This is a genomic window from Armatimonadota bacterium (assembly GCA_013314775.1).
In the GTDB taxonomy this organism is placed as follows: Bacteria; Armatimonadota; Zipacnadia; order Zipacnadales; family JABUFB01; genus JABUFB01.
In genome coordinates this window covers 1-42,803 of sequence record JABUFB010000021.1, presented here as the reverse complement: position 1 = coordinate 42,803, position 42,803 = coordinate 1, and the positions used below count along the sequence as shown (strand labels likewise).

General features: G+C 64.5%; 28 protein-coding genes. 15 read left to right on the top strand and 13 right to left on the bottom strand.

Going from position 1 to position 42,803, the window contains the following annotated elements:
* Positions 1-403: 403 nt before the first annotated feature.
* From purL to HPY44_21290, 3 genes are all read left to right on the top strand, one after another.
* The gene (gene purL / locus HPY44_21300; protein ID NSW58556.1) at positions 404-2,704 is read left to right on the top strand and encodes a phosphoribosylformylglycinamidine synthase subunit PurL; all 2,301 of its coding nucleotides are present in this window, start codon (positions 404-406) and stop codon (positions 2,702-2,704) included.
* A 120-nt stretch (positions 2,705-2,824) separates the two neighbouring features.
* A complete protein-coding gene (locus tag HPY44_21295) occupies positions 2,825-3,607 on the top strand; it encodes a ComF family protein (GenBank protein ID NSW58555.1) in 783 nt (260 codons plus the stop codon).
* A 67-nt stretch (positions 3,608-3,674) separates the two neighbouring features.
* The gene (locus tag HPY44_21290) at positions 3,675-4,892 is read left to right on the top strand and encodes an asparagine synthetase B (protein NSW58554.1); all 1,218 of its coding nucleotides are present in this window, start codon (positions 3,675-3,677) and stop codon (positions 4,890-4,892) included.
* A gap of 142 nt (positions 4,893-5,034) precedes the next feature.
* On the opposite strand, the gene HPY44_21285 is transcribed toward HPY44_21290, so the two are convergent.
* Positions 5,035-7,167, bottom strand: a complete 2,133-nt coding sequence (locus HPY44_21285) for a hypothetical protein (GenBank protein NSW58553.1) — start codon at positions 7,165-7,167, stop codon at positions 5,035-5,037.
* Positions 7,168-7,509: 342 nt separating this feature from the next.
* On the opposite strand from HPY44_21285, the gene HPY44_21280 reads away from it, so the two are divergent.
* A complete protein-coding gene (locus HPY44_21280) occupies positions 7,510-8,685 on the top strand; it encodes a hypothetical protein (GenBank protein NSW58552.1) in 1,176 nt (391 codons plus the stop codon).
* Positions 8,686-8,728: 43 nt separating this feature from the next.
* Entirely contained in the window at positions 8,729-12,601 is a 3,873-nt protein-coding gene (locus tag HPY44_21275; protein NSW58551.1) for a PQQ-binding-like beta-propeller repeat protein, read from the top strand.
* Positions 12,602-12,622: 21 nt separating this feature from the next.
* Here the strand turns inward: HPY44_21275 and HPY44_21270 are convergent, their stop codons facing one another.
* The 3 genes from HPY44_21270 to HPY44_21260 form a co-directional block, all read right to left on the bottom strand.
* Positions 12,623-13,150, bottom strand: coding sequence for a hypothetical protein (locus tag HPY44_21270; protein ID NSW58550.1), 528 nt, complete (start codon positions 13,148-13,150; stop codon positions 12,623-12,625).
* Between the two features lie 246 nt (positions 13,151-13,396).
* On the bottom strand, positions 13,397-16,363 hold the full coding sequence (locus HPY44_21265) for a beta-galactosidase (GenBank protein NSW58549.1): 2,967 nt from the start codon (positions 16,361-16,363) through the stop codon (positions 13,397-13,399).
* Positions 16,364-16,392: 29 nt separating this feature from the next.
* Positions 16,393-16,905, bottom strand: coding sequence for a type II secretion system protein GspG (locus HPY44_21260; GenBank protein NSW58548.1), 513 nt, complete (start codon positions 16,903-16,905; stop codon positions 16,393-16,395).
* Between the two features lie 622 nt (positions 16,906-17,527).
* Here HPY44_21260 and HPY44_21255 point away from each other — a divergent pair.
* Both HPY44_21255 and HPY44_21250 read left to right on the top strand, forming a co-directional pair.
* The gene (locus tag HPY44_21255; GenBank protein NSW58547.1) at positions 17,528-18,691 is read left to right on the top strand and encodes a Gfo/Idh/MocA family oxidoreductase; all 1,164 of its coding nucleotides are present in this window, start codon (positions 17,528-17,530) and stop codon (positions 18,689-18,691) included.
* Positions 18,692-19,076: 385 nt separating this feature from the next.
* Complete coding sequence (locus HPY44_21250) at positions 19,077-20,102, top strand: bifunctional 4-hydroxy-2-oxoglutarate aldolase/2-dehydro-3-deoxy-phosphogluconate aldolase (GenBank protein ID NSW58546.1); 1,026 nt, start codon at positions 19,077-19,079, stop codon at positions 20,100-20,102.
* A 59-nt stretch (positions 20,103-20,161) separates the two neighbouring features.
* Here the strand turns inward: HPY44_21250 and HPY44_21245 are convergent, their stop codons facing one another.
* Complete coding sequence (locus HPY44_21245) at positions 20,162-22,123, bottom strand: hypothetical protein (GenBank protein ID NSW58545.1); 1,962 nt, start codon at positions 22,121-22,123, stop codon at positions 20,162-20,164.
* A 276-nt stretch (positions 22,124-22,399) separates the two neighbouring features.
* Here HPY44_21245 and HPY44_21240 point away from each other — a divergent pair, with 276 nt between their 5' ends.
* From HPY44_21240 to HPY44_21225, 4 genes are all read left to right on the top strand, one after another.
* The gene (locus HPY44_21240) at positions 22,400-23,347 is read left to right on the top strand and encodes a MoxR family ATPase (GenBank protein ID NSW58544.1); all 948 of its coding nucleotides are present in this window, start codon (positions 22,400-22,402) and stop codon (positions 23,345-23,347) included.
* Positions 23,347-24,630, top strand: a complete 1,284-nt coding sequence (locus HPY44_21235) for a DUF58 domain-containing protein (protein NSW58543.1) — start codon at positions 23,347-23,349, stop codon at positions 24,628-24,630. The genes HPY44_21240 and HPY44_21235 overlap by 1 nt, the downstream gene beginning before the upstream one ends.
* A 196-nt stretch (positions 24,631-24,826) precedes the next feature.
* Entirely contained in the window at positions 24,827-26,710 is a 1,884-nt protein-coding gene (locus HPY44_21230; GenBank protein NSW58542.1) for a hypothetical protein, read from the top strand.
* A gap of 42 nt (positions 26,711-26,752) precedes the next feature.
* Positions 26,753-27,631, top strand: a complete 879-nt coding sequence (locus HPY44_21225) for a hypothetical protein (GenBank protein NSW58541.1) — start codon at positions 26,753-26,755, stop codon at positions 27,629-27,631.
* A 251-nt stretch (positions 27,632-27,882) separates the two neighbouring features.
* Here the strand turns inward: HPY44_21225 and HPY44_21220 are convergent, their stop codons facing one another.
* Entirely contained in the window at positions 27,883-28,965 is a 1,083-nt protein-coding gene (locus HPY44_21220) for a hypothetical protein (protein ID NSW58540.1), read from the bottom strand.
* 173 nt (positions 28,966-29,138) lie between these two features.
* On the opposite strand from HPY44_21220, the gene HPY44_21215 reads away from it, so the two are divergent.
* From HPY44_21215 to HPY44_21205, 3 genes are read left to right on the top strand one after another with little or no spacing between them, the layout of a single operon-like run.
* The gene (locus HPY44_21215) at positions 29,139-30,668 is read left to right on the top strand and encodes an NAD(P)H-hydrate dehydratase (GenBank protein ID NSW58539.1); all 1,530 of its coding nucleotides are present in this window, start codon (positions 29,139-29,141) and stop codon (positions 30,666-30,668) included.
* Between the two features lie 23 nt (positions 30,669-30,691).
* The gene (locus tag HPY44_21210; protein NSW58538.1) at positions 30,692-31,930 is read left to right on the top strand and encodes a hypothetical protein; all 1,239 of its coding nucleotides are present in this window, start codon (positions 30,692-30,694) and stop codon (positions 31,928-31,930) included.
* A gap of 31 nt (positions 31,931-31,961) precedes the next feature.
* Positions 31,962-32,774, top strand: coding sequence for a hypothetical protein (locus HPY44_21205; protein ID NSW58537.1), 813 nt, complete (start codon positions 31,962-31,964; stop codon positions 32,772-32,774).
* Positions 32,775-32,880: 106 nt separating this feature from the next.
* On the opposite strand, the gene HPY44_21200 is transcribed toward HPY44_21205, so the two are convergent.
* From HPY44_21200 to HPY44_21180, 5 genes are all read right to left on the bottom strand, one after another.
* On the bottom strand, positions 32,881-34,377 hold the full coding sequence (locus HPY44_21200; GenBank protein ID NSW58536.1) for a hypothetical protein: 1,497 nt from the start codon (positions 34,375-34,377) through the stop codon (positions 32,881-32,883).
* 36 nt (positions 34,378-34,413) lie between these two features.
* Positions 34,414-35,880, bottom strand: a complete 1,467-nt coding sequence (locus tag HPY44_21195; protein NSW58535.1) for a pentapeptide repeat-containing protein — start codon at positions 35,878-35,880, stop codon at positions 34,414-34,416.
* Between the two features lie 149 nt (positions 35,881-36,029).
* The gene (locus HPY44_21190) at positions 36,030-37,013 is read right to left on the bottom strand and encodes a sugar phosphate isomerase/epimerase (GenBank protein ID NSW58534.1); all 984 of its coding nucleotides are present in this window, start codon (positions 37,011-37,013) and stop codon (positions 36,030-36,032) included.
* Positions 37,014-37,062: 49 nt separating this feature from the next.
* On the bottom strand, positions 37,063-37,293 hold the full coding sequence (locus HPY44_21185) for a hypothetical protein (protein ID NSW58533.1): 231 nt from the start codon (positions 37,291-37,293) through the stop codon (positions 37,063-37,065).
* A gap of 312 nt (positions 37,294-37,605) precedes the next feature.
* A complete protein-coding gene (locus HPY44_21180; protein NSW58532.1) occupies positions 37,606-38,793 on the bottom strand; it encodes a Gfo/Idh/MocA family oxidoreductase in 1,188 nt (395 codons plus the stop codon).
* A gap of 465 nt (positions 38,794-39,258) precedes the next feature.
* Here HPY44_21180 and HPY44_21175 point away from each other — a divergent pair, with 465 nt between their 5' ends.
* Positions 39,259-41,163 carry a PQQ-binding-like beta-propeller repeat protein gene (locus HPY44_21175; protein NSW58531.1) on the top strand — a complete coding sequence of 635 codons (1,905 nt, stop codon included), beginning with the start codon at positions 39,259-39,261 and terminating at the stop codon, positions 41,161-41,163.
* A gap of 5 nt (positions 41,164-41,168) precedes the next feature.
* Here HPY44_21175 and HPY44_21170 read toward each other — a convergent pair whose 3' ends face one another.
* Both HPY44_21170 and HPY44_21165 read right to left on the bottom strand, forming a co-directional pair.
* The gene (locus HPY44_21170; protein ID NSW58530.1) at positions 41,169-42,224 is read right to left on the bottom strand and encodes a GNAT family N-acetyltransferase; all 1,056 of its coding nucleotides are present in this window, start codon (positions 42,222-42,224) and stop codon (positions 41,169-41,171) included.
* Positions 42,224-42,544, bottom strand: coding sequence for a hypothetical protein (locus HPY44_21165; GenBank protein NSW58529.1), 321 nt, complete (start codon positions 42,542-42,544; stop codon positions 42,224-42,226). Before HPY44_21165 ends, HPY44_21170 begins: the two co-directional genes overlap by 1 nt.
* Positions 42,545-42,803 lie beyond the last annotated feature (259 nt).

The window sequence follows — 42,803 nt, the reverse complement described above, 5'->3', positions numbered from 1 at the left end:
TAAACAGGTACTCAACCCGGGGCACCGACGGCGAACGACCTGTCGAGCGAGACGCTCGACCTTCGCGTCCGGCAGGACGCCCGGCCGAAGGCCTCTAGCCCCGTGCTTCAGCGCGGGGCGTCAACCCGGGGCACCAACCCACGCGCATGCCGGCACGCTAAACAGGTACTCAACCCAGGGGCACGGGCTGGTCTCTGCCGCCTGCGCTGCTGCGTCTGCCCCGACACCCTTGCCCGGCGCGCACTTCACTAGTATTATCTGGTCCGGGACCACGTTCCCGCCAACAGGTCCGCCTGGCACCATCTCCTGAGGCCTGGACCACGACGCAAGGATGACCGAAATGAACCTCGACGACCGCCGCCTGCCCGTATCAGATCTCGATGACGCCGGGCTCCAGCAGTTCATGAGCGACAATGGAGTGGGTCTCACCGTCAACGAGGCACGGATGATCGCCGGTTTCCTCCACCGCGACCCCACCGTCACCGAGATGCACATTTTCAACAGCGAGTGGTCCGAGCACTGCTCGTACAAGAGCAGCAAGCCGACACTCAAGGAGTTCCTCCCAACCGAGGGCCCCAACGTCATCCTTGGCCCGCAGGAGGACGCCGGGATCGTCTTTCTCACGGAGCATGAGGGCCGGCGCTGGGGCATTGTCATGGCCCACGAGAGTCACAATCACCCGTCCCAGGTCCTGCCCGTCGAAGGTGCAGCCACCGGTATCGGCGGCATCGTGCGGGATGTGGACTGTATGGGCGCGAGGGTCATCGCCACCGCCGACCCCCTGCGTTTCGGTGACCCCACTGGCGAGAATGCCGACCGTACCCGCTGGATAGTGAGCGGCGTCGTGGATGGCATCTGGCAGTACGGCAATGCCCTCGGCGTGCCCTGCCTCGCGGGGGATATCTACTTCAACGAGACTTTCGACGACAACTGCCTGGTGAACGTAGTCGCCCTGGGACTCGTGGCGGAGGACGACATCGTCCACTCATACGTGCCGCCCGAGGCGAAAGACGAGCCGTACGTCATCGTCCTCGTGGGCAAGCCCACGGACGATTCCGGTTTTGGCGGGAGTGCATTTGCGTCAAAGATCATCGACGAGGAGGACCAGGAAGAGGATCGCGGCGCGGTCCAGGTACCCGATCCGTTCCTCGAAAACGTCCTTTGCATGCGCAAAGCCAATGAGGCTGTGCGGGTGAGAGCGAAGGAGCTCGGCATCCCCATCGGGATCAAGGATATCGGCGGAGGAGGCCTTGCCTGCGGCACTTCCGAAATCTGCTCCGCCGGGGGCTTCGGATTGGAGCTTGACCTCGAAGCCGTCCACGTAGCCTTGCCTGACCTTCTGCCCGAAGTCATCATGTGCGCCGAAACCCAGGAGCGCTTCCTGCTGGCGGTGCCCGAGACTTTCGCACCCGAAGTCCTGCGTATCTACAACGAGGACTGGGACCTGCCGAACGTGTACGAGGGCGCCCGTGCCAGCGTCGTCGGCCGGGTCCTCACCGAGAAGCAGTTCCGGGTGAAACAGGGCGGAACCATCGTTTGCGACGCGCCCATCGAGCAGGTCACCGGCGGCATCCTGTATGACCGCGAGGAAGAAGCCGTCGAGTACACCGGAACCGAACCCGAGTACGATATGCCCGACCTGCACGACACGCTTCTCAAGGTCCTGGGCTGGCGTAATGTGTGCTCCCGCGCATTCGTCTATCGAGCTTACGATACCGAGGTTCAGGGCAATGCGGTGATACGACCTGGTGAAGCGGGAGCAGGCGTGATCCGCCCGCTGCCCGGAAGCACCGTGGGCTGCGCGCTGAGCGTGGACTGCAACCCGGCGTACGGAGATATCAGCGCTTACTGGGGCGGCGCGTGTGCAGTGGCCGAATGTATGCGCAATGTGGCCGCCGTCGGGGCTGTCCCCCAGGCCCTCACCGATTGTCTCAACTACGGGAATCCCGAGAAGCCCTCGGCCTTCGCACAGTTCCGCGACGGCGTTCGCGGAATCGCCGACGCTGCCCGAAACCTGTGGCTCAAGGGCTACGAGAACCAGCCGGTGCCCTTCGTCTCGGGCAATGTCAGCCTGTACAATGAATCCGCGACGGGCCGCGCCGTGTCCCCCTCCGCGGTCATCGCATGCGTGGGCACCATGCCGGACTTTTCGAAAGCGGTCACCATGCAGTTCAAGCAGGCCGGCGACAGGATCTTCCTGGCCGGGCCGCGTAAAGACGAACTGGGCGGCAGCGCCCTGTACCAGGCTCTCGGACTCGGGCTTGGCCGCAATGTGCCCCAGGTGGACTGGGAGCTGGAGCGGGCCATGATCTACGCGGTGATCGACGCCATCGACAGGGGCTTCGTGCGCGCCTGCACCGACATCTCCGACGGCGGCCTCGCGGTTGCGGTGGCAGAGATGTGCATGGGCGGCTTCGCCAACGGGCAGCTTGGCGCGGAGATCGAGCTGGATGCGCTGAACAGCGACCTTCGCCTGGACAAGCTCTTGTTCTCGGAATCCAGCGGCTTTGTGATCGAGGCGAAGCAAGGCTGCGAGGAGGACCTGGTGGCGCTCTTCGCGAGCTACGGAGTGGAGCTGATCGACATCGGCGAGGTGGAGGACGAGGCGGAACTGGAGTTCGAACTGGGCGACCAGGAGTACGAGTGGTCCCTGGACGAACTCAAGGACGCGTGGATGAAGGGCCTGCCGGAGGTTCTCAGGTAGGGGGCGGACGGCGTTGATCCCGCCGTATAGCCGTTCGTCTCGGCCCCGGCTGTCCGCGCAGCGGGGCTTGCGTCCTTTCGTGCCCTTCTTCTGCCGGCACCGACCACCCCCGGGGGGATAATGGTGTCCTTCGCTGCTGTGGTCAAAGACCTCCTCGATCTCATCGCGCCGCCGAAATGCGCCGGGTGTGGCGAGTTGTCCCGCGACATTTTCTGCCCCGAATGTCTGCCCCGCGTGGACCTCATCGATGGCCCCTACTGCCGCCATTGCGGCAATCCGCTGCCACCATCCGCGCACCAGTGGCCGGTGTGCGGCGAGTGCCGACAGCGCGACAGGCTCCACCTGGACGGCGCGCGTTCGGCCGGGTTCCATGAGGGCCCGCTGCGCCGGGCGATCATCGCCTTCAAGTTCCAGGGGATGCGCGAACTGGGCGGGCCGCTGTCAGAGATGCTGGCCAAGCGCCTGCTCAATGAGTACGCGCGACCGCACCGTCTGGCTTTCCACGAACTCACCGCCATCGTGCCCGTCCCGCTTCATCCGGCGCGCAGGCGCTGGCGCGGTTTCGACCAGGCGAGGGTTCTCTCGCGCGGCCTGGCTGAAGAGACCGGAATTGCGCTCTGGGAGGACGTGCTGGCACGGGTGCGCAATACCGTGCCGCAGGTGGACCTCACCCCCACCCAGCGCGAGGAGAATATCAGGGGCGCCTTCGAGGCCCGCAAGCCTTGGAAGCTCAAGGATGCAACCCTTCTGCTGGTGGATGACGTCTATACGACCGGGGCGACAATGTGGGAAGCCGCGCGGACACTGAAACGGGCCGGCGCAGGGCGAGTGTACGGGCTGACCATCACCCGCGCCACGCCGGACTGGTACGCGCCGGCCTTCCCGACGATGAAGGGGAGCTGACATCATCGAAAACCGTCGGATGATCTCTCTTTCCGCTATCGCTTTCTCATGCGCGCTTCTAGCCGCAATGCCCGCCTGCGCCCAATGGCTGCTCGTGCCCATGGACAAGGCGCAGAGCGACCACCTGCGGGCCTACGGGCTCACCTACTGGTGCCTGGAGGAGCCCCGCACGTACGAGTGTGAGTGGCTCCTGAACTACCGCGCGGGGGCATTTCTCCTGCCCGACCGCGACGACGTGCGCAGCCGGGCCCGGGAACTCGGGGTGTCCTGCGAGGCCGTAACCCCGGCGGGTCGCAGGGCAATCCAGGCCACCATGGATGCGGGGAACATGGAGCGTATCGTCCTGACGAAAGCGCCCAAGGTGGCGGTCTACGTGCCGCCGGACGTGGAGCCCTGGGACGACGCGGTGCGCCTGGCCCTGGAGTATGCTCAGATCAAGTATGACAAGGTCTGGGATCGCGAGGTGCTCGGTGGAAAGCTTGCGGACTACGAATGGATGCACCTGCACCACGAGGATTTCACCGGCCAGTTCGGCAAGTTCTTCGTCCAGTTCCAGCACAAGCCGTGGTACCGCCGCACGGTGCTGACCTCCCGCCAGATGGCTTCGGAACTCGGTTTCGCCACCGTCCCGCAGCTCAAGTCGGCAGTGGCGGAAAGGATCGCCGAGTGGGTGTCTCGCGGCGGGTTCCTGTTCGCGATGTGCAGCGCTACTGACAGCCTGGACATCGCTCTCGCGGCGCACGGGCTGGACATCGTGGCGCCGGAACTGGACGGAACGCCGATAGACCCGGATTGCCAGGAGCGCCTGGACTACAGCCGCACTCTGGCCTTCAAGGACTTTCGCCTGCAGCTCAACCCCACGGTTGTCGAGCTATCCGACATTGATGTGCCCCCGCGCGGTGCGAGCATGGTCTCCACGGGAGAGACCTTCACGCTCTTCGAGTTCTCGGCTCGTCAGGACCCCATCGCCACGATGCTCACCCAATGCCACGTGAACGCTGTGCCGGACTTCCTGGGTCAGACCACGGCGTTCCGTCGCAGCCGTATCAAAGGAAGCGCCATCGTCCTCGGGGATTTTCCTGGGCAGGACAAGGTGAAGTATATCCACGGGGATTTCGGGGACGGTACGTGGACATTCCTGTCTGGGCATGACCCGGAGGACTACGCCCACGTGGTGGGCGAACCGGCGACGGATCTGATCCAGCACAAGCATTCGCCGGGTTACCGGCTGATTCTCAACAACATCCTCTTCCCCGCCGCGAAGACCAAAGAGCGAAAGACGTAGCCCCTGCCCCGGGTTGAAACCCGGGTCTACGAGACCGGCGATCCGTAACCGGATCGCGTCGGTCCGAGCGTCCGGCCGGACGCGCAGGGCATCCACCCCAGTCGCGTGGGGCGGGCAATCCTGGCGCCGGGTCTCCCCTTTTTCACAGGAACCAGACGATATAGCGCCGGACCCATTCCCCTGCGAGAAGTCCCACAAGGCTCCAGACGCCGATTGAGAAGAAATGCCCCAGCGTGAAGGCCAGGAAACCTCGCGCAACCCGCAGGTATGTTTTCACGCCGCCGATGTGCAGCACCAGGGTCTTCGCGCCCCACAGGAGAAGTGCCGGGAACCACATATAAGACCCCTGATGACAGAAGGCCAGCGCGTACCCGCCAGGGTGGAAGGGAAAGCGCAGCCACAGGCGCCGCCCGATGATCATCAGGAGCACCATCACCGCACCGAAAACCGTGTAGCTGATCTTCTGCACATTGGGCTTCACGGGCTGGTCGATCCACTGCGAGATCGCCCGGAACTGTCCCAGCACTTCCTGAGTCATCTGGCCGCCCTCGATGCCTCCGGGACTGGACAGAACCAGGCCGCCGTACTCGTAGAAGGTGGTCAGGTTCAGCAGGAACGCGAAGGCCAGGCCAAAGACCAACGCCGCGATGACTACACCCGCGATGACCCGCCTGTTGCCCCCAAGTCGGTGCGCGGCGACCGTCGCCTCCTGTCCAGTGGCGGTCATCGCCTGGTTCACACTGCGCTGCAGCCAGCCGAACATGCTCAGGAGAGTGAAGGACCCGAAGTTGCTCGCGGTCACGAAAGGCGCGCTGCCGAGAACATTGATCATGAACTGCCGCTGCTGGTAGAGCGGATAGCCCCAGACAATGGGGAAACCCATCTCCGCACGGTTGCGGCAATACACCAGAAGCACGATGAACATGATGCCGAAGTACATGAGCGACACCCACCACACCACCCCATAAGCGATGGGCAGGCTGATGACCACCGCCATACCGAGTACCGCCAACAGCAAGGTTACCCGCGGCGACAGGGGCTCTGCGCTGGGTTGCGGGTTCACCGCGATATCCAGCGCTTCCCGGGCAATCTGCCACAGCCGGCGCCGCGCCTGGTAGACGAAGTATGGCCCGAGCAGCAAGAACGCGCCCATGGCCTGTTCCGTGACGAACGGAAATCCCGACGCGCTGTAGCCAGCGATCTGCGCCATCGGGCGCGCAAACCAACTGGCCAACGTGAAGAACCAGATGGAGAAGAGGACATCGGAGGGCACGAGATACCCCAGGCCCAGAATCTCGGGCTTGTAGAACACAGTCAGCCCATTCATGGTGTTCCAGGGCGCTTCGCTGAACACCCGGCCCAATGGGTATGCGATGCCGAGAGCAGGAACAGCCGGGTTGAACACGTGCAAGGCGTTCAGGCCGTTGTACAGCACAGCCAGTGAGAAGCCAATCCACATAACTGGGTCGCGGAAAAAGCCGGTCACGGACAGGACGCCGCTCTCCGCCCTGATGATCTCCACGGGAAGGTTGGAGACCGGAAATGTCAGGTGCTCGTCATCCTCCCACGTGCGCCGAAACAGCGTGACCAGGCAGAACGCGGAAATGAAGTACGCGGAGATGTAACCTGTCCAGAAGAGGAAGGGCACCAGCCACAGGTTCCAGGGGATGATCGACGGTCCGGCAAGAAAACGCACAATGCCCCCGACAACAGGCACATGCCCCAGGCCGAAAGTGGGTACATCCACGTCTGAGCCTTCCCAGAAAACCCGCGCGGCTTCGCTGTCCGTCGGGGCCCACTGGGAGGGGATCGCGGTAGCCATCTCTTCGAGATGATCGGTGGGAGTACCGAAATACTGGGTGACCATCAGGCACGGCATGACCTGCCGAAAAAGCCCGACGCCGGGCATCGCGGCGGTGGTGGCAAGGAACACGAAGACGACGAGGAGTTCCCCTGGCGAAAGGATCAGGCCTCGCGCCCACTTCGCCAGGCGATCCAGACCCCGGCGCTCCAGGCGTCCCGCAAGCTTGCCCAGCCCACCCTCCAGCGCCACCAGCGCAAGGAGGCACATGATTGATGCGATGGGCGGCGTGCTCTCGGATATCTGGCTGGTGAGGGTGACCAGTTCCGCCTGCTTCGTCCACGCCCCAACCACAAGCGTGAGCAGAACCGCGATCAGCACTGCGCGTGCGGTCGCCCAGCGGAAAGCTTCGGGACGACCGGCCCGCTTCAAATCCGGGAGATCGACGTGACGCTCTTCTGGGTCGTGAGCCATGCAACTCCACCCTGTGTATCCGCGTAATCCGGGCTTCTATAGCTTCCTTGCAGTGGGAGCCCATTCCTGCCGGCGAACTGACTTCCCGCAGGTCGAGCGTCCCGCGCGACAGGTCCTTCGCCGTCGGTGCCCCGGGTTGAAACCCGGGTCTAGGGGCCTGCGGCCGGGCGTCCTGCCGGACGCGTAGATCGAGCAGATTGCCGACCGAGACGGTCGGCCTGCGCGACGGTCGGCCTGCGTCGCTGCAGGCCTCTGCGCAGGTTCGGGCAGGACCCGGTCACACCCACGGCGAATTCCCCTTGCCAATAGAGTCAGGGCCTGCGTCGCCTCGGGAGGGCTTCGATGTCCAACACTCCACAAAACGCGCCACTTGCCGACGGTATCCATGCAATGGTCCCGCGAGATCAGATGGCCGAATCCGCCCGCAGGCGGAGGGATGCATACGCGATCACCCCCGGTGCTCCCCTGCTGAAGGTGGAGTTCGGGTACTACTCGCTGGATGCTTGGAAAGAACAGGGAATGCCGGACGGCGCGGACCTGGGCCAACTGTTCCACCTGGATCCGCCGGGTGACTACACCCTTGGGCAATTGGGGTGGTGCGAAGCCCCGTTCAGCCCAGCCTTCGAGGTGAAGGTGATCGAGGACCGGGGCGACCACGAGATCGAGCAGGACCACGCGGGGCGCCATGTGCTGTACTTCAAAGGCCGGCGGAGCGGGTTCATGCCCGAATATGTGGACCATCCGGTGAAAGACATGCGCACCTGGCAGGAGTCATGCAAATGGCGCCTGGACCCCTCCAGTCCCGAACGCTATGCGGACCTGGAGCAGCGCATGTCTGCTGCGAAAGAGGCGGCATCGCGGGGCTTGATGATCTGCCAGAACATCATCGGCGGCTACATGTACCTGCGCAGCCTCATCGGCCCGGCGGAATTGCTCTACGCCTTTCATGACCAGCCCGAGCTGATCCACGACTGCATGGAGACCTGGTTCGCGCTGGCCGACGCGGTGACTGCCCGGCATCAGGAGTACGTCACTTTCGACGAGGTCTTCCTCGCGGAGGACATCTGCTACAACCACGGGATCCTCATCAGCCCCGGGATGATGCGCGAGTTCCTGCTGCCATACTACCAGCAGCTTCTCGTGAACATCAAGTCGCGGCAGATCGACCGCTCGCGTCACTTGTATGTGCAGATCGACACCGATGGCGACTGCCGGCCGACGATCCCGGTCTACATGGAAGCCATCGGGATGGACGCCATGAGCCCCTTCGAGGTCGCTTCGGGCTGCGACGTGGTGGAGATCGGGCGGCAGTACCCGAGGCTCATGATTCGCGGCGGGATCGACAAGCGCGTTCTCGCGAAAGGCCGCAAGGCCATCGACGAACACGTGGAGTATATCCTGCCGGCGATGCGCGAGCGCGGCGGGTACATCCCCTGCTGCGACCACGGTGTACCCGCCGAGGTCCCCTACGAGGACTACTTGTACTACCGGGAACGGTGCGTGGAACTGGGAGAGTGAGCTGCTGTCGGCGTCCAACGGTTGACAGAACGGGGTGCTGCCGATGTCCGGACCGCGAATCACAGCGTTGGTCATCCTGACACTCGCAACCCTCGGCTGCGGTGCCACGTGGTCTCAGGACGCAGGGGGCAAGGCTCTCCTGCGGCAAGCCGCCGTCTCCGGGGGGCTGGTCGTCCATATCGGTTGCGGGGACGGTCGTCTGACCGCCGACCTGCGCCCGAATGAGAGCGCCCTGGTACACGGGCTTGCCTTGAACCCGCATGACCTGGCGCGATCGCGGGAGCATGTGAAGTCCCTCGGGCTCTACGGGCCGATTTCCATTAGCCTGCTCGAAGGCAGTCGGCTTCCATACGCCAACGACCTCGTGAACCTCGTTGCGAACTCGGCTCCCGGTTCTGTATCCGATGCGGAGATCATGCGCGTCCTCGCTCCGGGTGGGTCATTGCTCACGAAGACCGCGGACGGTTGGGCGCTGTCCCGCAAACCAGTTCCCGCCGACACCGATGACTGGCAGCACGCGCTCCATGGAGCCGACAATAATGCGGTCGCGGCGGACGAGCGCGTGGGGCCTCCGCGCCGCGTGCAGTGGGTCGCCGAACCACGCAATGCCCGCCACCACGAGCACCTTGCCAGCGTGAGTGTGGTCGTCTCCTCGGGAGGCCGGCTGGTCTACATCGCCGACGAAGCTCCGGTCATCTCCATGTTCCTGCGTCCCCAGTGGTCGGTGATCTGTCGGGACGCGTACAATGGCGTCATACTGTGGAAGCGACCGATCCAAAGTTGGGAATCTTACATGCGTTCCTTCCGTTCGGGGCCGCCGGAGTTGTGCCGCAGGCTGGTTGCCACGGACGAGACCATCTACGTCACCCTCGCGTACGACGGCCCGGTGGTGGCGCTGGATGCGCTCACGGGCGAGACCGTTCAGACGTACGACGCCACTGCACAGGCCCGCGAAATACTGCACGATGACGGCACGCTCTACGTCCTGTGCGGGCCGGAAGCGCCTGAGAAGAAGCGGTTGGTGGCGCTGGACGCGCAGTCCGGCCAGGTGCGCTGGCAACTGGACCCGTGCCCGGCCTTGCCCACGACTCCGGCCGTGCGTAACGGACGTCTCTTCTACCAGGATGCCCAGTCAGTGGTGTGCCTGGATTCCGCGAACGGCGAACAGCTCTGGAGGAGCCCGCGGTTCACGCCCGAGAAACGCCCGGGGTGGTCCGCGCCCACGCTAGTGGCCTGCGACGAAGTGGTCCTCTGCGCCGACCGCCGCGACCCGCCCAAAGAGAACACCGACGAGAAGACGGGCCGGCCCATCGCCCGCTGGTTGACCGATGAGGGCCCGCCCGGAGAGCTGGTTGCTCTCTCGGCCCGCACCGGGGAACAGCTGTGGTCTTGCCTGGCGGCCGAAACCTATCACGCGCCCGTGGATGTGTTCGTCGCAGACGGCCTGGTCTGGGTGGGCCAGAGCCGATCGCGCACCGGCCCGGACCTCAATGAGGGCCGCGACCTGCTCACGGGCGAAGTCAAGCGCCGGCTCGTCACCGACGAGGCCTTTGACACCACGATGCCCCATCACCGCTGCTACCGCAACCGCGCCACCGAGCGCTACCTGGTGACCGGGCGCACCGGCGTGGAGTTCATCGATGTGCGATCCGGCGATTGCGAGGCCAACCACTGGACCCGAGGCGTCTGCCAGTACGGAGTGCTGCCCTGCAACGGCCTGCTCTACGTGCCGCCGCACTCTTGCGCCTGCTATATCGACGCGAAGATCGCGGGCTTCTATGCACTGGCTCCCGATGCGCACTCGCCGGAAGCCCCCGTGCCTGCACTCCCCCCTGCCGAAACGCGCGGACCGGCCTTCAACGCCGCAGACGCTGGTGCTGCCGCTGCCGACCCCGCCGACTGGCCCACCTACCGACACGACCCGGCGCGTTCCGGCACAACGGCGGCCTCTGTGCCCGTTTCCCTCGCCCCTCAATGGGCGGCGAGGCCGGGCGGCAAGCTGACCAGCCCGGTGGCCTGCGGCGAGATGCTCTGCGTCGCCTCGTCCGATACCCACACCGTCCACGCTCTGAGCCTCAGGGACGGCTCACCGCTATGGCAGTTCACGGCCGGCGGGCGTGTTGATTCGCCTCCAACCTTCGCCGCCGGACGGGTCTTGTTTGGTTCCGCCGATGGTCACGTCTATTGCCTTCGTGCGTCCGACGGCCAATTGGTGTGGCGGTTTCGAGCAGCCCCGGATGACCGGCTGATCGTGTCCGAAGGGCAACTCGAATCCGCCTGGCCTGTGTCCGGGAGCGTCCTCGTGGATGACGGCGTCGTCTATTGCGCGGCGGGGCGAAGCTCCTACCTTGACGGGGGGATCCGGCTCTGTCGCATTGATCTGGCCACCGGAAGGCTGCTCAAGGACCGGACCCTCTGGAGCCGCGACCCGTTCACCGGCGACCAGCCCGACGAACCCATGATGTTCGAAATGCCCGGCGCCCTGCCTGACGTTCTGTCCACCGATGCCGAGCACCTGTTCCTGCGCCAACTCACCTTCGACGCCCGCACGCTGGAGGATCTGCCCGTTGTCGCCCACTTGTACAGCCCCGCCGGGTTCCTGAATGGCGACTGGTGGCACCGGACGTACTGGCTGTACGGGACTCACTTCTATTCCGGTTACATCGGCTGGTATTTCGCGGGGCGCGAGGCCACCGCGGGGCGAATCCTGTCGCTTGATCCGCTATCCATCTACGGCTTCGGCTACAAGCCCCAGTTCTACCGGGGTGCAACCGAGCGGCAGTATCACCTGTTCGCCGTGGACCGCGCCGAACAGCCGCCCCAACCAGATCCCGACTACGCCCGCGCGAACAAGGACTACCCCCACTCCGGTCAGGGCAAGTTCCGCACCACTTTCCGCTGGGCCACCGATGTCCCCCACCTCGTGCGCGGCCTCGCGCTCACTCCGGACGCGCTATTCACGGCCGGTCCTCCAGACAGTGCCCTGCGATCGATGCCTGCCTTCCGGGGTGATCGCGGTGGCATCCTCCAGGTCTTCGCGACCGGTGACGGCAAGCTGCTGGGCGATTTCAGACTGGACGGCCTACCAGTGTTCGACGGCCTCATCGCGGCGCAGGGCCGTCTGATTATTGCCACTGAGGACGGGCGCATTCTCTGTATGGGAGATCCGGCGGGGGCTGTCGACAATGTCCCGGCCTTCCTGCGCAAAGCACCCACCGAGGCGGACGTCGCCGCTGGAACGCCCCTGGAGCCCGGTCTGGTTGGTCACTGGAAGCTGGATGAGGGCGAAGGGGAACTTGCAGCGGACAGCTCGGGCCTTGGGAAAGACGCCGATGTTTACGGAGCCTGGGTGACTGGTGAGTTCGGCGCCTGCCTGAAGTGCGCGGGCATCCCGGGGGCTCTGACTATCTCCGACGGCCCCACATTGCACTTCGGCACCGGAGACTTCAGTCTGTCCTTCTGGACTAAGCCCGACAGTTACGACCAGCGCATCATGGGCAAGGAGCGATTCCCCGAAAACTGGTGGGTCATCAACCTCCTGCCGGATGGCCGCGCGGAGCTGGTTCTCGGGCAAAGCACGGCGGCGGGTAAGTCCGTGCGGCCAGTGACCAAGTCGGCTCTGCCCACTGACCGCTGGACGCACTTGGCCTTCGTGGTCAATCGCCAGACCCGGCAGGTGCACTGGTACGTGAACGGCGCGCTGGACAACACAACTGCGATCCCGGAGTCCCTCGACGGGCCCATGGACGTGGAGGGTGCGGACCTGCACATCCCCTCAGCCCACAAGCCGTACACCGGCCTGTTCGACGATCTGCGCATTTACAAACGGGTGCTCAGCAGCGAGGAGATCGCGGCTCGTTACCGGTCGGAAACGCCCATGCGAGGGAGTGTGGATTACCGGGAGACAGGGCGGTAGGGCGCTGGCCACAAGGGTCGCTCACGCCAACTCCCCGCCATTGCCCTTCTCCTCGGCCGCGCGGTCGAGTTCAGTGTAGATCAGCACCAGCGACTCCTCCACCGCCACATCCATCACATGCTTCACGAAAGCACGATAGATCACGTCATTCCCCCGGGTCTCGGGCTCCGGCGGCGGGAGGTAGTCGCTCAACAGGGCAATGATCCATTGCTCCAGTTGCTCGGGTGTGAGCGGGAAAACATCGTAGGGCCGCTGGTTGGTGCGCAGGAGCCAGCGCAGTTCGTCCATCAGCCGCGGATCGGACTCTGCGATTTCCCGGTCGACTGTGTCGCAGGCATCGCGGTACTGCGACCGCAGCAGCCGACGGCGTTCCGCTTCCCCACGGGTACAGCCATGCCACAGGCCGGGCAGGTGGTCGCGCAGAGACCGGCGCCAGAGGGCATCCGAACTCACGTGGGTCAGCCAGCCCAGCCAGAAGGCCTGCTCCTCAGGCGAGCCGATGACCAGCGCAGGGCGCACGTATTCCACCAGCAAATCGCGGGGGCGCATACCGGCCTGACGGCGCAGGCGGAAATGTGACTTTCGGAACCCCAGATCCTGCGTGACCCGGTGAGCATCAGGCGCAATGGCACCCACCAGCAGGTGCCCCCGGGTCGTGGTGGGCCACTGGAGCCTGCGCCAGACGCTTTCGGCCACAAGCAGATGAGGTAGCGGGTTCAGGGGGGGCCTCCTATACGTTAGTCAGCTATCTGACACCCCGTGAGCCGGCGAAGTTGCGACGCAGTTGCCGGTCCGCTAGAGGGCCGACAGGCGGTATATGCGCGTCTGGCCGCCCTGGAACAGCGCACTGAACCCACGTGCCCGGTCCGCGACCTGTTGCCCCGATGCGACCTCCCAGGCGTCACAGATGCCGGGCAGGTTGATGATCCGCTGACCCGGGGTAGCGGCGGTGATCGAAAGGAAAGTGCTGGAGACCTCGACGCGATCTCCCGCTGGCGCGTAGAGGTGAACTCCGGCTGCCTGAGCGAATGACCTCAGCAGGTCTGCCGGAAGTCCCGGTGCTGTTGAGTACACCGACCAGTGCCCTTTTCGGCGCGTGGCCACCAGCGCGGGACGGTCCGACGGGTCAACACCCAGCACATCCGCCCCTCGGTCAATGATCTGGAACCATGGTGGCAAGGAGTCCTTGAGCCCATAGGTCATGCTCGGGGGCAGACCGGATGTGAGCGGGCCACTCCCCGTCAGCTTCACCCGCAGCGACCCGGCGCCCATTCCCAGCGCGGTGGTGATGCCGGTGAGTTCCTTCATCGTGCGCCCGCTCAGACTCGGCCCTATCGCCCCGGCTGCCCCAAGCCAGACCACCACGTCCTCGGGCCTGAAACGCCCCGAGAGCGCTTGGTCGAGTTCTGGGTCCGGCGCGCGGAAGGCGTTCAGGAAGAGGTAGAGCCGATACTGCGGAACGCCCTGGGATACCAGGTCACGCATGAGCCAGACGTCAAACGGCGCGCCGATCGCGGAAATCGTGTCCATCTGAAGGCCCATGAACGCCTTCCCCACAGGCCCACCAGCCGCCAGGTACGCGGCGCTCTCCTCGTCCACGATCACCGCGATTTCGGCCACGCTGCGCCCTGGCGCTATGGCCTGAAGATCGCGCGCTGCGATGGACAGCCCTCCGGGTGCAGTGGTCAGGGTCGCCGATTGCCGCAGTTCTCGCGCCTGCAGTGTGGGCAGCGACGTGGCTCCTGTGGCCATATCCGGCAGGTACAGTTTCCCAGCACGGCTGATTGAGGCATCTGGTGACGGGTAGCTGCCGGTGATGAAATCGATGTTGCTCGAGCGGAGCACCTTGCCCAGAGCCAGCAATCCGGATTCCGGGAAGCGCTCCGCACTCTTTCCGAGCCCGAGAAGATGCCCGTAATTGACGCCGCAGACCTTGCGCCTGCCGGTCTTCTCACCCACAATTGCCGCGAAATGGTCGATTGCCTCGGCAGTGATGTCAGACGACCCGAGTCGGTAATCGATAACCGGCTGGAACACCGCGGGGTCCATGATCCAGGCGGTGCGGAACCTGCGGCTGGCGGGGGATGGCAGGTCCACGTCGCTCCAGGTCATCACCGCGCGTGCTGCCCCGGGGCGGTCGGCGGGACGCATCGGCTGGTTCCATGCGCTCCGCAGGTTCTCCAGCGACCCATACCGCTTGCTGAGCCATTGCTGGAAAGCCCGCTTCTGTGGACCGCCGTAATCTGCGCAATGCATCTCTCTCAGGTCCCACGACGCCCACTGTCCGCCGTCGCCGGAGGCCAGTTCGTACCCGGCGATGTGGTCGGCGAAAGCCGAAGCCTCCAACCCCTCGACAAGTGCGCCCAGGGCTTCTCCGGCATCCTCGCGCCACTTCTCGGAGGCGAAAGAGGGCTTGCGAATGCGGTTGAATGCGTCCCCATCACCGGTCACGGTCACCAGTTCGCGCGTGTTGCGGTCCAGCCACCAATCGGGTGCGCCCAATCGGATTTCAGGCAAGAGGAAAGCTCGGGGCGCAACGGAGAGAATGCGCGCGCAGGTTTCGTAGATTGCGTTCAGGCCGAACTCGCCCGGACCGTTCCAGGCCAAAGTGGGGCACCCGACCTCGGCTCCGCCGATGCAAATGCGGAAGCGGATCACATCCGGCGGTGAGTCGGGCACGACTGGCCCGGAGAACTCCTGGGGTCGGGAAAGGATCAGGAACGAACGCACCGATCTTCCGCGGACGATCAGCTCAGGCGCACCATCATCGGATGTGCGGACGGACGCTTCCGTCGCAGGCGCTTCGGTGCGAGTGACGGTGAGGACGGATGTGGGCAGGCGCGTGGGGTCGGGCAGGAGTATCCGGGCATCCGAAGCCGTGATATCAACCTTGTACTCGCCGGCAGCCGCGAAGGCCGGGACGCCCAGTGTGACTTCGACCGGCGCGAGCAGCTCCCCAACCTCCCGCTTCGGTCCTACCGGCTGCGTGACTAGACGCGAGCAGGCCACGCCGCCATCGTGAACGAGGGACACGGTGAGGCTCAGGTCGCCTGAAAGTTGGGACTGTGCTCGCAACCGGAAGCGCAGGGCGGCGCTCTCCCCCGCTTCGAGAGTGCCGGGGCTCGACAGTTCCACCACGTCCAGAGTCACCGGCGGTCCTACGTGCCAGCGTAGCTCATCGAGGAACAGGATATACCGCGAGTGAGGCTGCAGGTCGCCGACCCAGGCGGTGATGCTGCGCACCGGGAACTGGATACCCGGGTTCGGGTCCACGATCCCCGGAGCCGGTTGGCAATCCTTCATAAAGAAAGCCAGTTCGTGCCAGTTCAGCTCTTCTCCGAGTCTTGCCGGCGGGAAGGTGTACAGGGCGTCATCAGCATCGCGCAGAGCCAGACTGAACGCCGCTGTGCGGCCCGTGGGATTCTTGAGCCAGAGGGACAACGCATGGAAGCGCTCGGGCGGCACGGTGGCGGCCTGCAGAGTGTTGTCCGCGGGCCCATCCGGTGGGAGCTGGAACTCCCACCTGCAACTGGCCCGACCTCTCGCCCGGGCATCCAGAGAATGGGAGACATCGAAGACCTCGAACCGGAAGGGGGCGTGGGCATCGTCCGCCGGTGGCAGCCAGCCCGGCGTGAGCTCCGAGTCCAGGAGGGTATGCGAGGTCCAGTCCGGTGGGAACTGTACAGACCGGTCCGGGATCGGCTGGGCCACAGACGCATATCCGAGCAGGCCGGCGGCGAGTATGGCAAGATAATACTTCATGAAACGGTGGGCGCCGCTTGGCCCGCAGTCTAGAGAGCCAGCGTCGCGGGCTCCCACGACCGCATGTCAGCGGCGAGACCACTACCTCCCAGTGCGTTGTCACTACCCCAGCTCCACAGTTCGTAGGGGTTGGGTGGATCGCCTGACCCGGGGCTTACATAGTGGAATGGTCGGCCCCAGCCATCCAGCAGAAAGGCCTCGTCAGCCAGATACGGGCCGCGCCAGTTCGGCGGAAGCGTCCCCTGGCTGGGGCGCTTCAGCAGCGCGGCAAGACCCTGGCGGTTCTTAGCGGGAATCTGCTCACCATCAGCCGGAAGCAGGCCGCCATTATCCACTGCGTAACGGTCGAGTGCATCCTCGATGGCCCGCATGTGCTCCACGGTCACCGCGCGCGGGTCGGCTGGCTGTCTCGCCCCGAGCTGCACAGCCACGAAGGCAGTCGAAAGAAGAATGATCCCCGCTACGATGAAGCGGGCGCGGCTTCGGCGTCTCCTGCGCGGCGATGCGACAGTCGTGTGGTAGGGGTCAGCTGGCCGGTACATCCTTCTGGCTCCGGTGGTCGATGTAAACAGCGTACGAAGCCATCCGTGGCGATTATAGCGGGGTCATGGCAGGGAGGCAAGGAAGGGGGTGGCTGTGTGCAGGCGCGAGGCCCCACGCGCAGGCACGGAGCGACGCCCCACGCTGAAGCACGGGGCTGAGGGCCCTGGGCCGTCCTCCGGCCAGGGCATCGGATGCGGGAGATGCGTGCCGACTGAGGCCGAATTCGCCTTCCGCGCGGCCTTCGCCTCGAGTCCTTGCCTCACAGTCCGCAGCCGGGGGGCGGAAGCCTCCGGATCACCGCCCCGCAATGTGCTTTGATCCCCTGAAGGGGTGCCAGGTCGTTCCCCGCGCACCGGGTCCGCCGGCCCTTCCGATGTTTGTGGCTCATTCCCGGGGCAATAATCCCCTGCTTACGCCGTAGGCTATTCCATCCGGAGCCTGACAGCACATGCCACGGCCCCAAGACCGCGGGCAGCGGACGCCGGCCGCACACGAGGCAGGCACGTGTCCCACAAGATCAATAGTCCTGGTGTCTGTGCCGACACAAGCAGGTACCTGCGCGTCCGGCAGGGAATTGCCGCAAGTTGCGCCCAGACTCGGACCACCGATGGAGGTCACCCCGTGCAACCCGTCAGGACAGCTCTCGTGGGTATCGGCGGCATTGGCGGCTATCACCGTAGCATCATCTCGACGATCGAGGACTACGAGTTCGTCGCAGCTGCTGAGAAGTACCCGGAACGCCAAGAGGCCGGTGTCACTGCGCTTCAGGAACAGGGCATTCCGCTCTACGAAGATATTTGGGAGATGCTGGACTCGGTGGAGGTCGATGCGGTCACCATCGCCGTACCCCACCATTACCACGCAGAGTACACCCTCGGATGCCTGGATCGAGGCCTGCATGTTCTATGCGAGAAGCCTGTCACGGTGCTCATCCAGGACGCCTACGCGGTAGTGGAAGCAGCCAAGCGCAATAACCGATTGTCGGGAGTGGACTTCCAGTATACCAGCTACCCTCACTCTTACAAGCTCAAGGAGTTGATCATGTCCGGCGAACTGGGCGAACTGCGGGAGATCGTGGGGGTCATGTCCTGGAAGCGCCTGGACTCCTACTACAGCCGTGGGCACTGGACCGGGAAGCAGTACGTGGAAGGACGCGCATGTTTCGACGGAGTGCTCATGAATCAGGCGGTACATCTCATCAACACCGCGCTGCAGATGGGTACCCGGGAGGACGACCACGCAAGTCCTGTCTCCATGGAAGCCGAGCTCTACACCGTCCACGACAACATTGAGGTGGAAGACCTCGCATGCCTGCGGGCCGATCTCGGCGAAGCCAGACTGTTCTTCTACGCCACCACCTGCAACATGAAAGAGGGCGAACCCGAGCGCACCACGCTGGAGATCATCGGCACCAAGGGGCGGGCGACCTGGGATGACAAGAAAGCCGTGGTGAATATCGACGGGCGCGATGAGATCGTATTTGACGACCCGCGAGACCGCGCCGATATGCACCTGAACCTTATCCGCTGCATCCGTGGTGAGGACAAGCGCCTGCATGCCCCTGCCGATCGCGGTCTCAAGGCGACCTTGACCATCAACGGCGCCTATACCAGCGCGGGGGCGATTCACCGAATCGGCTGGGAGGCGGTAGAGGACATCAAGGCATTCATCGACGAGGCCTCGGATAGCCGGCGGATGTTCAGCGAAATGGGCGTGGACTGGGCCCGCGCGGGGAGCGTTGTGGATATGACGGGCTACCGCGAGTTCACGGGGTTGGGGGAGTGAGGCACCCCGGAAAGGGCGCTTTCGGCAAGGGGCGCCGAATCCGGGCCCTTCCAAAGCGGGCCCAGAAGCAGCCCGCAGACCGGCGCACACATCCGGGGCAATTGCTGAAGCGAACGGGGTCAGCCGGACCCGGTGCGCAGGGAATGGCCTGTTGCCCCCGGCTACAGGCTGCCCCCGCTCCGCGGGCTGTGGGGCAACGGCTCAGGGCGAGGGGACGCTGAACGGGAACTCAGCCTCAGTCGGTGCGCATCCCGAAGAACCGATGCTCCCGCGCGAACACCGTCTGCCGTTCCCGCCATCCCTCGGACCGTGCTATAATCCGTCCATTCGGCGGACCGTCCCGGGTTCAATCCCGGCGGCCGCGAGAGACCACAGGAGGCACACTATGGCCCAGTTCAGCCGGCTCGAAGTCCTCAACGCGATGATCGAAGACGGTCTCGTCCCCGTCTTCTACAACAGTGATGTGGACACCGCCATCAAGATTCTCGAAGCCTGCGCCGCCGGCGGCGTGCGCTGCGTGGAGTTTACCAACCGCGGCGACTTCGCTCCCGAGGTGTTTGCTGCGCTGGTGAAGCACGCCCGCAAGAACTTGCCGAAGATCATCATGGGGGTGGGTTCCGTGGGCGATGCCCCCACCGCCGCCTTATACATCGCCAATGGAGCGAACTTCGTGGTGGGCCCGGTCCTGAACCCCGAGGTCGCGAAACTCTGCAACCGCCGCATGGTGCCCTACGCCCCCGGCTGCGGCAGCGCCACCGAAATCGCCCAGGCGCAGGAGCTTGGCGTCGAAATCTGCAAGGTCTTCCCAGGCGGCGAAGTGGGCGGTCCCAAGTTCGTCAAAGCGGTCCTCGGCCCAATGCCCTGGACCCGTATCATGCCCACCGGCGGAGTGGATGCCACCGAGGAGAGCGTGACCGCTTGGATCAAGGCGGGCTGCGCGGCACTGGGCATCGGCAGCCAACTTGTGACCAAAGAAGCCGTAGCCTCCGGCGACTTCGACGGCATCGCGGCGAAGATCGCCGACGTGCTCTGGTGGGTGAAAAAAGCCCGCGGGACCGCCCTGTTCCTGGGCGTCGAGCACCCCGGCCTGTATCCCGAAAAGCCCTCCGGGGGCCAGGAGGTCGCCGAATGGTACCGCGATACCTTCGGCTTCGACATGAAGGTGGGCAATAGCTCTATCTTCATGTCCGGCCCCGGCGCGGGACGCATCGAGATCATGAAAGAGCCAAGCCAGCCCAAGACTCATGTTGCGGTGCGCGTTTCGAACTATGAGGAAGCGAAGGCGGCCCTGGTTGCAAAGGGCTTCGAGTTCGAGGAAGAGAGCGAGAAGGGCGGCGTGAAGGCCGGGTACCTCACCACCCCCGACCCTGCCGGCCACCGCGTCCACCTGCTGTACAACCCGAACCTGTAAGCGGTCGGGAACGCATTGGGGAACCACGGGGAGCCTGCACCAGCGGGCTCCCTGTTGCTTTACAACCCTCCCACGCCCGACTCCGCCGGCAGGTGCAGGTTGAAAAACAGGTCGATCAGCGTCCGCACGAAGGCCGCGCCGAACTCGCCAAGAATCAGCCCCAGGAAGAACGGATACGCCTTGCGGTAGGCGGACAGCCCCCCGTAGCGCAAGAGCAGGCTTTTGATGAGCCATGTCAGGAAGATGGGAAGCCACAGACGGAACAACCCGAAACTTCCCGAAACGAGATAACCCACCGGGTGGAAGGGCCACCACACAAACCGGGTCCGCAGGGTCGCGAGAAGCAGCGTAAAACCCACTCCGTACAGGTACGCGAAGCTCGCCGCGAGTTTCGCCTCCCGCGGGTTCGCCAGCCATGAATCGAGCTTGCGCCACGGGTCATTGCCGAATGCCCAGCCCGCCGGGCCGGTGAACTTCGCCGATTCGTACCCCACCTGGTGCATCACGTGCAGGTGCGCCCAGAAGCTGCAGATTACCGCGAATACCGACACCCCGATGATCAGCCCCGCGATCTGGCGCAGGTCGATTCCCGACTGTCTCCCGATGCGCAGGGCGTCAGCATGCACAGGCATCGGCAACTGCCGGTGAGTGCGCACGAGCCAGAAGTACAGGCTCATCACCGCCAGGTCCGGCTTCGACCACGCCGCACCCCCCGCCACGTTCTGCAGGATGTCGTCCGCGCCCACCTGGTACATCTCGATGGTCGGCAGGCCAAGTTCCGCCCGGATACGGGTAAGGGTCAGCACAATCGCGAGGAACAAGCCGAAGAACAGCACGGCGGTCATCAGACTCATCCCGGCGGACATGGAGAACGCGATGAGCAGCGCGACTCCGCCCAGGAATCCCCACACCGCAACCGGCGCCGACAGCGGCTCGCACACCCCATATTCCCTACCCATGCCCTCGCCGCCGGTGGCCGCCTGCCACATCCGCGCGAGATGCCCCCGCGCCGCCCACAGCACGAACAGGAATACGCCGAAGTACGCCCCCACTCCCTGCTCCTGAATATACGGGAATCCGCGCCACTGGGTGTGCCCCATCATCGCCGTCAGCACCAGCTCCAGCCGCGCGAACAGGAAGAAGAACCACACCGAGAACGAGAGCTGAATCGGCAGCAGGTACGCCATCCCATAGCTGAAGGGATATGAGGAGATCGGGATCGCACCCGCGGCGCTGAGTGGCATGCCCTTGAAGGTGTAGTTCCGCACGCCGATGTTGATGGCCGGCACCTCGGGCCACAGATTATGGGCAAGGCGCACCATCTGAATCGTCGCGGCCAGCCCGAACGCGATCCAGAAGAGGGAGCTCCCGAAAGGGCGCAGGCTGGGGGAGGTTATGTCCAGCGGGGCCTGGGCGATGGGGTAGTTCAGGCGCTCCCGGTCCCACTGAGGACGAAAGATGGCCATGAGGCACAGCAGCGTCCACACCAGCGCCACCGCAAATGCCAGCCACCAGCCCAGCGGACCGAGCCATGGGTCCAGCCTGCCCGGCGCGTACAAGGTGGTATCGCCCAGGTAAATGCGCTCCAGCGTGCGCTCATCCGACACCACCAGGTGCCGGGGAATGTGGGGGAAGAGCTCATCCTCCCACCCGTTCTCAGGGGTGGCATTGCGGAAGACCCATGTGATGGTGGTGAACAGGATCTGCAACTGGTCATGCCCACCCAATGCGCTCGCGATTACCAGAATCACGTACACCGTGAGCATTTCACTGCGCGAGAAGACCCATCTCGGGGCGAACTTCCGCAGCACAGCGTTGACACCCAGCAGCACCAGCAGCAGAGCGATGCAGTTGAAAAAGAGCGCCGATGTGGTGGCATTGTCTGAGTACCGCACGTACTCGATCTGCACCAGCCACCAGGCGTTCACCGGCACGAGGAGCAAGCCTATCAGCACCGCGCGCAGGGTCACAGGCTTGGGGCGCAGAGTGTCGGTTCCCGTGTGGACTTCTGCCGCGCTCATGTGGGTATCCGGTGTGGGCGTTGGAAGGACCCACTATGTTTCGCTACCGCAGACCAGAGTCCTGCCTTGAGTTGCGAACTGCCGCGGTCGCCCATGACATGAAAGGTGTCTTGATTTCGGCGCCGCATGCACCTATTGTTAGAGAGTGCCCCGATCCCGCCCCAGAATTGCCGTTGGCGAAAACGAACCAACGCCCGGGGACGAGTGTTGACATATTGTGCCCCAAGGCTCGGGAAAGTACAGGGCCGAGCCCCGCTATTCACGGAGGCCTTTGCCATGGATGTCGCCGCCCTCGGCCGTGCCGTCATCGACAATGTCGAAAAGGTGGTCGTCGGGAAGCGCGACGCCGTCCGGCTCTCTCTGGTCTGCCTCCTGTGTGAGGGCCATGTGCTTCTGGAAGATGTACCGGGCGTCGCCAAGACCATGCTGGCCCGGGCGCTGGCGCTCTCCGTGGGCTGCACCTTCGCCCGGGTCCAGTGCACGCCGGACCTGTTGCCTTCTGACGTTACCGGGGTCTCGGTCTTCAACCAGAAGACCCTGGAGTTCGAGTTCCGCCGGGGCCCGGTCTTCCACCAGATCCTCCTGGCCGACGAGATCAATCGCGCCACGCCGCGCGCCCAGTCCGCACTGCTGGAGTGCATGGCCGAGCGCCAGGTATCTGTGGACGGCCAGACGTACGCCCTCGCGCGGCCGTTCATGGTCCTCGCGACCCAGAACCCCATCGAACACGAAGGGACCTTCCCTCTGCCCGAAGCCCAGCTCGACCGCTTCCTCATGCGCATGAGCATCGGGTACCCGTCCTTCTCCGACGAGAACGAGATGCTGGAGCGCCTGCGCCTGGTGCATCCCATCGACCAACTCGGGCAGGTTATCTCCTCCGAGCAACTCATCGCCGCCCAATCCGCGGTGCGCGAGGTGTTCGTGCACGAGAAAGTGCGAGAGTACATCGTGCGACTGGTCCATGCCACTCGCCGCACCACCGATCTTGCCATGGGCGCGAGCCCCCGCGCATCCATCGCCTTGTACCGCACCGCGCAGGCTCTCGCCGCCCTGGACGGCCGCAATTACGCTGCCCCTGACGACGTCAAATACGTGGTCAAGAGCGTTCTCAGTCACCGCGTCATCGTCGCTCCCGAAGCCCGCCTGCGCGGCCACGGAAGCGGCGAGATCATCGACGCCCTGGTGGAGAAAGTCCCGGCTCCCGTGGAGAAAGGGCGCGGCTGATGAAGCGCCGACGCATGACCGCGCTGGCGACAGCGCTGGCATTCCTGGTCATCGCGCTGGTCTTCCGCATCGGCTTCTTCGCCTATGCGTTCTACGCCGCCATGCTGGTGGCGGCAATCGCCTATCTGATGACCTACGTAAGCCTGGACGGACTCACCGCCGAGCGCCATTGCACCATGCGCAGTGGCGAGATTGGCGAGGAAGCGATCGTCACGGTGGGCATCCGCAACCAGAAGCCCAACTTCGTCCCCTGGGTTATCATGGAAGACATCCTCAGCGACGGCGTCACGATCCTCGAGGGCGCCAATTCCCGGGCCATGGTCATGCGTCCCCTGGGGGCCACTACGCTGCGCTACCGCATCCGCTGCGATCGCCGGGGCTACCATCGCATCGGCCCGGTGCTCTTCGAGTCCGGCGACTTCTTCGGTCTCACACGGCGCTTCGTCTGCGGCCCGGACACCCTGTTCATCACCGTCTACCCCAAGGTCCTGCCCATCGACAAGTACTCCGTCCCCACACACCGGCCCTTGGGTGAGACCACGGTGCGCATGCGGATATTCGAAGACCCCACCCGCATTGCCGGGGTGCGCGAGTACCAGCAAGGCGACCCTTTGCGCCGGGTTCACTGGAAAGCCAGCGCGCGCACCGGCCTGCTGCATTCCAAGATCTACGAGCCGTCGTCCGTGCAGGGCGCGAACATCATTCTGGACTTCAATACTCGCTCCTGGGATGGCTCGGGTAAGGGACGCCGCACCGAATTCGCCTGCACAGTCGCTGCGTCGCTGGCGTCTCATCTCGCATCGCGCGGGGTGGACCTCGGCTTCGTCAGCAATGGTGTGGACGCCGCGGATGTCATCGACGTGGAGCCGATCTCCGTCGAAGTCGCCCATCGCGACGAAGCCCGGCAACTTTTGGAACGCCGCAAGATGTCGGACCGCTTGCGCCCGGTGGAAGTGGCAGTCCGGCGCGGGCAGGAAAGTATTATGCTCGTCATGGAAACCCTGGCGCGCCTGGAACTGAGCGACGGTTTCTCACTGGCCGAGATGATTGCCCGCGAATACAATGCATGGCCGCGAGAAGATACGGTCATACTCATTGTGCCGGAAGTTACACCCGAACTGGGGCGTGAAATTGCGAGGCTCAAGAGTACGGGGTTCAGCGTTCTAGTACTATTGATTGATAATTCTGCCAGCGCTCCACGCGCGCAGGCGTCGCTCGCAGGTCTACGGGTGCCAATGATCCACCTGCGACGAGAGACGGATCTGCACAACATCGTCATCTGATGTGTGCTGCCGCTCCCGGAGCCCGGGGGGATGAAAAATGCGAGGATATCACTACAGTTTTCTGAGATTGAACGGCGCGGTCTCGCGCGCCATCGTCTGGTTTGTGGCCGCGGGCGCCGGCGCCCTGGTCTTTTTCGTGCTCCAGACCTGCTTCCGCCTGTCCCAGTGACCCGATCCCGGAGCGCCCGACCCTCCAATGGCCGATGACGAACTGACCCGAAGAGAGCCCGAGGCTCCCGAGCAAGAAGCGTCCGGCGAGACTGACATCCCGGACGGCTCGGTGGTTGCCGCCCGCGCTCCCGACGTGCCGCCCATCGAACAGGAGCCGGAGGAACAGGACGAACCCATCTTCGACTGGCTCACCGAACTGGCGATTCCCCTCAGCATCTTCGGCCTGCTGGGTTGCCTGCTGTTCTACCTCATCGACCTGCGCCAAGCGCTCGGTGGCGAGTTTTCCGGCGGCCTGCGCTGGATCTGCTTCTTCTTTCTCGCCGCGGTCATCGGCATCACCCGCATCCGCACCAAGTACGGCACCGGCCTTCTCGCGCTCCCGTACATGCTCGCGCTGGCAGGGGTCATGGTTCTTGCGGTCATGCGGTTCACCATGACCGAGGGCGCGCTGGCGGGCAGCCTGACTCCATCGGGCGCCCTTTTCTCCATCCTGTTCAACTTCAGCCTCGTGGCGCTCATCTGGTGGCTCGCAGACAAAGTGACCCGTGAGACCACCCTTGAGGAGAACATTGCGTACTCCCTGAATCAGGGCCTGATGTCCGACTGGAACGGCGCCGAGGGCCGCAAGAAAGGGGCCCGGCATCCCGGCCGCGCGGTCTTCTGGGTCTCGGTGGCGGCGGTTCTCGCCTTCGGTCTCGGCACCCGCGCCATCGGCGACCAGGGGCGCATGGCTACCCATGCCTTTTACACCATGGCGGGCTATGTCTTCTTCGCCCTGCTCCTTCTCGCTCTCACCAACCTGTCGGCAATCCGCATGGATGTCCGCCGCCGCAAGGTGCGCATGACCTGGAGCCTCGCCCCCACCTGGATCCTCATGAGCGTCATCCTGGTGCTCCTCGTGGTGGTCGTTTCGGCGTTCCTGCCGCGCCCGCAGATGGATACCCAAAGGCCCATTACCTTCGCGAACCGCCCCGGCTGGCTTCATGATCCGAGCGAGGGCATCAGCGGCTGGACACCCGGCAGTGGACTCTCCCAGCCACCTTCCGGGCAGACCGCGCCGGGCCGCGAGCCCGACACTACCGGCGAGGGCGCACCCACCCAGGCCGGCACCGACGAAACTCAGGGCTCCTCCGGGCAGCAGCCCACCGAGGGCTCAACCAGCGATCAGGGACAGGCAGGCACCGAAGGCGGCACCGGACAGACTCAGTCCCAGGGCGCGTCCGGCTCCGGTCAGGGGCAGTCGTCGGCTTCGGGGCAGAGCGGCGGCCAGGGCGACGCCGGCGCGGGTGGACAAGGCGGGGAAGGCAGCCAGGGCCAAGCGGACTCTTCCCAGCGCGGCCGGGAGCGTAAGTTCGCGTGGTGGCTCCTTCTCCTGTTGTTGCTCCTGCTGGCCTTGCTCATCTACTTGCTCATCCGTTATCGCAGGCAGATTCTCACCTTCCTGCGTGCCCTTGCCACGCCCTTCCAGGCGATGTGGCTGGCATTCCTCGCATTCCTGGAGCGCCTGAAGCGCATGCTCGGGCTGGGCGGACGCCGCAGTGACGACGAGTGGGCCGACCTGCCGTCAGACCCCTTCGCGGACATCTGGGAACAACGCGAACTGGGCGCGAACATGACGCCCGCACAGATCGTCCGCCATGTTTACCGCGCGTTTCTCGCTTTCTGCTCCCTGCGTGGGCACCCGCGTCCCAGCCATCAGACGGAGTTCGAGTTCCTGCGCACCGTCCCTCCACGCATCGGGTTCGAACCCGACGACCAGAAGGAAATCACGGCGATGTACGTCTTTGCAACGTACAGCCCGAACGAGGTCGGCACGTCCCTCGTCGATAAAGCAAAGGCCATCTGGTCCCGGTTGCGTCCTGCCATCGACCATGCCCTCGCAGCCCAGGGCGGACCTCCCGGCAGGTAAAGCGGCCCGCAACCATTCATCCGACACACTGGAGGTCACACCATGCGCCACCTCACCCCATGCGTTCTCATCCTCGTCGCTGCTGCCATGTGCTTCCAGGCATCAGCCGGCGTCATTCTCACCTACAAGATGGCGAAAGGCGACGTCCTGCGCTACCAGTGCGACACCACGGGGGACGGGACCATCAACGCTCTCGGCCGCACCGGCCCGGTGCACATGGAAGCCCGTTTCATCTACGTGATGGCCTGTACGGCCGTGGATGACGCCGGGTTCATGACCATCTCCCACCGTCTTGAGAACGTGGAGACCCAGGCATCGTGGGCTGGCCAGCAGATCCCGGTGGCCCTCAACATCCCCGAGATCATCACCGTCATCTCACCCGGCGGGACCGTGCTCAGCACCCGGGTCATCCGCCCCGAAGCGCCCGAACCGTCCGCTGAAGGCGGGCTCATGGGTGCTCTCGGCGGAGCGCTGGCGGGCGGGTCACAGCTTGATGTCGGCCAGTTCTTCGGCGAACTCCACGGACCCGGGTTCCCGGTCGAGGCGGTCGAGCCGGGCAAGCGGTGGCAGGAGACCCTAAGGTTGAAGACCCAGTCTGGTCAACTGATGCCCGTCACCTACACCACCACGTTTCTCGACTATGCGAAGCTTACCGGTGTCAACTGCGCCCGCCTGGAGACCGACTACGAGATGCCGCTGGACCTCGGCCTGATCGCCGGCCCCCTGTTCAATCTGCGCGGAACTCAGCGGGGCAGCCAGATTTCGTACTTTGACTACGAGGGCGGGAAGGCCATGCGCTTCGACGGCGTCTCGGACACCCAGGTGGTCATGGAGACTCCGCAACTGTTCGGGTCCGCCGCGGGGAACCAGTCCAGCGTGTCGATGACCATGCGCTCGAACACCACGGTGGTGCTGAAGTAGCGTGCTCGGCGTTCCGCCATCACCCTCCTCTCTTCGGAGGTTCGCTGCGTGAAGGACTCGTGGCTTCGCGCCATCCAACTCCGCCGGGCCCTTCTGGTAGTGGCGGCGGTGGCGATCCTCGCTCTGCTTGTCATCGTGGCCCGGGTCGTGGCCCTTCTCGACATGCTTATGCCGCTGTCTTGAACCTCCGCCCAAAACTATACGGCGCCCCAGTCGGGGCGCCGTATAGTTTGCCTCTGCCGTAACCGGGCCTAGAAGTTGTCGGCGTTCGGGTCCTTCGGCGGCCGCACACCAACGCACAGGCTGCTGAACTCGCTGACGCGCCACTCGCCGCGATCATCTTTCTCCATCTTCAGCGGTCGCGCGCTGTCGGCGCCGGAACTGCGCACGAACATGCGCAGGCTGGTGCTGGTATCGGTGGGAGCTTCTCCGTCCTGGTAGTAAGTCTCGATCTCGATGGCGGAGATGTCGTCCACCTTGTACTGGTTCTCAGGGCTGGTGCCCTTCACATAGGAGCGCCAGATGTGGGTCTTGTCCGAACCCATGGCCATGCCGGGGAAGCTCTGGAACCTGTCGTTCGTCGGCTCCTTCATAACCGAGTTCATCTGCGCGAGGCCCTCTTCCTTCTGCCCCGCGTGGTACATGAGAATCCCCTGGATCCAGTGCCTTGCAACCCAGACCGGGTCCACGCTCTGGGGCACGCTCTCTCCAAAGATCTTGGGCATCACGGGAGGACGAACGCCGACGAAAATGGAACTGAACTCGTAGAACTTGTACTCACCCTTGGCGTTCCGTTGCATTGTAATTGGGCGCGGCATATCGGCGCCGTTGGACTTCACGAAGAGTTTGACGAACTTGCCTTCCTCGGTGTCGGCGTACGGGTTGAAGTTGGGCTCCCCGTGGAAAGTCAGTTCGTACTTGTCAGGGTCGAAGGTGTACTTGTTCTCGGGCGTTGCGCCCTTGGGGTAGCTGAACATGATGTACGGCTGACGGGTAATCTGGTCCCGGAACAGGCGGAACGTCTTGGAGTCCCATTCCTTATACCTGTCCATCTCCAGGATCATCTTCTGCCCGAGTTCCTTGTCCCGGAGCATGTACACGAAGACCGCGTCGAACCACAGCTTCACTGCGGCCTTTGGGTCGGTGGCCTTTTCGGCGATCCTGGCCTGAAACTCTTCGAGGGTCTTGGGAAGTCCTGGGACAGCAGGCGGGGCTTGCGGGTCCTGCTGCGCGGCGGGTGTCTGGGGATCGGCCGGGGGTTGCGCCTCGGGCTGGGCGTGTGTCATCGACATGCACAGGAGCAGCAGAACGACTCCGGCAATTGCGATTCTCATGTTAGCCCCCTGGCTAATAGAGGTCACGTCCCGTTGCGAAGCATCCGGCCCCGGCTGGGACGCTGTTCATGACAATTACCACTATACCTGATTGTCAGCGAGCTACTCAACGTCTTTTGGACGTGCTTGCGCCGCACTTGAGGCAGTCTCGATCCGAAACGGAGATACAAAGCATGAAACTGGTCACCGCCGAGCAGATGCGCAAGATAGACGCCGCCACCATAGACAAGTACGGGATTCCCGGCATACTGCTCATGGAGAATGCGGGGGTTCAGGTTGCCGATGCTGTGCGGGAATTGATTCGAGAGATGCCGGGCGCCAGGGTCGTCGTGGTTTGCGGCAAGGGCAACAACGGCGGGGACGGCCTGGTCGCGGCTCGTCACCTCACCAATGACGGAACCAACGTGCGCGTGGCCCTCTTGTGCAACGGTGCCGACATGGCCGGCGATGCCGCCGCAAACTTCCGCATAGCCCGGAACATGGGCGTAGCAATCACCGAAAACGCCGATCTGGAGGCCGTGCGCGCCATGCTTGGACGCGCAGACATCGTCGTGGACGCCATTCTGGGCACCGGCATCTCTGGGGAGGTCCACGGGCTTCCCCGCGCGGCGATCGAGGCCATCAATGATTCCGGCGCCAGCGTCGTCAGTGCGGATATCCCATCCGGCATCAACGCCGACACCGGGCAGGTCGCGGGTGTTGCGGTGATCGCTGACATCACCGTGACTTTCGGCGCCATCAAGCTCGGGCTGGTCCAACACCCCGGAGCCACATTCTGCGGCAGTCTGCGCCTGGCCGAGATCGGCATCCCCCGCAGCCTCACATTCTCCACCACCATCTCTGCCAATCTTGTGACCGAACCGATCGCGTCATTCCTGCTGCCTGCGCGCGCTGACGACATCCACAAGGGCGATGCCGGCCGCCTCCTTGTGCTTGCCGGGTCGGTGGGCATGACTGGAGCCGCAGCGCTCTGTGCCCAGGCTGCCATGCGAACGGGCGCCGGGTTGGTCACTGTCGGCTGTCCCGAGAGCCTGAACGATATCCTCGAGGAGAAGTGCACCGAGGCCATGACCGTGCCCCTTCCGGAGACGCTGGAGCGCTCCCTCTCCACCGCTGCAACCGCGAGGATTCTCGAACTCGCAGAACGCAGCGACGCCGTGGCGCTGGGGCCGGGGCTGTCGCAGAACCCTGAGACTTTCGCGCTGGTACGCGAACTGGTGCCCTCCATCACCGTGCCCCTAGTGTTGGATGCCGATGGTCTGAACGCTCTGGAGGGGTCTCCGCAGGCTATCGCATCCCGCTCTGCGCCGACGGTGATCACCCCCCACCCGGGGGAGTTGGCCCGGCTCATGACGTCGACAATCGAGGCCGTCCAGGAGAACCGCGTCGATGCTGCCCGGCGCGCCGCCCGCGAGACTCAGGCAGTCGTCCTCCTCAAGGGCGCTGCCAGCGTGATCGCCCAGCCGTCTGGGGAGGTGTGGATTAACACCACGGGAAACTCGGGCATGGCATCCGGCGGAATGGGCGACGTACTCACCGGAATGGTCGGCGCGCTTCTTGCCGCAGGCGCAGGTCCCGAGTCCGCCGCAATCGCTGGGGCGTATTACCACGGCCTCGCCGGTGACGCGGCGGGGAAAGACGGCGAGCGCGGTTTGGTCGCAAGCGATGTGCTCAAGTCCATTCAGGAGGTCCTGCCGGACTAACCCACCCAAGGAGCCTTGTGCCAATGACCCCAGCCGACCGGAGCATCCTGCGCGACCTCGCGCGCCGCATCGCCGAAATCGCCGCCGACCCAGTTCAGGACCAGCGTCGGAGCCTCTGGTACGCCCAAAACGGGCTGCAGTCACAGCGTCCCCTGGTGTACTGCTCCCCAGAAGGCTCGTGGATCGAACTCATCCTGGATTCCGACCTCGTCTGCGAAGACGATGACGCCCGGGGGCTTGAGCGCGGCCTGCGCACCCGGATCTACGCATTCGAGCATTTCATGGATGATCAAGTCTGCGACGACCAGTTCCTCGTGCCCTACGCTGTTCATAGCACCGGCTGGGGCATCGGGGCGGAGTACCACAGGCCCGAGGAGTCCCGCGGCGCCTATGTCTGGGATGCACCCGTCAAGACCCTGGAAGATGTAGAACGCATCCAGACACCCACCATCCATCACGACGAAGATGAATCCAAACGTCGCTTGGCCTTCTACCAGGACCTTTTCGGCGACATCCTCGACGTGAAGCTGCATGGTCGCTTCTGGTGGGCTCTCGGCCTCATCGACGAATGGACCAATCTGCGTGGAATCACCCAGACCTACATGGACATGGCGGATTTCCCCGAAATGGTCCACGCGGGCATGCGCCGTCTTATGGAGGGCAAGCTCGCCTGGCTCGATGCCCTCGCGGAAGCGGGATTGCTTTCACTCAACAATGGGAATGATTACGTGGGGTCGGGTGGATTTGGCTTCACGAACGAGCTCCCGGCGGAGGACTTCACAGGGCATGTGCGCCTCAAGGACCTCTGGGGTTTCTGCGAAGCCCAGACCATGTCCGAAGTCTCACCGGCCATGCATGAGGAGTACGTGCTGCGTTACCAGCTGCCCATCCTGGAGCGCTTCGGGCTCAACTGCTACGGCTGTTGCGAGCCCTTGCACCTGAAACTCGACTTCCTGAGGGCCCGGGTACCGCGCCTGCGGCGGGTATCCATCAGCCCCTGGGCAGACAAGCGCATGAGCGCCGAAAAGCTCAAGAGTGACGTCATCTATTCCTGGAAGCCCAATCCGGCGCCCCTTGCGGGCATCCAGTTCGACGAAGACTGGGTGCGCCAGGATATCCGCGAGACCTGCGATATCGCTCGCGAACATGGCTGTATCCTGGAGATCATCCTGAAAGACACCCACACCTGCAATCACCAGCCCTTGCGCTTCGACCGCTGGACCCAGATCGCTATGGAGGAGGCCCAGCGGTCGGCGGAATAAGGCATTCGACCCACACCCGTGGAGGTCACCCATGAGCCCCTGGCTCGGCTTCATCCTGCAGCTGCTCATCGCCGCGGGCACCGTCTGGTATGTACTGGCCTCCGTGCGCGAAGCGCAACGGCAGGTCCGGCCGCCGGAGGCGCCCTCCTCAGAATCCCCCTCCGACGCCCAATTCCAGCTCCACCTATCCCAGGTGAAGGACGTCGCCCGGGACGCCCGGAGACACGCGGAAGACGCCGCCCGGGCTGCATCTGAAGCGCGCCAGGCGCTGGATGCCCTTGGACAATCGGGGGCTCTCGCGTCGACTTCCCAGGCGCAGGCGTCCGATGTGGTCTTCCGTGAGGATCTTGCCCGGGAGACCGCGGCACTGAGGGAGATGCTGGAACAAGTGCGATCCGTCTCCAATGCCGCCCGCGCTCAGGCCGAAGCCGCAGACCGGCAGCTTCTGGACATGAGGGAACGCCTCAACGTCCTGGGCGACATGCTCGACAAGCCTGAGGACCGCACCGAAGGCCTCTTTGCGGTCTGGATTGCCACCATTATCGAAAAGCATCGGGGCGAGATCCGCGCCCTTGAGACCATGTCTGAGCCGGTACGGGAGATCGAGGGCTTGGACGTGCGCGCCTTCTGCGAGCAGATGAACCTCATCGCCCGCCTAGTGGACCCGGAGCAAGGCCTGGTGCCCCTCGACTGGTTCCTGAAGCACTGGGGGATGACAGTCTCGCGCATCGGGGACATCCTGCGCGGGTACATCGCCCTGTGGCGTCGCGAAGCCCGCCGGCCGGACGCCCTCAAGGATCTCGAGTGGCTCATCCGCCGCTGCCAGGAGCATACGGCCAAGTAGCCGGTCAGAGGGACTTCCAGCCGTTGGCCTTCGCCGTCCGAGTGACCCATCCGGCCCGGCAGTTCGTCTGTGCGGCCTGGGTGAGGCCTGCCGCTCCCGTCAGTCCTCACGGGACGCTCACTTGGCCCGGTCCCTTGTCCGGTGCCGCTCCTGCCGCTGCGCGTGCCCACATCGGGCTGGTTCTCGTGTATGCCGTGAACGCCGACGTCGGCTCCGAAATCACCAGCATTGACCCGATCTCCCACGCCAATCGCCCGCAGTCCATCCACTCGCCACAGACTGCGTCGCACAGGAGCAGCCCAATTACCATGCGGTTCGGCGTGGAGACCTCCCCCAGTTCCCCAGCCACCAGCAGGAGTCGTCTCACATTCCCGTCGACCGTACCCGGCATGAGAGCCAGTGTCGCCGAAATCTCCACCCATGGTCCACCCGCGTCATACTCCGGTCCCAGCAGCGCTGCGGTCTCGTCGAAACGGTCCAGGTAGTCGTGAAACGCGGACCGCTCCTGCGTCAGTTCAGCGCTGTCTCGTCTGGCTGCCAGCGGGTGCAGGTTCCAGTCCGCCGCCACCGACGCCGCCAGCGCGTCACATGGCGTTGTGTCAGTCGCGCGCTCCTTGAGCGATGCCCAGAGGCTCTCCACACGCGCCGCAATCTGCGTCGGTGACAGACGCAGAGCGCATAACCGGGCCGCCACCGGCTCGCTGCTGGGGCCCAGCGACCAGCCCTGCATCCGCAGTCGCTTGAGCACTTCCCAGCAACGATCAATAGCCGCGTCGTTCACCGCGCCGGCGCACATGAGACATACCGTTGCCAGCCGGGTCTCATACAGGCCCGCGCACCAATCACGGTTCATGAGCCGGTTGGCGTCGAGAAAGCGCTCCCACAACTCGCCCGGGTCATCCTTCCACCGGCAGAGCTTCGCCAGCACCGGCAAGCGGTCGTAATTGAGCCAGCGGTGCTGAGTCGCCAAGCGGTTGAGTTCCCGCAGCCGCGCCGCATTCGTGTCGTACCGGCTCACGACGGCGGCCGCAAGATCAAGCCGCGCATCCGGCGTGTGCCCGACCTCCAGCAGTTCCCCACGCACCGACCGAAAAGCACAAACCCGGGCAGCCAGTCGGCCATCCCGGGGCATCTCGCGCTCGTATTCATCAGACCACAGCCAGCTTCTGACCGTCTCGCGTCCCGTATCGGTGATCTGGACCGCGCCGTCGCCGGCGGTCGCGCACAGGTCCAAATCCAGATCCACCGCGCCGCGCTTTGACAGCTCCAGCCACTGCTCCTTCGCCTCATCCGTGGCCCCATCGGCCGCAGCCCGCAGTGCATCGGCCTCGCTGCGTGCAGCTGCGCGCGCCGGCGGAGAGAGCTTCACCAACATCGACCGCAACCCGCCGGGCTTCTCGCGCCGGGCCGCATTGGCCCGGAGCGCTTCGGCAATACGCAACAGCTCTGCATGGCGCCTTACCAGTGCGCAGGTCTCAGGATCGATCCACCTGGCCAGCCCCGTCTGGACGAGTTCCTGCAGCGCAGCATCATCAGTCTCCGGCGCGCAGCCATCGGCGATTCGCTTCAGGCACTCATATTCGCAGGCGTTTTGGGGCATCATCGCCATCCCCCGCGCTCTGCTCCGCCCGGTACTCCGCTATTGCTTTCCAACCTGCTCGAGTACTTCGGCAGCAGTGCTCTCAATCCGCACCGCCTCGTTGATCACCGCCGCGGCTTTCGCGAAGCTCTGTCGCTGCACCTCGAGAGGCGCTCCCTGCTCGCCGTTCAGCGCCGGGAAGTTCTCCTCGAGGATCTGGGCCTCGCCCCGATAGAGCCCCGCCGCCTGGTTCAGCAGCGGACGGTCGGCTTCCAGCATCTGCGCAGACGCCGCATCCAGGAAGTCGGCGGCGGCCTTGCGCGCACTGATCAGGAGGTCCCGCGGCCTGCCGGACCACGGCGCCAGTCTGGCCAGAAAACCCGGATCGGTCTCGGGCTGCGACGCCAACTGCAGGTCGCCAGCGAGACGCTTCAACCCCGCCAGCCCCGGGACCAGCGTTGCGTATGTCCGCGGTTCGCGCACCATCGCAATCGCCTGTTCCAGCGCCCAGAGAACGGTGGTCCGCATGGAACGCGACTCAGGTCCCCGGGTAAGTACGTACAGCGGGAACTTGGCTTGGGAGCGCTCCGCCCCGGCCGGCTCAAGGGTCGGCCAGGGCCCGGACCATCGACTGACAAGGTCCCCCGGCTCATACTCCCTCTTTCCGAAGGGCGGCACGATCACCACAATGCGGGGTGGCTTCACGTTGTCATTGTAGGCCACTGCTGCGCCCCAGAACGCCCGGTCGAAGTCGCTCCCACTCATCTCCTCGCCTTGCAGTGATACCGGAAGCAAGCAGATCTTCCCCGCCTTCAGCGACCGCGTGAGCGTCTGGAGAGCGTCGGCCGGCGACGCGTCGTAGATCGCCTTCGCATTATGTCCCGCGGTCATGGCCGCCGCCCGCACCGGGCTTTCCGTGAAGGGTGCCATGGGCCAGCGCGTGGGGTCCTCGGTGTCATACACGAAAGCGAAAGGCTCGCCCGTCAATCCGGCGGCAAGGTCGGCCGACAGCGTCTGCGCGCCGGTCAGCTGCTCACCCGCAGACAGTGCGCCCAGCGCCGCCGCCACCGCTCCGGCATGGAACCCGCCAGTGCGCGAGTACGTACAACCCTCGAACTCCGCTCCGCGCAGTCGGCTGCCTGTGAAATCCGCACCCGCAAGCTGGGCATTGAGGAACTGCGCACCCGAGAGATCGGCGTGGCGCAATGTTGCGTTCACGAGGACGCACCCGTCGAACACCGCCCCGCGCGCAATCACCTCGTCAAACCGCGCATCCTGCATATCCACTAGGCGGAACGTCGCCCCGCGCAGAATCGCGTTCGTCCAGTTGGTCTGTACTGCCCTGGCATTGGCAAGCTGCAGTGCGGACAGGTCCAGGCCCGAGAGGGACGAACCGGACAGGTCCTTGCCGTCTGCAGCCATGGCGCGCACGGTAGCGGGCGACAGTCCGGCGAGTTCCTGGGCTGCGCAGATCAAAGGCGTCAGCGTCAGGGCGAAGAGGAGCACGCCAGGGACGGAGCGGATCATCGGGTCACCATCCCATAAGGAGGATTACTGGGGATCATCTCGCCCAGCATTGTACAAAGGGGCCTCGCCCGCTGTCAAAGCAAGCGAGGGAGAACCAGACATAGAGATGGCTCTCCCCCGCGTGTGTGTCGTTCATACCGAGCGAGCGGCTACGCCCAGGTCATCTCGCCCCTCTCCTCAAAGATTGCGGCCTCCTTGAGGAACGCGATGGCCTTCAGGAAGCCCTCATTGCTGCTCATCAGGCTGTCCTCGTGCTCGATGGACAGGACGCCATCGTAGCCCACCATTCGCAGGGTGCTCAGCATGTCCTTCCATACGCCCGCGTCATGACCGTAGCCGACCGTGCGGAAGATCCAGCCGCGGTTGATCTCATCGCCGTAGTGCTTGGTGTCCAGCACACCGTTGACCTTAGCGTTCCACTGGTAAACCAAGCTGTCCTTGGCGTGGAAGTGCTGGATGAAGGACCGCGCGCCCTTGGCCTTCTCACCCAGCCAGCGCAGCGCCGCGGACGGGTCGATGCCCTGCCAGAACAAGTGCGAGGGGTCGAAGTTCGCGCAGATGCGGTCCGACCCGGCGACCTCCCGGAGTTTCACCAGTGTCTCCGGATTGTAGACCAGGAAGTTCGGGTGCATCTCGAAGCAGAAGCAGACGTCCATCTTTTCCATGATCTTTGCTTCGGCTTTCCAGTACTTCGCGGCAACGTCCCACTGGTAATTCAGCGCCGCGAGATGGTCCTCGGGCCAGGGAGCAACGACCCAGTTCGGGACCTTGTCCCCGGGTGCGCCGCCGGGCAGGCCGGAGAAGCCGTTGATGCACTTGACGCCCAGGCTGTTCGCGAGCTTTGCCGCCTCGCGCCAGGCATCATGGTGCTCCTTGGCAATGGCCTCATTCGGGTGCAGCGGGTTGCCGTGAACGCTCAGAGCCGAAATGACCATGCCCCGGCTTTCCACGGCTTTCGCGAGGGCCTCGCGCTTCTTCGCATTCTTGTTCAGTTCGGCGGCATTGCAGTGAGCATTGCCGGGGTATGCCCCCGCGCCCAGCTCAACGGCCTGCAAGCCTGCGCCTGCGAAGAAGTCCAGCACTTCCTCCAACGGTTGAGCACTCCATGCGGCCGACAGTGAACCGATCTTCATTGCATTTGTCCTCCCTTTGTATGATCTGACGCAGTCTGACGCGCTGAACTCAGCTCTCACGCTGCAGCTCGTGATGCCTCGCGGACGGCGCAGTGGTTGCTGTGCCCTCGGTCTTAGAACCTCGCTGCGAGGTCGTCGTATTCCTGCACGCTGAGCCCGACATCCGCCAAAATGGCCCGAATCGTGCTCCGGGCCGGGTCGCGCCCTGGTCCGCCACGATCGTCCGGCGTGCGTCGGGGTGAACGCGCCGCTTGTGCGCCCCGCCTTGTCTGGCGACCACGAAACCTAGGCGCTCAAGAAGCCGAACCATTTCACGCGCGGAAATGACCCGCAGCCGCCCCACTACGCGAGCCCCAACTGGACTGCACCGACCAACTCCTGGTCACCCTCACAGGCTCTGCTCGGCGCGTCCTCATCGTCGGCCAGGCACAACTCCACGACCTCCCGCAGCCGCGCGGGAAATTCATCCGAGTCGTGCGCATACCTATGGCAGCCGGGCAGGCTGGGGACGCGCGCGATCAGCACGCCGTCCTCGTCACGCTCTTCCACAACGGTGAAACGTCTCGGTCTCGGTCTTGGTCACCTGCCTTCGCTACACCTTCGGAACCTTCTCCCACTTCTTGCTCTTGTCCGCAATAGTGCAGGCTTCCAGAACGGCCTGGGTCTTGCAGCCGTCCTCAAAGTTCGGCCACGGCATCTCGCCGTCGGCGATGTTGTTCATCAGGTCCGCGACCGTGTTGATGAAGGTGTGCTCGTAGCCGATGATATGCGCCACCGGCCAGTACCGCGGCCCTCCTGCCGGATGGGACATCATCGGGTGGCAGTCCGCCGTCGCCTGGATCACTCGGAAGCCCAGCCGGTCCTCGGGGTCGCCGGCGTTGTAGTACAGGAGTTCGTTCATGGTTTCCAGATTGAACACCACGCTACCCTTGGAGCCATTCACCTCGAACCAGTTGTAGTTCTTCCGGCCGGCCGCGAATCGGGTTGCTTCGAAGGTCCCAAGGGCGCCGTTCGCGAACTTCGCCAGGGTGATGACGCCGTCATCGACGTCTACTGTCCCCATTGGCGCGCCTTCGGCAGCCTTTCCACCGAGCCCCGTATCCACCTGCGCAAGCTTCGGCCGCTTCTTGATGAACGTCTTCATGGTGCAGGCTACCTCTTCGATCCCACCCAGCAGCCATAGCGCCATGTCGATGCTGTGCGCCATCAGGTCGCCCAGTGAACCGGACCCGGCGATTTTCTTCTGCACCCGCCACATCATCGGCGTGCTCGGCGACATGAGCCAGTCCTGCAGGTACAGCGCCCGCCAGTGGTAGATCTCGCCCAGGTCGCCGTTCTCGATCATTTTCTTGGCCAGGCTGCATGCCGGGGCGCGGCGGTAATTGTGGCAGAGCATATGCAGTACGCCCGCATCCTGCACCGCCTTCAGCGCTTTCTTCGCATCCGCGAGGTTCGTCGCCAGCGGCTTCTCGCAGAAGACGTGCTTGCCCGCCTTTGCCGCCGCGATCACCATCTCCACGTGCTGGTTGTTGGGAGAGGTGATGTCCACCAAGTCGATGTCATCCCGCTCCAGCAGCCGCTCATACTTCGTCTCGGTCTCCTGCCACTGGAACTGCTTCGCGAACATTTCCAGACGATCTTTGGTCCGCCCACACAGCACCTTCATCACAGGAACCGCTCTGACTTCCGGGAAGTAGAACGGGACCTGACGGTAGGCATTGCTGTGCGCCCGACCCATGAAATTGTACCCGACCAGACCGACACGCACTTCTCTCGACATGACCGTGTCCCTCCCGTAAAGAGACGGAATTGGAGGACGGAGTCCATCCCTCGTCCGCTTCGATAGCTATCGATTATTCTACGGTCACTTCCCGGATTCCTGCGTGATTCTCGTCGATATGCACCTAATCTTGCTTGCGCCATCAGTGCACCGGACCGCGGCTGCGCTGTCGGCTTCGTCTTCTCGGTCAGCGATCTCCGGCCGCCACTCAGGATGCCACGCTGTTCACCTGGCCCGCGCGTGCAGCAGGCGACCTGCGTCAGTCCCGTGCCGGCTTAGCTGTACCAGAAGACGCGTCTTGCCTGTGTCTGGTAGCCACGCAAAATGGTTGACCACCGGCCTCCAGCGACCTATAATTGTAAAAGAATCGATAGCATAACTTGCACAAATATACACACGACGCCGATGCCCGTCCGACGGTCAGTCGGCCTTGCCGCCGTAATGCCGTGATTCGGAGGCAGAGATATGCGCCACCCGCTCAACGCCGTGCTCATCGCACTCCTCATCGCCGCCATGGTTGGCGCGCACGCGGAAGCCTTCCGTCCCCCGGCTGAAGTTGCCTGGTCCTTCGACGCTCGCGCCGCTGCCCGTGGCGGACCGGTTGCGGGTCCAGGACGGGTCTACGTGGGCGGAGACGATGCGGCCGTCTACGCCGTGAACATCGACACGGGAGCTCCCCTCTGGCGTGCCGCAGTGGGTTCGCGAGTCACTTCAGCGCTCGCGGCTCAAGGAGAACGAGTCTACGCCGGCACCGAAGCCGGGCATCTCGTCTGCATCCGTCCGCCTCTCATGCGAGAGGGCATTGTAGGGGTCGAGGAGTGGCGCTTCCTGGCAGGCGGAGCCGTCAATACCGTACCCATCGTCACGCCTGCGGCCCGCGTGGTATTCGGTGCCGATGACGGTTTCATCTATGCGTTGGATCGGCAGGGCCGCATCGTCTGGCAGTACCGCACCTCCGCCAGACCAGTGGGCGAGATCGCGCTCTACCGGGAACCCTATACCCTCCGCGACAATCGCCGTGTTCGCCTCGGAGACGACCTCGTGTATTGCGCGTCTCGAGACGGCGTGGTGCATGCGATGCGCGAACCCGACGGAAAGGCTTTGTGGAGTTACGCCACGGGCTCACCGGCCCATGCAGGACCGTGTGTTGCGGACGCGCTGGTCATCGCAGGCAATGAGGACGGCAAGGTTGTGGCTCTCCACGCCAAATCCGGCCGCCCCGCCTGGACCCTGACCGTGCGAGGCGCGGTGATGGCCACCCCCTCTCAGGCTGACGGTCACGTCTATGTGGCCTGCGAGAGTGGCTCCGTGTCGGCGATCAACCTGAGCAATGGAAAGGTCCTCTGGGAGACCCGCCTGTGCGGTCCGATTGTCTCCTCGAGTGTGCCCACCGCTGGCGGGTATCTGCTGGTGACCTGCCGGACAGGCATGGTCTATGCTCTGCGCAGGTCGGACGGACGCACCGTCTGGGGCAAGAATGTGGACGAGACCGTGACTGCCGGCGCGTCGCTCATCGGTTCCCGGCTGGTCCTGGCAACCGCGGACGGGAAGGTCCACGCCTTCGCCCCGGGTGGCAAGTGGCAGGTGGACGCGCCCCCGTCCACTCTGGACGCGGACGAACCTGCCGCTGAGCCGATGCCCGTGGAACAGCTTGCGGCCACCTGCAGCGCGGCCCCGGAACCCGCCCCGGCGATGCCTGCGGTTACCGAGCCTGCTCCTGCTGATTTCCCGAGCCCAGTCGCCCATGACACGCCGGTTACCGCTATCCCCGTGGCGATAGGCTCCGTGACGCTCCTGACCGAGACCGACGACCCCGCACAACCGGCCATCCAAATCGCGCGCGGCGAATGCGTCACCATCTGCGGACGGGCGCCGGAGGGAGCGGTCCAGGCCCGCCTGAATGACGTACCCATCGACCTTGTGGACGGCCGGTTCCACACCGTCGCGAAGTTTTCGGGCGCCGGGACGTACCCGGTCACCCTTGAATTCGCCCACGCTGATGGCCGGCGGACCTTCGAGCGTCGCGTCGTGGTCGTCAATCCGTCCGAACGTCCCGCTTCGTCGGTTCCCGCCTTTATCTCGCCGGACCGGGAGGGGTCAGGCCGGTCAATGCGCTTCACGTTCCGGCCCGCCGAAATTGATGAGCCCTCGGTCAGCGTCCTCACGATCCGCGACGAGAGCGGGGCAGCGATCCGGGAGTGGGCCAACGTCACCAGCGAGGAGACATCCTTCGAATGGAACGGTCGTGACCAGTGGGGACGCCTGGTGTCTGACGGTCAGTACGTCGCCGTCTACACGCTCCGGGGGGTAGAGCGTGGCGAGACCCTGAGTCTCTACCAGCCGCTCATCGTTGACAACACCGGCATGTAAGGATGTCAGGCCGGACTGCTCCGCGAACCCGATTCGTCGCTGAGATCCGCGAGCATCACGCAGAACGGCACGCTGTCGGGATACTGCGCGTTCAGGGTGCGGACGCCATCGGCCAGCGGGCCGCTTGTGATCTCCCGAAACCCGAGACCCTCCAGGAGTCGGCGCTCGGGCAAGTTGGTCACCGCGACAAGAGCCGCTACCGCGCTGTAGCCCATCTCTCGCGCCTTGCGCATGGCTTCGCGGTGCAGCCTGCTTGAGATGCCCCTGCGCCTGACCCGGCGGCTCGTATGCACACCGTCAATCCAGAGGTGATTGGGGTCACCCACGGCCCAACTCGGTACTCCGAGAGATAGCCTGCCGACCACTGCGCCTCGCCACACGGCAAACAGCGTGGCCATAACGGCGGTCTCACCTGGCCCCGAATCTGCCACCACAACCTCGCAGCGGCTCCCCAGGTCCGGCCATACGCGGCGTACGAGGGCCCCGATCAACGGCCGGCTGCGCGCTGACGCCAGTAGATCACGCGTTCCCATCAATAGACGCTTCGCCGGGCCCCGGAGTACCTCGCGCAACCAGACCAGACACCGTCCCACCCAGTCCCCTCGCTCATGTGTGGCCAGGAACCACCAGGCCTTGATGCGCGGGAACAGCCCCGGCATGACCGCCGGAACATCACTGCGAGTTCCCGCGCGCGTGACAGCGACCACCCGGCCCAGAATCAGGCTGCTGTCGTTCACACCATCAGCGCGATGGGGGAATCTGTCGCCGGAGGTGACGACCAGCTCGCGTCCATTGCGGCGGCCCGTCGCCAGGACGCGGTGAGCGAAGACCGGCCTTCCGAGAATCACCACCACCGCCCCGACAGGGGGTCGATCCGGGCATCTCACGACGTGGATAGTATCACCAGGGAGAAGAGTCGGGACCATACTGTGGCCCCACAGGGGCAGCGAGACCTCGAGACCTCGCTGCAACAGGTCGCGCCACAGATCCACCAGAATCTCGCACGACACGTGGCACGATGATTCGGGGTCAGCGCCGTGGGGCGTCGAAGGCGCGGCCATCAACCCATCACCGCTTCGCGGACAACGTCCACCACCGATGGTTCCGGCACGAAGGCCAGACGATATGCCGGCACTCGCGCCGCAGCGTTTTCACAGGCGGCAACCGCGCGCTGCATGAGTTCGCTGGAGTAGTACGGCGGACAACTTGCGGCCATGAGCCGCGCGCTGGCCTCGATGTGTCCGAGGCGGCTAAGGCGATTGCTGTCACCGTGCTCAATGAAGAACATGGCATTTAGTGGCACGCTGTCAGGCCGGTGGTAGGTCGCCGTGCCGTGCCACGGTGTTCCGTGCAGCACCGGGCCAGTCGCGCCCGGCATCATTCCAACGCGGTCATCGTTGAGGATCCGCGCTCCCGCATCATGCAGCAGGCCGGAGATAGTGCTCTTGCCCGCTCCGGACAGTCCACAGAAGAGACAACCGAAACCCTCAAACTCCAGGCCGGACCCGTGCAGATCGGGTAGGCGGGGTCGTTGCCGACCCCGCCTCCCACACCACCCGGCATGCGGGTCCGCACCGGGCGGTTCACGCAGCGGCAAGCGCCTCGTACCGTTCAAGTAGGCTGTGATAGCCCAGTTCCGC

What these genes read in the sequence shown, in the direction of transcription:
- HPY44_21290 (NSW58554.1), top strand. Translation starts at nt 3,675, where the DNA reads ATGCCCGCCTGCGCCCAATGGCTGCTCGTGCCCATGGACAAGGCGCAG.
- HPY44_21195 (NSW58535.1), bottom strand. Translation starts at nt 35,880, where the DNA reads ATGATCCGCTCCGTCCCTGGCGTGCTCCTCTTCGCCCTGACGCTGACG.
- HPY44_21180 (NSW58532.1), bottom strand. Translation starts at nt 38,793, where the DNA reads ATGTCGAGAGAAGTGCGTGTCGGTCTGGTCGGGTACAATTTCATGGGT.
- HPY44_21295 (NSW58555.1), top strand. Translation starts at nt 2,825, where the DNA reads ATGGTGTCCTTCGCTGCTGTGGTCAAAGACCTCCTCGATCTCATCGCG.
- purL (NSW58556.1), top strand. Translation starts at nt 404, where the DNA reads ATGAGCGACAATGGAGTGGGTCTCACCGTCAACGAGGCACGGATGATC.
- HPY44_21270 (NSW58550.1), bottom strand. Translation starts at nt 13,150, where the DNA reads ATGCGCCCCCGCGATTTGCTGGTGGAATACGTGCGCCCTGCGCTGGTC.
- HPY44_21170 (NSW58530.1), bottom strand. Translation starts at nt 42,224, where the DNA reads ATGGCCGCGCCTTCGACGCCCCACGGCGCTGACCCCGAATCATCGTGC.
- HPY44_21245 (NSW58545.1), bottom strand. Translation starts at nt 22,123, where the DNA reads ATGAGCGCGGCAGAAGTCCACACGGGAACCGACACTCTGCGCCCCAAG.
- HPY44_21220 (NSW58540.1), bottom strand. Translation starts at nt 28,965, where the DNA reads ATGAGAATCGCAATTGCCGGAGTCGTTCTGCTGCTCCTGTGCATGTCG.
- HPY44_21240 (NSW58544.1), top strand. Translation starts at nt 22,400, where the DNA reads ATGGATGTCGCCGCCCTCGGCCGTGCCGTCATCGACAATGTCGAAAAG.
- HPY44_21205 (NSW58537.1), top strand. Translation starts at nt 31,962, where the DNA reads ATGAGCCCCTGGCTCGGCTTCATCCTGCAGCTGCTCATCGCCGCGGGC.
- HPY44_21215 (NSW58539.1), top strand. Translation starts at nt 29,139, where the DNA reads ATGAAACTGGTCACCGCCGAGCAGATGCGCAAGATAGACGCCGCCACC.
- HPY44_21175 (NSW58531.1), top strand. Translation starts at nt 39,259, where the DNA reads ATGCGCCACCCGCTCAACGCCGTGCTCATCGCACTCCTCATCGCCGCC.
- HPY44_21275 (NSW58551.1), top strand. Translation starts at nt 8,729, where the DNA reads ATGTCCGGACCGCGAATCACAGCGTTGGTCATCCTGACACTCGCAACC.
- HPY44_21285 (NSW58553.1), bottom strand. Translation starts at nt 7,167, where the DNA reads ATGGCTCACGACCCAGAAGAGCGTCACGTCGATCTCCCGGATTTGAAG.
- HPY44_21250 (NSW58546.1), top strand. Translation starts at nt 19,077, where the DNA reads ATGGCCCAGTTCAGCCGGCTCGAAGTCCTCAACGCGATGATCGAAGAC.
- HPY44_21165 (NSW58529.1), bottom strand. Translation starts at nt 42,544, where the DNA reads ATGATGCCGGGCGCGACTGGCCCGGTGCTGCACGGAACACCGTGGCAC.
- HPY44_21225 (NSW58541.1), top strand. Translation starts at nt 26,753, where the DNA reads ATGCGCCACCTCACCCCATGCGTTCTCATCCTCGTCGCTGCTGCCATG.
- HPY44_21210 (NSW58538.1), top strand. Translation starts at nt 30,692, where the DNA reads ATGACCCCAGCCGACCGGAGCATCCTGCGCGACCTCGCGCGCCGCATC.
- HPY44_21265 (NSW58549.1), bottom strand. Translation starts at nt 16,363, where the DNA reads ATGAAGTATTATCTTGCCATACTCGCCGCCGGCCTGCTCGGATATGCG.
- HPY44_21200 (NSW58536.1), bottom strand. Translation starts at nt 34,377, where the DNA reads ATGATGCCCCAAAACGCCTGCGAATATGAGTGCCTGAAGCGAATCGCC.
- HPY44_21260 (NSW58548.1), bottom strand. Translation starts at nt 16,905, where the DNA reads ATGTACCGGCCAGCTGACCCCTACCACACGACTGTCGCATCGCCGCGC.
- HPY44_21230 (NSW58542.1), top strand. Translation starts at nt 24,827, where the DNA reads ATGGCCGATGACGAACTGACCCGAAGAGAGCCCGAGGCTCCCGAGCAA.
- HPY44_21235 (NSW58543.1), top strand. Translation starts at nt 23,347, where the DNA reads ATGAAGCGCCGACGCATGACCGCGCTGGCGACAGCGCTGGCATTCCTG.
- HPY44_21280 (NSW58552.1), top strand. Translation starts at nt 7,510, where the DNA reads ATGTCCAACACTCCACAAAACGCGCCACTTGCCGACGGTATCCATGCA.
- HPY44_21190 (NSW58534.1), bottom strand. Translation starts at nt 37,013, where the DNA reads ATGAAGATCGGTTCACTGTCGGCCGCATGGAGTGCTCAACCGTTGGAG.